36 protein-coding genes and 1 riboswitch (1 of these 37 only partly in view) are annotated in these 44,173 nt (G+C 37.8%); of the genes, 14 read left to right on the top strand and 22 right to left on the bottom strand.

The genetic code is table 11. The features are described from left to right. Positions 1-208 precede the first annotated feature (208 nt). Genes AC58NB_RS13410 through AC58NB_RS13400 form a run of 3 tightly spaced genes read right to left on the bottom strand, consistent with a single transcriptional unit; the run spans position 209 to position 1,306 of the window. The gene (locus AC58NB_RS13410) at positions 209-778 is read right to left on the bottom strand and encodes a manganese catalase family protein (RefSeq protein WP_497427345.1); all 570 of its coding nucleotides are present in this window, start codon (positions 776-778) and stop codon (positions 209-211) included. Between the two features lie 19 nt (positions 779-797). Then, the gene (locus AC58NB_RS13405) at positions 798-1,061 is read right to left on the bottom strand and encodes a spore coat protein CotJB (RefSeq protein WP_497427344.1); all 264 of its coding nucleotides are present in this window, start codon (positions 1,059-1,061) and stop codon (positions 798-800) included. Then, on the bottom strand, positions 1,061-1,306 hold the full coding sequence (locus tag AC58NB_RS13400; RefSeq protein ID WP_497427343.1) for a spore coat associated protein CotJA: 246 nt from the start codon (positions 1,304-1,306) through the stop codon (positions 1,061-1,063). Before AC58NB_RS13400 ends, AC58NB_RS13405 begins: the two co-directional genes overlap by 1 nt. A 203-nt stretch (positions 1,307-1,509) precedes the next feature. On the opposite strand from AC58NB_RS13400, the gene AC58NB_RS13395 reads away from it, so the two are divergent. The 3 genes from AC58NB_RS13395 to AC58NB_RS13385 all read left to right on the top strand — a co-directional run bounded on the left by AC58NB_RS13395 (position 1,510) and on the right by AC58NB_RS13385 (position 5,209). Next, entirely contained in the window at positions 1,510-2,652 is a 1,143-nt protein-coding gene (locus tag AC58NB_RS13395; protein WP_497427342.1) for a SpoIIE family protein phosphatase, read from the top strand. A gap of 234 nt (positions 2,653-2,886) precedes the next feature. Next, complete coding sequence (locus tag AC58NB_RS13390) at positions 2,887-4,242, top strand: arsenic transporter (protein ID WP_497427341.1); 1,356 nt, start codon at positions 2,887-2,889, stop codon at positions 4,240-4,242. Positions 4,243-4,543: 301 nt separating this feature from the next. Further along, positions 4,544-5,209, top strand: coding sequence for a YwrJ family protein (locus tag AC58NB_RS13385; protein ID WP_497427340.1), 666 nt, complete (start codon positions 4,544-4,546; stop codon positions 5,207-5,209). Between the two features lie 124 nt (positions 5,210-5,333). On the opposite strand, the gene AC58NB_RS13380 is transcribed toward AC58NB_RS13385, so the two are convergent. The 3 genes from AC58NB_RS13380 to cls form a co-directional block, all read right to left on the bottom strand. Then, a complete protein-coding gene (locus tag AC58NB_RS13380) occupies positions 5,334-6,176 on the bottom strand; it encodes a CheR family methyltransferase (RefSeq protein ID WP_497427339.1) in 843 nt (280 codons plus the stop codon). Between the two features lie 17 nt (positions 6,177-6,193). After that, positions 6,194-8,956 (bottom strand): response regulator, encoded by a 2,763-nt coding sequence (locus AC58NB_RS13375; RefSeq protein ID WP_497427338.1) that lies wholly within the window; start codon positions 8,954-8,956, stop codon positions 6,194-6,196. Between the two features lie 168 nt (positions 8,957-9,124). Next, positions 9,125-10,579 (bottom strand): cardiolipin synthase, encoded by a 1,455-nt coding sequence (cls, locus tag AC58NB_RS13370; protein WP_497427337.1) that lies wholly within the window; start codon positions 10,577-10,579, stop codon positions 9,125-9,127. A gap of 289 nt (positions 10,580-10,868) precedes the next feature. On the opposite strand from cls, the gene AC58NB_RS13365 reads away from it, so the two are divergent. Then, positions 10,869-11,102 (top strand): hypothetical protein, encoded by a 234-nt coding sequence (locus AC58NB_RS13365; protein ID WP_497427336.1) that lies wholly within the window; start codon positions 10,869-10,871, stop codon positions 11,100-11,102. 63 nt (positions 11,103-11,165) lie between these two features. Beyond that, the gene (locus AC58NB_RS13360) at positions 11,166-11,333 is read left to right on the top strand and encodes a hypothetical protein (protein WP_497427335.1); all 168 of its coding nucleotides are present in this window, start codon (positions 11,166-11,168) and stop codon (positions 11,331-11,333) included. A gap of 35 nt (positions 11,334-11,368) precedes the next feature. Here the strand turns inward: AC58NB_RS13360 and AC58NB_RS13355 are convergent, their stop codons facing one another. The 3 genes from AC58NB_RS13355 to AC58NB_RS13345 all read right to left on the bottom strand — a co-directional run bounded on the left by AC58NB_RS13355 (position 11,369) and on the right by AC58NB_RS13345 (position 13,633). After that, on the bottom strand, positions 11,369-12,091 hold the full coding sequence (locus AC58NB_RS13355; RefSeq protein ID WP_497427334.1) for an amino acid ABC transporter ATP-binding protein: 723 nt from the start codon (positions 12,089-12,091) through the stop codon (positions 11,369-11,371). Further along, complete coding sequence (locus AC58NB_RS13350) at positions 12,088-12,744, bottom strand: amino acid ABC transporter permease (protein ID WP_497427333.1); 657 nt, start codon at positions 12,742-12,744, stop codon at positions 12,088-12,090. Before AC58NB_RS13350 ends, AC58NB_RS13355 begins: the two co-directional genes overlap by 4 nt. A gap of 70 nt (positions 12,745-12,814) precedes the next feature. Next, the gene (locus AC58NB_RS13345) at positions 12,815-13,633 is read right to left on the bottom strand and encodes a basic amino acid ABC transporter substrate-binding protein (protein ID WP_497427332.1); all 819 of its coding nucleotides are present in this window, start codon (positions 13,631-13,633) and stop codon (positions 12,815-12,817) included. A gap of 241 nt (positions 13,634-13,874) precedes the next feature. Between AC58NB_RS13345 and AC58NB_RS13340 the strand changes: the two genes are divergently transcribed. Continuing rightward, positions 13,875-14,729, top strand: a complete 855-nt coding sequence (locus AC58NB_RS13340; protein ID WP_497427331.1) for an STAS domain-containing protein — start codon at positions 13,875-13,877, stop codon at positions 14,727-14,729. Between the two features lie 201 nt (positions 14,730-14,930). Then, a complete protein-coding gene (locus AC58NB_RS13335; RefSeq protein WP_497427330.1) occupies positions 14,931-15,992 on the top strand; it encodes an AI-2E family transporter in 1,062 nt (353 codons plus the stop codon). Between the two features lie 72 nt (positions 15,993-16,064). Here the strand turns inward: AC58NB_RS13335 and AC58NB_RS13330 are convergent, their stop codons facing one another. Both AC58NB_RS13330 and nadE read right to left on the bottom strand, forming a co-directional pair. After that, complete coding sequence (locus tag AC58NB_RS13330) at positions 16,065-18,821, bottom strand: dynamin family protein (protein WP_497427329.1); 2,757 nt, start codon at positions 18,819-18,821, stop codon at positions 16,065-16,067. A gap of 322 nt (positions 18,822-19,143) precedes the next feature. After that, complete coding sequence (nadE, locus tag AC58NB_RS13325; protein ID WP_497427328.1) at positions 19,144-19,962, bottom strand: NAD(+) synthase; 819 nt, start codon at positions 19,960-19,962, stop codon at positions 19,144-19,146. 402 nt (positions 19,963-20,364) lie between these two features. Between nadE and AC58NB_RS13320 the strand changes: the two genes are divergently transcribed. The 3 genes from AC58NB_RS13320 (at position 20,365) to AC58NB_RS13310 (ending at position 22,255) form a co-directional block, all read left to right on the top strand. Beyond that, positions 20,365-20,895, top strand: coding sequence for a DoxX family membrane protein (locus tag AC58NB_RS13320; protein ID WP_497427327.1), 531 nt, complete (start codon positions 20,365-20,367; stop codon positions 20,893-20,895). A 216-nt stretch (positions 20,896-21,111) separates the two neighbouring features. Further along, a riboswitch (PreQ1 riboswitch) is annotated at positions 21,112-21,156 on the top strand. 10 nt (positions 21,157-21,166) lie between these two features. Then, positions 21,167-21,652, top strand: coding sequence for a QueT transporter family protein (locus AC58NB_RS13315; RefSeq protein WP_497427326.1), 486 nt, complete (start codon positions 21,167-21,169; stop codon positions 21,650-21,652). Positions 21,653-21,820: 168 nt separating this feature from the next. After that, positions 21,821-22,255 (top strand): ferritin-like domain-containing protein, encoded by a 435-nt coding sequence (locus AC58NB_RS13310; protein WP_497427348.1) that lies wholly within the window; start codon positions 21,821-21,823, stop codon positions 22,253-22,255. Positions 22,256-22,355: 100 nt separating this feature from the next. On the opposite strand, the gene AC58NB_RS13305 is transcribed toward AC58NB_RS13310, so the two are convergent. The 5 genes from AC58NB_RS13305 to AC58NB_RS13285 all read right to left on the bottom strand — a co-directional run bounded on the left by AC58NB_RS13305 (position 22,356) and on the right by AC58NB_RS13285 (position 27,862). Then, positions 22,356-23,054, bottom strand: a complete 699-nt coding sequence (locus AC58NB_RS13305) for a DUF4352 domain-containing protein (protein ID WP_497427325.1) — start codon at positions 23,052-23,054, stop codon at positions 22,356-22,358. Positions 23,055-23,351: 297 nt separating this feature from the next. Continuing rightward, positions 23,352-24,152 (bottom strand): DUF368 domain-containing protein, encoded by an 801-nt coding sequence (locus AC58NB_RS13300; protein ID WP_497427324.1) that lies wholly within the window; start codon positions 24,150-24,152, stop codon positions 23,352-23,354. Between the two features lie 224 nt (positions 24,153-24,376). Continuing rightward, a complete protein-coding gene (locus AC58NB_RS13295) occupies positions 24,377-25,357 on the bottom strand; it encodes a quinone oxidoreductase family protein (protein ID WP_497427347.1) in 981 nt (326 codons plus the stop codon). A 90-nt stretch (positions 25,358-25,447) separates the two neighbouring features. Continuing rightward, positions 25,448-27,058 carry a long-chain-fatty-acid--CoA ligase gene (locus AC58NB_RS13290; protein WP_497427323.1) on the bottom strand — a complete coding sequence of 537 codons (1,611 nt, stop codon included), beginning with the start codon at positions 27,056-27,058 and terminating at the stop codon, positions 25,448-25,450. Positions 27,059-27,082: 24 nt separating this feature from the next. Further along, positions 27,083-27,862 (bottom strand): SDR family oxidoreductase, encoded by a 780-nt coding sequence (locus AC58NB_RS13285; protein ID WP_497427322.1) that lies wholly within the window; start codon positions 27,860-27,862, stop codon positions 27,083-27,085. 779 nt (positions 27,863-28,641) lie between these two features. Here AC58NB_RS13285 and AC58NB_RS13280 point away from each other — a divergent pair. Beyond that, positions 28,642-29,403 carry a DUF975 family protein gene (locus AC58NB_RS13280; protein WP_497427321.1) on the top strand — a complete coding sequence of 254 codons (762 nt, stop codon included), beginning with the start codon at positions 28,642-28,644 and terminating at the stop codon, positions 29,401-29,403. Positions 29,404-29,496: 93 nt separating this feature from the next. On the opposite strand, the gene brnQ is transcribed toward AC58NB_RS13280, so the two are convergent. Both brnQ and AC58NB_RS13270 read right to left on the bottom strand, forming a co-directional pair. Beyond that, complete coding sequence (gene brnQ, locus AC58NB_RS13275; protein ID WP_497427320.1) at positions 29,497-30,849, bottom strand: branched-chain amino acid transport system II carrier protein; 1,353 nt, start codon at positions 30,847-30,849, stop codon at positions 29,497-29,499. 370 nt (positions 30,850-31,219) lie between these two features. Next, complete coding sequence (locus AC58NB_RS13270; protein ID WP_497427319.1) at positions 31,220-31,912, bottom strand: GntR family transcriptional regulator; 693 nt, start codon at positions 31,910-31,912, stop codon at positions 31,220-31,222. Positions 31,913-32,855: 943 nt separating this feature from the next. Here AC58NB_RS13270 and AC58NB_RS13265 point away from each other — a divergent pair. Next, entirely contained in the window at positions 32,856-37,265 is a 4,410-nt protein-coding gene (locus AC58NB_RS13265; RefSeq protein WP_497427318.1) for a S8 family serine peptidase, read from the top strand. An 81-nt stretch (positions 37,266-37,346) separates the two neighbouring features. Here the strand turns inward: AC58NB_RS13265 and AC58NB_RS13260 are convergent, their stop codons facing one another. Continuing rightward, on the bottom strand, positions 37,347-37,856 hold the full coding sequence (locus AC58NB_RS13260; protein ID WP_497427317.1) for a GNAT family N-acetyltransferase: 510 nt from the start codon (positions 37,854-37,856) through the stop codon (positions 37,347-37,349). Positions 37,857-38,055: 199 nt separating this feature from the next. Between AC58NB_RS13260 and AC58NB_RS13255 the strand changes: the two genes are divergently transcribed. Continuing rightward, a complete protein-coding gene (locus AC58NB_RS13255) occupies positions 38,056-39,240 on the top strand; it encodes a M20 metallopeptidase family protein (RefSeq protein WP_497427316.1) in 1,185 nt (394 codons plus the stop codon). Positions 39,241-39,333: 93 nt separating this feature from the next. On the opposite strand, the gene AC58NB_RS13250 is transcribed toward AC58NB_RS13255, so the two are convergent. From AC58NB_RS13250 to AC58NB_RS13240, 3 genes are all read right to left on the bottom strand, one after another. Beyond that, entirely contained in the window at positions 39,334-40,017 is a 684-nt protein-coding gene (locus AC58NB_RS13250; protein WP_497427315.1) for a class I SAM-dependent methyltransferase, read from the bottom strand. A gap of 243 nt (positions 40,018-40,260) precedes the next feature. Next, the gene (locus AC58NB_RS13245) at positions 40,261-41,370 is read right to left on the bottom strand and encodes an NAD(P)/FAD-dependent oxidoreductase (RefSeq protein ID WP_497427314.1); all 1,110 of its coding nucleotides are present in this window, start codon (positions 41,368-41,370) and stop codon (positions 40,261-40,263) included. Positions 41,371-41,627: 257 nt separating this feature from the next. Beyond that, positions 41,628-42,737: an NADH-dependent flavin oxidoreductase gene (locus tag AC58NB_RS13240; RefSeq protein WP_497427313.1), complete on the bottom strand. Its 1,110-nt coding sequence runs from the start codon at positions 42,735-42,737 to the stop codon at positions 41,628-41,630. 632 nt (positions 42,738-43,369) lie between these two features. Between AC58NB_RS13240 and AC58NB_RS13235 the strand changes: the two genes are divergently transcribed. Then, on the top strand, positions 43,370-44,173 hold the 5' portion of the coding sequence (locus tag AC58NB_RS13235; protein WP_497427312.1) for an aldo/keto reductase. The gene runs 129 nt beyond the window's last position; the window shows 804 of its 933 coding nt (coding positions 1-804); it begins with the start codon at positions 43,370-43,372; its stop codon lies off the right edge, out of view.

Below are 44,173 nucleotides of genomic sequence, written 5' to 3'. Positions count from 1 at the left end.
CTTCTCCCGCAGAGTATTTGCTTATGTCTCGAGGGACTAGGAGTCGAAGCTGGATTGCATAAAAAGCTGAGACGACTCGTTCAGAAGCGAGGAGGCATAAGTCAGGGGCTCGCAGGGAGGGCATTCTCCCTTCCAGCTCACTAAATTCTATAAATCAGAAAAAGGTCCTGTGTTAACTTCACAGGACCTTTTTTGATGTGATAGTTTATTAAAATATTTTCTTCCGCTCTCTATCATCAGTAATAATTTGTACAGCTTCACGGAACCGTTGAGAATGGACGATTTCCCTTTCTCTTAAAAATCGTAAACCATCATTTAAATCAGGATCATCAGACATATTAATAATCCATTGGTAGGTAGCTCTTGCTTTTTCCTCTGCTGCAATATCCTCATATAAATCAGCGATTGGATCTCCTTTTGCTTGAATATAGGCTGCCGTAAATGGGACACCCGCAGCATTATGATAGAAAAGGGCAGAATCGTGATCAACATAGTGATCTGCCAAACCGGCTTCTCGCATCTGTTCTGGTGTGGCATCTTTCGTCAATTTATAAATCATAGTGGCGATCATTTCTAAATGGGCAAACTCTTCCGTTCCTATGTCATTTAACAAACCTACCACTTTATCTGGAATGGTATATCGTTGATTCAAATATCTAAGAGCGGCTGCTAATTCTCCATCTGCTCCTCCATATTGTTCAATTAAATATTTGGCTAATGTAGGATTACAGGTACTGACTCTGACTGGATATTGTAGTTTTTTTTCATAGAACCACATGCTGATATCACCTCATTTATTATATTTGCCAAGGCCACGGATTAGTTCCCCACCCCCAATTGGCGTCCGTATAACTGTTTCCAAATTGTTGAAGCGGTCCGAATTTCTTTTCAAATTCCTGTTTGAGCTTTCTACTTTGATGAGAATATTCATTAAATTGCTGCATCGTTTCTAAGTCTGTAGGGTGAGTGTCTAAATATAAAGTCAGTTCCACCAAGGCAAAATCGATTGCCTGAATTTCTTCTAACAATTGATAATACTCATCAGGTAATTGCGGTTGCATTAAGGCTCCTCCCTTTTGTGTTCATATGGGTTCTCATAATAGTCATAAAAAACAGGCCATAGGGTTCCCTTGAAAAGTGCCTCCTTCGGAGAAAATTGCGGCAAGTTAGGAGGTTGAAATCCAAGAAACAAATTAGGTGGAGTGGAATAATACTTCTTACCAATTGGTCTGCACGGATCAAATCGACTGTGAAATGGTGTGAAAGATTTCATATAAGATTTCTCAGGTCGATGTTGTTCTGTCATAGTGCACCATCCTTTTTAAAATTCATATTCCTTTCAGGCTATGAGCTAATCATCCATTTTATTACGGACATTTATTAAAGCTATATCTAATTAGTGATTATTTTTAAAATACTATTTTCGTAGTTTCAACTATTTGTATTTTCAGTAAAAGTGACATACCATAATTTATATAAGATTTAGTACTCTAGAAGATGGGTGAAAGAATGTCAATACTTGTCGTTGATGACAATAAGGTAAATTTATTTGTAATAGAGACCATCTTAAAGCAGGCAGGCTATAAAGAAATAGCACTTGCCAAATCTGCAAACGAGATGATTCATATTTTAGAAGAAGATTTAAGTATCAATCACGGAAGAAGTTCCTATAACTTAATTTTATTAGATATCATGATGCCTGAAATAGATGGTATAGAAGCCTGTAAGAGAATTATGGCTACCGAGGAATATAAAGATATCCCCGTTATATTTGTGACCGCATTAGGCGATACTCGTAAACTGGCTGAAGCACTGGATGCCGGAGGATCGGATTATCTAATGAAGCCCATTAACAAGGTAGAGCTTTTAGCTCGTATTCGTGCTGCACTCCGATTAAAAGAAGAGAAAGATTGGCATAAAAATCAGGATGAAAAAATAAGCTACGAACTCGATCTTGCCACTAAGGTACAGAGAAGCCTGTTAAGTGAGCCTATTTTAAATGATCAAATAAAAATCACCAGGTCTTATAAGCCTTCGTTTAATCTCGCAGGTGATATGTACTATTGGCAGCAGATTGATCAGGACCGCTATGCTATATTTATGTTTGATATGATGGGACATGGCATACCTGCCTCATTGGTATGTATGTATATCTCCTCTATCCTTCGTGAAGCGGTACGCAACCTAGTAGATCCTGAGAAAGTAATTCTTGAATTAAATCGCTGCATGATTTTACTTGAGGAAAAAACAAAGTTAACGTCTTATTACTTAACTGGTATTTATTTATTAGTAGATACAAAATCAAAAACAATTGAATATGTAAATGCAGGTCACCCACCGGGCTATCTTTATATAGATGAGAAAGATGTAATCGAAATGGGCCAAAGAAACATTGCTGTTGGTTTCTTTAATGAAATGCATGTAAACAAAGTAACTGTTCCTTATACAGATAGTTTTCAGGCCTTACTCTTTACTGATGGTGTAGCAGAAGCTATTGATGATGATGAAAATATAGCCTTGGCTCATTTAAATGAAATTGCTAAGCATGCATGGACAGAGCAAGAAGCAATGGCTCCATTAAATACCATCCTCCCGGAAGAGAAACAAGCAAATCAACATGATGATATGTGCGTCATCCTCGTTAGGGGTTAAGAATAGAGATAGATGTTCTCTAAAAGACAAAGACACAGATTCCATATGAGAATCTGTGTCTTTGTCTTTTTAACTTTTAATAGGCAAGAATCTTGCAGGTACAACTATCCTGTATGGACAACGGTATATTCCATAAGGACTGGACTAAAGCTCTGTCCAACCGCATTTCGTTTGAATAAGAATATATAAAATAACTGAAAAGCTATGAATACCCAGTATAAAGGAGGGCAGTTGATGACTTTTCAAATTGGATTGACTATACTGGTATTCGCAATGACCATGTTTATCATTTTATGGAGACCCAGAGGGATAAATGAGGCAATACCAGCAACAATAGGGGCAATAATCATTATTTTATTCGGTTATGTCTCTTTCGATGATATTTTGGACATCCTTCAAAAGATAAGCGGTGCTTCCATTACTATTATTTCTACTCTTGTTATGGCAGTCATTTTAGAAAGCTTCGGTTTCTTTCATTGGGCAGCAGCCAGGTTGGGCATAATCGCAAAAGGGTCCGGTTACCGTTTATATTGGTACATTCAACTATTATGTTTTCTGATGACATTATTATTCAATAATGATGGAAGTATTTTAATTACAACTCCTATATTAATTTTACTGTTGAAAAGCTTACGTCTCAAACCTCATCAATGTATTCCTTATCTAATAAGCGGAGCATTTATAGCTACTGCTGCCAGCACTCCCATTGGCGTCAGTAATATAGTAAACTTAATTTCTTTACGTATTGTCGATATGTCTCTTTACACTCAAACTGCAATGATGTTTGTTCCCGCCACACTTGGATTAGGCTTTATGTCCGTTTTAATGTTCTATTGTATTAAACATACATTGCCAATAACACTCCCCCCTATGACATATGATATAGAAACCATGTTTTTTACAAAAAATTTTCACCCACTTAAAGCAGGAATTTCAGTAAACACGAAGAGACAACGAACACGATTCATGGGAAAAGTTTTATTATTCGTTTTTATCGTACGTTGTACACTCTTTGTCGCCTCCTATTTTTCGATTCCCATTGAATTAATTGCCGTATTGGGATCTTTACTCCTCCTTATATGGAGATGGTATTTTCTCAGAAAAAATCCAATGGATATTTTAAAAAAGACACCTTGGCATATCTTCTTATTTGCCCTCTCAATGTATATTATGATCTTTGGGTTGTATAATGCCGGATTGACAGAATTACTCGTTGAGCTATGTGAACCCATTGTGAACGAAGGTTTATTAAATGCTACCTTTATAATGGGTGGCTTAGTGACCATTCTATCCAATCTATTTAATAATCACCCTGCTTTAATGATCGGAACCATTACATTAACCGAAATGCACTTAGATCCTATCACCTTAAAAACAATCTATCTTGCCAGTATTATCGGAAGTGACATTGGCTCTCTCCTGTTGCCAATTGGAACTCTCGCTTCCCTGATTTGGATGCATATCTTAAGACAAAACAAAATTCTCATCAGTTGGAAAAGTTATTTAAGTTTCTCCTTACTAGTCATTCCTATCACCACAATTGTAACTTTGCTTTTACTCTATTATTGGGTGCAATTTATTTTTATATAGTCTTCGTTCATTAATACAGTCGTCTCAGCTTTTTATGCAATCCAGCTTCAACGGCTAGAAGCTCAGGACATAAGCATAGTCTCTGCGGGAGGGAAGAGCGCCTCCCTGCGAGCCCCTGTCTTATGCTCCTCGCTTCTGGACAGTCGTCTCAGCTTTTTATGCAATCTAGCTTCAGGGCCTAGGAGCTCGAGTCATAAGCAAATACTCTGCGGGAGGAAGAACGTCTCCCTTCGAGTATTTGTCTTATGCTTGTCGCTCCTGACCAAGGCCCTTCAGCTTTTTAATTAAAGGAGGAGTTATTTTGAAGGTTTTTGAGCAGTTGATTGGGGAGCAAGTGACGGTTTTATTGTCGGGTAATGCTTTATTTAATGGAATTCTGACTGATATGGGGTCAGATATTATTGTCTTATTTAACGGTGAACAATATATCTACATTCCTCTCATGCATGTTCACAGTCTCAATAATAATAAGGAACCAGAGAAATATGTTACCCAGCCAAACAATCCGTCCATTATAGAAGATATGGATTCTATCTCCTATCGCAAGACGTTGACCCATGCAAAAGGCACTTTTGTGGAAATCTATGTAACGGGTAACTTAACGTTTCACGGATATATTACAAATGTACTAAATAATTATTTTGTTTTTTATTCACCCATTTATAAGCAAATGTTTATATCTCTTTCACATCTAAAATGGCTTTCTCCATATCCTCAAACCATTACACCTTATAATCTTAGCCAAGAGAAATTTCCTGTTAACCCGTCAAATATCCCATTACTCCGTTCACTAGAAGACCAATTAAAGAAAGATGTTGGCAAGCTTGTTGTTTTTGATGGAGGCAGTAATCCATTAAAAATAGGATTACTGACAAATATAGAGCAAAACATCATTGAATTATTAGTAGCAGATGGCATTCCAAATTACCTTAATCTAGACCATATAAAGTCTATTCATTTCCCCTAATCCTCAGCTATTTGATAAAAAAGAAAAGGAGACCCGACTGAGCTGATTCCAAAAGTTAAATGATAACACCAACTTTGGGATACAGTTCAGAATGAAGTCTCCTTTTATCCTTTTTCAAACCCTATTATGAATGTAACTTTTTTCGGTAAAGCCGCTGATTAATATCTAGTTCCATATACGTATCAGCCAATTCCATAATCTTAAGGGATTCTTTGTTACCAAGCCCCAAATAACCGCCAGGGCTTAAACTCTCATCAAATAGTTGGAATACTTTCGCCTGCAACTCCAATGTGAAATAAATAATAACATTTCTGCAAATAATCACATGGAATTCATTAAATGATCCATCCGTGACTAAATTATGTTGGGCAAAAACAATATTCCTCGATAAGGATGGTCGAAAATAGGCATATTGCATATCCGTTTTATAATATTTAGAAAAAGCATCTAATCCACCAGCTTGCAAATAATTCTTCGTGTAAGATTGCATCCTTTTTAGTGGAAAAGCACCTTGGCGGGCTTTTTCTATGACTTTTTCGTTCATATCAGTCGCATAAATTTTTGTTTTATCAGCCAATCCTTCTTCTTCCAAGAGAATCGCCATTGAATATACTTCTTCTCCGGTTGAACATCCCGCATGCCATATGCGTATTTCCGGCAGATCCCTCAATCTTGGAATAATCTTCTTACGAAAAGCATAAAAGAAATCTGGATCTCTAAACATATCAGTCACATTAATCGAAAAATCACTCAGAAGATTATTTACATACCCTTCTTCATGGATTACTCTTACAAGAAGTTCAGAAACAGTGGTCAGGTGATCCTTATTGAGTCGATTTTTTATGCGGCGAGAAATTGAAGAACGCATATAACCACGGAAATCGTACCCTGTCATCCGGTAGATTGCCTCTAGCAATAAGTCAATTTCTAAATTCTCGCGTTCCTCTATAGATGATGGATACCCCAACACTAAGCAGCTCCTTTCTACTTCGTTAACCAAACAGACATCACTGAATATAGCTGTTCTAAATTAATTGGTTTGCTGATATAGTCTGTTGCACCAGCTTCCAAACATTTTTCTCGATCTCCCTTCATTGCTTTAGCAGTCAATGCAATGATAGGGATGGATGTAAATTCAGGATTTGCACGTATATGTCTCATCGTATCATATCCATCAAGTTCAGGCATCATAATATCCATAAGAATCATGTCCAAATCATCTTGTTCCTTAATAATTTCAAGACATTGTATTCCATTCTCTGCAACAGTGATTTCAACACCTTTACTTTCAAGGGCTCTTTGAAGAGCGAATATATTACGATGATCATCATCCGTAATTAAAACTTTTTTCCCCTTGAAGACATCCAGAATGTCTGATTCTTCTTCCTCAGATTCTACCACTTCTTTTTGCACAGCTATTTGCTCCATGACATCATTTGCGATTGGCATATGAATAAGATCAGCATTCTCTATATTATTTTTCTTAACCATTCCATCCGGTAGATTCGGTAAGTACACAGTAAACGTACTTCCATTTCCCTCTTCACTTTCTAAGGTCACATATCCGCCAAGTAATTTAGAGAATTCACGGCAAATTGATAACCCTAATCCAGTTCCTCCATACTTACGGGCTGTTGCTCCATCCGCTTGCTGGAAGGCTTCAAAAATAATTTGTTGTTTATCATCCGCAATACCAGGACCAGTATCGGTAACAACTATTTTCATCCAGAAGTCAGTATCTGTAATACCATCAAGCAGTTCTTTCTCTCGGGTATTTTTTACTTTTTCCAATTTCATTATAACTGAACCTTTTTCTGTAAACTTTACAGCGTTGGATAATAAGTTTTTCAAAATTTGTTGCATTCTTTGTTCGTCGGTATAGAAGATGGATGGCAGATCATCTTCTTTTTCAATAACCAATTCCAGACCCTTTTGCTCTGCCTGAGGAGAAAAGACGCGTTCCAGACTCTCAATAACCTCACACACATTGGTTTCATTAAAGAAGACTTCTAGCTTACCAGCCTCAATTTTAGATAAATCTAAAATATCATTAATGAGTGCCATTAAATCATTACCGGAAGTATGGATTACTTTTGCAAACTCTTTTTCATCCTCTGTATATTCACCCGGCTCTTTATCAGCAAGCATTTCGGATAGGATTAAAATACTGTTCAATGGTGTTCTCAACTCATGAGACATATTCGCAAGAAACTCAGATTTATATTTTGAACTTTGAAGGAGCTGTTCATTTTTAACCTCAAGTTCTTCTTTAGAAATCTCCAATTCCCTCGATTTTTGCTCAGCTTCCAGATTACGTTCTTCCAATTGTTCATTAATCATGCGCAATTCTTCTGATTGCATCTGAAGTTCTTCAGATTGTGTTTGCAATTCTTCTGCCTGAACCTGTAATTCTTCTGTCATAGCTTGCGATTCATTTAGCAGCCTTTCCACTTCCATCCGACCCAACACACTATTTATAGCCATTCCAAGATTATCGAGCATATGTTTAATCGTTTTTAGCTCAAGTTCAGTAAAACCTTTAATACTTGCAAATTCCAATACAGCTATTACTTTGTGTTCATATAAAACTGGAGCAATCACAATCGACTTCGGTTTAATATCCCCCAGCCCTGTTTTAATAAGTTTATAATCTTCTGGGACATCATCAAGTAATACAATCTTTTTATCAGCGACTGACTGGCCGATTACGCCTTCTCCAAGACTAAAGCTATCACGTCCTCCATCCCCATAAGAGGCTACCTTATAAAAATGATGATCTTCATTTTCATTTCTTAAATAAAAGGCACCCAGTTCTGCTCCCATGGTTGGAGTAATTTTATTAATGAATTGCTCTGCAAGCTGTCCAACTTTAAAGATTCCCTGATACATCTCCGCAACTTCCGCAACTTTTGTTTGTACCCAGCTTTGATTCTTAATTTCCTGAGTATATTCTTTTTCGTTTCTGCTAAATGTCTCTAATGAAGCTGACATTCTATTAAAAGCAGACGCGATTCGACCAATTTCATCCTCCACTTTTACTTCGATTCTCGGCATAGTAGTGGTATCACTTAAATCTACATTTGTGATAACATCTGTAATTCTGTTTAATTCACGTGCAGAGCTTATGATTACCCAATAGGCCAGAAGTAAAGTTAAAACGATTGTTATTATGAGAGCACTGACAATAATCGTCTGCATTTGTGCATACTTTTCGTCAGCACGTACCAATGCTTCATCCATAAGACTTTCTTGAAAATCAACGAAATCGGCAATTACGGTAAGTACATTATCACTTGCTCTGTCTTTCTCGGCCCTTAAGACTTCATAGCTAGTGACCCCTTTTTGCATATCAGTCATTAATTGAGTTTCCAGCTTTGTATAGTTCTCATATGAAGCCCGGAACTCTGCCAATAAGGTTTCGCCTTTTTCTGTATTCGCAATGCTTTCTAGTTTTCTAAAACGGTCTTCTATATAGACATGATTTTGATCAATCGTTTCAGTGGCATCGCTCAATTCTTCTTTACTCGGAGTACTTGAATCCTGCCCCAGTAAATTAAGAGTACGTTCCGATTCGGCAAAATTTCTTTGAATATCATTAATATAGCTAACTTTTTGATAGCGATCATCCACTATCTCAAGTAAATCTCCTCTCGAACTACTCAATCTTCCGTTAATAATGATCATTAAGACAATAATGATTACTAATATTGAGCCAAATCCGACTAAATTTTTTTGCTTAAATGTCATTAATGTACCCCTTCCCAGTTCCCAGTCATCTTTATTATTTATTATCTATTTATAAGGACTATGATTAAGAAAAATTCAAAGATCATACCAATATTATACTGCAATGCCATAACAAAAAGACACTAACTCGTCCTAGTGTCTTTAAAAATAGTACATATTTACTTCTATTTATAAAACAGGGGATAACAACCTGGATAATGATTCCTTAAATCGAATAATTAGGGAACGATTATTATAGATTTCTGCTGTTAATTCATGGCAGTGCTTTAAATCCGCAGCAAATGTATCCCGTAAACGTTCCGCTGTCTCCGCATGATAAATGATGGCATTCACTTCAAAATTCAGTCGGAAACTACGTACATCAATATTCGCTGTGCCAACTGTCGCTAACCGATCATCAATCACTAATGTCTTAGCATGGAGGAATCCATTTTCGTATAAAAATACTTTTGCACCGGCTTTTAATAATTCTCCAACATATGAATAAGTTGCCCAATACACAAATAAATGATCAGGTTTATTGGGAATCATCACACGAACATCCACCCCTGACATCGAGGCAATCCTGATGGCATCCAGTACACTGTCATCTGGTATAAAATATGGTGTCTGCAAATAAATATATTCTTTTGCATCTAATATCATACGAATATAACTCTTTTTAATTTGTTCCCTTTCAGAATCAGGCCCAGATGTAACAATTTGAAGCCCAACTCCTTTTTCGTTATGTTGCTTGCTGTACTTAAAATATTCTTCCGTCCATTCCATCTTATCTCCTGAAGCTTGAGCCCAATCGAGCATAAAACGCGACTGTAAATCATTCACAGCATCTCCGATAATCCTTAAATGGGTATCTCTCCAATAACCGAACTTCGGGTTAAGGCCTAAGTATTCTTCACCGACATTGAATCCACCTAGATATCCAATTTTCCGGTCAATGATGACAAGCTTTCGATGGTTCCGAAAGTTAATTCTGAGATTTACAAGCGGTAATTTCCCAGGAAAGAACGCTTTGGCGTTTCCGCCCGCTTCTACTAATTTTTTTATTCGCTTTTTAGAAATTCTTCTGGAACCCGCATCGTCATAAATCAGCCGTATCTCTACACCTTCTTTAGCCTTTTCAATCAAAGCATCTAGAAGCCTGTTTCCATAAGTATCATTTTGAATAATATAGTATAGTACATGAATATGTTTTTTGGCATTAGCAATATCCTTAAATAAAGCGTTGAATTTATCTTTCCCATCCGTAAAAATTTCAATTTCATTATCATTGGTGTATACGGAGTGGTCCGTTTTCATATTCATTAAAATTAAATCCTTATACCTCTGTGTGATAGAAGTATTAAATGGTTCATCCATATTCTTTAAGTGTTCCTTTTGTTCAGCGATCCTCTGCTCCAGATAATCATAGCCACGCTTATCCCATGTAAATATTTTTCTTTTGCTTAAATTCTGTCCAAGTACGATATACAGAATAAAGCCTCCAATTGGAATAAAGCTCAAAACCATTAACCAAGCCCAAGAAGCGCTGACATTACGTCTTTCTAAAAAAGTTATCGTTAAAGCAAATATAAAATTGATAAGTATCAATAATTGCCATACAAAGCTATCCGTTATTCCCATGCATCTACCTCTCCAACTCAACCATTGTCTTCTTTATAAATATTATAACGATAAAGAATAAAAAAAACATACTGAACTGCATCCATAACCGAACAGGCAACCTATAATTGAAGGTCGCCTTTCATTCACCATACTTCACTATTCTATACCATTCATTAGACATACTATTCACTGAACAGCGCCTAAGTAAAAAGACTTAAACACTTCTTCTACTCATTCACCTAGTATAGATTATATAGATTCCTGGCAATTTAAAGGTAAATAGATCTTAAGAAAGGGAATGATTCAATTGCCAAGAAACAGAGATAATGCCCATGTTAACCCTGAACCGAATCCTGACGGCACACAGGAATCAATCATAAATGACCCAAAAGGTACTAAAATGGGGGTGGTCACTGGTAGCCTCCAGCCTGGTTTTAACCAAAGCCAAAATCCTTATCATGTAAGCGATAAAGATGAAACGCCAGAATCCATGAAAGAGTTTGAACAATTGACCCGTGGAAAGAAGTTAGATGAGATCTAATCTTGATGTTATGGCTTATTGGGGCTATTATAAAGGAAATCCATTTAAGGAGTTTATTATAATATGTCTAAAAAAGTAAGTCTTCAAGAAGCGATTAAACAAAAACTTGCTACTAAGAAACAATCTTCCCAAGCCAGCAGTCTTGGAAACGGTCCTGTCAAGAAAACAAAAGAATTGCAAAGTCAACTGACAAAAAAACCAAACAATCAACGTAAACGTACGGGCGTATAACGATTCAGGGACTGCTGACCGCAGTCCCTTTTTCATTATAAAACTTTGCTCAAAAACAGTTTAGTTCGGCTATGCTGCGGATTTTCAAATAAACTGGTTGGTTCATTTTGTTCCACAATATATCCATCATCCATAAAAACGACCCGATCTCCCACCTCACGCGCAAACCCCATTTCGTGTGTAACAACCACCATTGTCATCCCTTCAAGCGCTAGCTCCTTCATAACTTCGAGCACCTCTCCTACCATTTCTGGATCAAGCGCTGAGGTTGGTTCATCAAATAGCATAATTTCCGGCTCCATCGCCAAGGCACGTGCAATCGCAACCCTCTGTTTCTGTCCTCCTGATAAGGAATCAGGATAGGCATTTTCTTTTTCTGTAAGGCCTACTTTTCCGAGAAGCCCCAAGCAATGTTCACGTGCTTCTTCCAAAGGAATCTTCTTTACTTTGGTAGGAGCCAGCATTAAATTTTCCAAGACCGTTTTATGGGGAAACAAATTAAAATGTTGAAAAACCATCCCCGTTTTTGTTCGAATCTTATTAATATCTATTTTTTTATCGGCCAGGTCTACCCCATTGATGAATACATGCCCATCCGTTATTTCTTCCAACAAATTTAAACAACGAAGAAAGGTAGATTTGCCTGAACCCGATGGACCTATCACAACTACAACTTCCTGTGGTTTAATGTTTAACGATATGTCTTTTAATACCTCATGATCTCCAAAGCTTTTTTTCAAATTTTTCACATCAATCATTTTGTCTCCAGCCTTCTTTCCAATCTATTTAATAGCATACTTAAAGAAAGCGTTAGGATGAGATAGATAACGGCAGATGTTAAATAAGGCTCCCACACTCGGTAATATTCAGTCGCCATGGCTCTACCCCAATACGTTAGTTCCGGCGCTGCAATAACTGCTGCTATAGAGGACTCCTTAATCAATACAATAAACTCGTTCCCCAGGGGCGGAATAATACGTTTAAACGCCTGTGGCAGAATAACATATCTCATAGCCTGGCCATGTGACATTCCAAGCGACCTGGCTCCCTCCATTTGCCCAGCATCTATTGATTGAATACCTCCTCTGAAAATTTCAGCAATATAAGCAGCAGCATTTAAGGATAAGGCAAGAATGGTTGCAAGGATAGCATTCGTTTCACCAGTCAAGGCTGGTACCACACCAAAGTGAACTAACAGGAGTTGAACAAATATTGGCGTACCACGAAAAAATGCTATGTAACAATTTAGGGGTATAGATAACCATTTTCTTTTGGTCAACCTTCCAAGTCCGATAAGTAATCCAAGAATTGATCCAATTAATATTCCAGCTATTGAAAGCCCAATTGTATAAAGCGTTCCTTTCATTAATAATGGAGCATAAATCTGTATAATATCCCACCTGAAATCCACACCTGTTCCCCCTTATACAAAGATTGCGTATCACAGCAATTCCTGTGATACGCAATCTTATTCCGCCTTATTATTTTGATTGCTGAGCTTTTAACGTTTCAAGGTCTGGATCAGTCCCGAACCATTTTTTATAAATATCGGTGTATGTTCCATTTTCAAAAATTTCGTTTAATGCTTTATCCACAGCTGCTCTCTCTTTACTGTCCTTTGGAAACATTAATCCATAGTATTCATTGTCAAACGCATTAGGATCTTTTACTACAACAAACTTATCTTTAGGATTATTTTTGGCATATTCCTCGACAACCCCATTATCAGCTACAACGGCATCTGCCCCGCCCTTTTTCATTTCCATAATTGCCAGTACGGTGGTCTCGAATTTTTTTATATCTTTATTGTTTTTGCCCATTACTTTCTCAACTGCAAATTGACCCGTTGTACCAGCTTGAACAGCAATTTGCTTCCCCTTCAAATCCTGAGCTGAGTTAATATCGCTGCCTTCCGGAACGAGGATTTTATTAGTCGATAAAAAATAAGGAACTGAGAAATCATAGGTTTTCTTTCGTTCATCGTTAATGGAAATCGCAGACATTCCAAATGCCGCCATTTTGTCCTTAATCTCAACAAATAATGGATCCCATCCAACATGTTCAATATCTGCAGTAAAGCCTGCTTCCTTAGCTATAGCATTAACGATATCAACATCAAAGCCGACCACTTTACCTTCTTTTTGAAATTCGAACGGTGAATAAGCCGCATCTGTCACAACTCTCAACGTTTTCTCTTTATCGCCTTCACCGCTGGCACTTTCCTCCTTACTCGTACCGCAAGCAGCAATGACTGTCATAATAGACATCATAATTAACGTTAAAAATAATTTCTTTTTCAAAATGAATCCCCCTTTTTATTTGAAATATTCCGAAAAGTCTATGAATTACATTATAAGGTTGGTCTTGGGATTACGCAATTTAATTTTGAATATTTTGTATTTTTTAACGTTAAAAGGAAACGATATCTAATTATTAAAAATAATCCACATTTTTCTTTAAAAATTCAGAAATAATTAATTGTGTTTTTCTTTTTTACCAAGCAAAATATTGAATATAGAACGGAAAAGAAAAGAGGTCAGTATGGAAACTAAATCAAAAGCTTTATATGATTATTTGATTACTCATTCGGATAAAATAATTGAAGACTGGTATGCGCGATTACCAAAATCCACTAAAGCTGATTATTCTCTTAAAGCGCCTATCCATAAAGTCAATGCTTTAAAGAAGCAATTTAAAGAGTACTTACTTTTAGTAACAGACAGCCTATTTCAATCAGAAGAAGAACGGAATTTTATAGTAAAAGAACGCACGCTCTCGATTGCACATGTACGGCTGGAATCACGTACTCCTTTAAGCACTTCTATCAATGCCGCCGGTTTATTAAGAAAAGTAATTTGGGATTATGTTAAACGCTTTATCCAAAATACCAGTCTAGAAATTAGCTTTGAAGATATTTTTTACTGGGAAGAAAAGTTTAACTCAACCATTGATCAACTTACTCAAAGTTACACAGAAAATTATATCAACATACTACTAGATCAAATTCTCTCTCAATCAAATCTTATTAATGAATTAAGTTCTCCGGTTATTAAATTAACTAAAAATGTTGGGTTATTGCCTATTGTAGGAGATATTGATTCAGCCAGAGCTAAGGCTATTAATGAAAGTACCCTTCAGCAGAGTGCGGACACTCAGATTTCAACATTAATCATTGATTTATCTGGAGTATATATTGTTGATACCATGGTAGCCCAGCGCCTTTTTCAAATGATAAAAGCACTTAAACTGATCGGTGTACAGGTAATCCTGACAGGAATTCGTGCGGAGGTCGCTCAAACAAGCATACAGCTTGGAATTGATTTTTCAGATATTCAAACAGAAAGTAGTGTAGACCAAGCTTTTACTAAAGTAGGGGTCCTGATTGAAGAAGTGTAATCTTTTCTTACTCCTCACATCTATTTTTCCATTCATTACATATATCTGCATAGTAAACAGCGACTAGTATTCCAGACTTGGTATAGTCGCTGTTATCACTTTTATTAGTTGCTTGCCAGCTAATTCTCTTGCTTGAGAGTATATTCTCTGTGTTTATGGGTATAGTTCTAGCAAACCTAGTTATAGATTCGGAGGATTTTTATGTGGATTAATAAACCTTTTTATAAATACGCCACTGCTGCCATTCTGATATTGATTATTATCTATCTATTAGGGAAAATTGATTACTTTATGTGGCCTTTTCAAAAGCTGATTATAACCATCTTTTTTCCTATCCTGATAGCCGGGCTTCTTTATTATATATTGAGACCTATCGTTCATTTTTTCAGTAAATATATGCCTATTACACTTAGCATTCTTCTCCTCTATGCAGTAATCGGCGGAATAGGTTATAGTGCCGTTCATTTTCTTGGGCCGAAGATTGTTTCTCAGAGTGAGGAACTCATTCATAAAATCCCTGACAAACTAGAAAAAATCACATCAGAATCCAAGAATATGTTAAATGAGAATACATCAAACTTCCTATCAGCGGATAAGATTCTTCAATATGCAAAAGAATACTCAGACTCTTTTCCAAAGCTATTATCCGATCATGCTGTCACTATTTTTTCAACAATCACCAGCATTATCACTGTGCTCTTAATTGTTCCTTTTATTGTATTTTACTTTCTCAAGGATGGAGATAAACTTAAACCCTTCCTATTAAAACATATTCCTTCGAACGTAGAAGCAGAAGGAAACCGTATCTTAATGGATGTGGATAAAACCTTATCCACCTATATTGTTGGTCAATTTATCATTGCCGTTGTCGATGGCTTCCTGATGTATATTGGCTATCTTATCATTGGGCTTGACAACGCATTAATCCTGGCTATTTTCGCAACCTTACTGACTGTAGTGCCTTTCCTTGGGCCATTTCTCGGGACCATCCCTGCGCTGATTTCAGCTTTATTAATCAGCCCATTTACCGCCTTAAAAGTACTAATATTATTGGCGATCGTTCAGCAGCTTGAAGGGCATCTCGTTACACCACAAGTTATGGGCAGGCGCCTGGATATTCATCCATTAACGGTTATATTATTACTTCTTGTAGCAGGTTCCCTATATGGATTTATCGGCATCCTCATTGCTATACCTACTTATTCTGTTGTGAAGGTTATTGTACAAAATTTCATCAAGTTTTATAAACTGCGAACCACTTAATGTTCATAAATGTAAACAAAAAAAAAGGTGACTCAAGGCTGTTTAACCAGCCGTATGAGTCACCTGATTTTTTTATCTTAAGATAGGCTGAACTTCTTTCTGTCCAATCAAGATCCATTCGTACTGACGTAATCGCAATTCGTACAGCTTTAATGGATCACGATATAGTTCAGGTTGAGAACGCATTTTCTCAAGCACTCCGTTGTGCTCTACAATTTGCTCATTCGTATCAGCGATTGCTCCATTCATCACTTCTTTTGAATCTGCAAAGAACATCGAAACATCTCGAGTAATCGATTTTTCAAACATATCAAATTGCAGTAAGAATTTATCTGCAATCAATTCAGCAACCTCTGTGTAATCCTGTGTTTCAATAAGAGTTGTATACTTATTGTACAGAACGCTTTTATTCGCAATCGATCCAAACAACATTCCGGCACCTTTCAATAATAATTGTTGTGGTGTATGACGAAGTAGAATATTAATGGTTTCCATTTGTATTCCACTTGTCATTCTGTTTGCATCTCTGCGCCAATCATCTAATACTCTGAAATCACATTCGAATTTCATTCGGTCTTCACGATAAATGGCATTAAAGCTCTCGGCCATTTCGGTTAGATACCCCTGGCTTTCCTTCAATTCTATTTCAGCCTCAGTGATCCAATCCTTTAGAGAGTAAAAATACTTAGGCAAAATAGTTGTTTCTATATATTCCTGAACTCGTAAATTCATACTTTCATTTAATTCCACATGAATTTTACGGAAATCACTGTCCTCTGTAAGTAAATCTTTGCTGGCACGCAATATTTTCGGTACGGCTGCCTCCACATCAAGACGAATGGCTTCTTTCCTTTGTTTAAACGACTTACGTAACAATACAGCTTTTTCTTTTTCCAAATCGTCCATCTGATTCTTGGCACCATTTAGTTTAGCTAAAAGGTCCTCATTCCAATGAATAGATTCTACCAAGCTTTCTTCTCTCTCCAGTCGTTGATCCAACAAGTTAGAAATAGTTTCTCGAACAAAGTGAAGCAGCTTAGCTGTACGCGCATTTTCCGTATACTTACTTTTCAGATTCATTTGTATAAACTCAGCAAGATCAGAAAGCTGCCTGTTACCTACATAATGAGCGGAATGTGCAAATATTTTTGCATTCGGCAAATAAGGACTAATTCTTGACCAAGCTTCATCTACTATACGAATCGCTTCCTGATCATTATGAACAAGATCCATTTTATTTAATAAGAAATGTATTGGCATATCAGGTACTTGTTCATGAATCATCATAACAATTTCACGTTCTTTATTTGTAAATGGATCATTTACATCCAATACAAGCAAAAGACTGTCTGCCATATTTAAATAGCGGCGTATTTCATGCATTTTATTATTCGCAATACTAAATCCTGGAGTATCAATGATTGCAATATGGTTATCAGATAAAAATTTATTCTGCATCTGGTATTCAATGATACTTACATCAGAACTCATCAAGCTTCGATTTGATACTTTTTCTTCCAAGTCCTCTAGTGTAAGTCGATTAATCGAGGAATTGGTAACTTCCACTATGCCTTCTTCTTCTGCATTTTTAAACATGATAGCCGAGGATGTGGGTTCGTCAAATAACTCTTCCCCTAATATAGAATGGATTAAAGCTGATTTTCCGCTTCCGCTTGTTCCAGCAATCATAATATGTTGTACATCAACATCTAATAGTTCATCAATAATCCATTTGTCCCTTTCACTGACAGCGAGGTTATTTTGATTGGCCCATTCATCAATTTCTTCAAATAGACGAACGCTATCTTCCAGGCCGTTCCGATTATTTTCAGCTTTCATTAAGACTCTTTCAGCTATATCAACATCCGTTTGTCCAATGGTAGCCGGGAAATTATCGTTCCATGCCAGTACTGCAGAAGAAGCCAGTAGAGCATGGTGCCTATCTGCAAGACGAAGCCAATTGCGTAAAAGGCTTGGTACTAAGCCTTTTAAAGATTTTATTGGTTTGGCTCCATTAATTAATTCGAAATATCCCTCTTTAAATAAACAGGATAAATTGGACCATTGCACGGTATGGATGAATTCCAGATCTTGAAGTAAATCATTAAATCCCTGAACCCAGGACATATAGGCAGGCTCACCCTTATAGCTATTCCAAAGAGATACGGCTAGCTGTTCGAATTGGGTGCTGTCAATAGAATAAAGCTGGTGTAAAACTTGATAAAAATAGCCAGGTTCCATATTTTTCGTTACACCTTGATCAATATAGGACTGCAGGATATCATACCAAATTAATGACTCTGTACGAATAGATTCGTTGACCGCAAGTTCAACTGCACTATCCCAGTCATTCTGACTCTCAAAGAATGAACGCGCAATTTCTGTCACTTGAGAATCATCAGGATTTAATTTAACGACCTTTTTAATCGTTTTATCAGCCATTTCTGTTTTATTTAATTTTATATAAAGAGCAAACAACTGTAATCCAACCTCAGTATTCAATATAATCGATTCTGTCTCGATCGATTTATAAAGCTCTTCCGCATTAGCATACATGGCTAATTCAAAATAAGCATCCGCCATATTCTTTTTAGCCCAAGGTTCCAGATCATCGCTAACCTTTTCCCATTTAAAAATAGAAGCCTCGTAATCTTTATGGTGGAAATAAATCTCTCCCTGAGCAAATCTTAATATGGATAACTCAGGTAGTTCTTTTTGTTGTTCTGCGAGTAATTCTTCACTTACTATAAGCAACGGGTTCGCCGCATTATTGTTTATTAAGGTCTTATATAAGGACTTTTCAATCAAGTTATTTTCATTATTCATCATACGACCCCTCCCTGGTTCATTTATATAAATTGGATACTATAATACTATATAACTTATATAGTGTAATAAAAATTGATTGCAAAATGATTTCTTTTTAGTTTCATCTTCAATACATTGTGAAAGGAGACTGGAACAATTGTCATAATTGAAATAAATATAGTACTAGATTATTTCCTATACCCACTATTAATTAACTAAAACCATTGTATGTTTGTATCTTTTCTTTTTATTATATCAGTATATTTTAACAGATGGCATAGTTCATTTTATTCATAAAAAATAGCCCATGACTTAAAAAATCATAGGCTTCCTTTTCTGATGTTTATTTCCACCAATTATCGTGTATACTTGCTGGCATTTGTCGTTTGTGCTCAGTTTTTAAATATTGCTTTTCAATTTTCAGAGCAGCTTCAGGGTCTACTTTGCGACCTTCCAAGTAATCATCAATCGTATCATAAGATATACCAAGCTCTGTTTCATCTGCTTGCTGCGGTTTATTGTCAAGTAAATCAGCAGTTGGCACTTTCATATAAAGTCTTTCCTCTGCCCCTAATTCTTTAAGTAATTCTCTTCCCTGACGTTTAGATAGTCCGGATAATGGAAGAATATCAGCTCCGCCATCCCCATATTTTGTATAAAATCCTGTAACTGCCTCTGCTGCATGATCGGTTCCGATCACAAGAAGTCCAGTTTGACCACCAATTGCATATTGAGCAATCATTCGAAGTCGTGCCTTCACATTCCCTTTGTTAAAATCAGTTAATACCTCATCTGTTGCTTCTTTATATTGTTCGGTAATCACATCGACCGTAGATTTTACATTAAAAGTCAGACTTTCATCTGGTTTAATAAACTGCAGGGCACGTTGGGCATCATCTTCATCATGTTGTACTCCATATGGAAGTCTAACAGCAACAAATTTGGCTGAAAATCCTTCCTCACGCAACTCTTCCACAGCCATTTGAGCAAGACGTCCCGCCAATGTAGAATCCTGCCCGCCGCTAATACCGAGTACAAAACCTTTTGCACCGCTCTTCTTTAAGTAATCTTTTAAAAACCCTACTCTGTTTGTGATTTCTTCTTTCGGGTCAATTTCTGGTTTAACATGTAAAGCTTCAATAATAACTGATTGTAAGCTCATATCCATTCCTCCTTCGAACACTCATCTTACTCTTTTTCCTTAAAAGTACTTTTTCTAACCTTTTATTTTAAATATATTTTACTCTTATATGTAAAATTAATAAAAGAGATATTTACATAAAGTTCATTAAAAACTTAAACGATATGATTAATTCAATTCTCCCCAACTTTTCGTTCTAAATAACCATTAGTCCGAAAGTTTGTGAAGGAACGAACAATGCGACGTTTGTAAAGTTGTTTTCAGTATTTACTCAAAAGGTTCACATGTTTTTGTACAAAAAATGAAACACAGGGATAATCTGCCACAAGTAGTGATGGATAGTATATAAATAAGGTATAGAAAGTTATTGGCACTAACAACCGCGGATTAGAGCCAGTTAAACCCATATAGGAGTGATTCAAAATGATGAATTGGTTACGTACTAATAAATATGCTTCCGGACTATTATTACTCATTAGATTATACCTTGGCTACGAATGGATGATTCATGGTTTCGAAAAAATTAAAGGCGGAGCTTTTGATGCTTCTGGATTCCTTGGAAATATTGTTGCCAATCCTGTAACAGGCCCAGATGGAGGGGCACTCTATCCAATCTATGGTGCTTTTATTGAAAAATTCGCCATCCCAAATGTTGGCTTAATCAACGTCTTAATTCCATGGGGTGAATTTCTAGTCGGACTCGGATTATTGCTGGGAGTTTTAACAACTACTGCAGCTTTCTGTGGATTATTAATGAACTTTATGTTTGTGTTCGGCGGAACTGTATCTACTAATCCACTATATATTCTACTTGGATTGATTATTTTGGTAGCAGGTGCAAATGCTGGCCGATTTGGCGGAGACTATTACGTACTACCTTGGATTCGCAAAACAATCTTTAAAAAAGAGGATAAGAAGTCTCTAAACACAAAAAAATTAACTCCAAGTCATTAACAGAAGATACTTGTATAAATGACACTGAGAAAAAATTCTCGGTGTCATTTTTTCTTTTCTAAATTACTCGCACACATCAATTTGTAGTATGGAACTTCACTGAAATGGCTCAACTAATTTAAATATAAAATTATCCTTAGTTGTATACTAACAGTTGAATCCACGGTTGACTGTTTACCTTATTTTGCTTATGATTATTTGGTATCTTCGGGTATACCGAACGTGGTTCGTAACCATCCCACGATAAAAAACTAAGGGAGAGATTTCCAAAATGAATATTAGAACACTTACTGTTAATGGTGTTTTAGCGGCACTTTATATTGCTATGACCATGATTGTACAGCCGATTGCATTTTCGAACATTCAATTTCGAATACCTGAAATGTTCAACCACCTGATCGTATTTAATAAAAAATATATATATGGGATTGTAATAGGCGTATTTTTATCCAACCTCTTATACTCGCAATTACTAGCATATGATTTGGTTTTTGGTGTAGGACATTCCATCCTGTCATTAACCATCACAATTCTGATATGCAAATTTATTCATAACATATGGGCAAGAATGTTTATAAATACGTTCGTGTTTACTTTTATGATGTTCCTCATTGCTATGGAGTTAAATATCGCCCTCAAATTTCCATTCTGGATTACCTGGGCCACTACAGCTATTGGAGAATTTGTTGTCATGGCGATCGGTGCACCAATTATCTACGCTCTAAATAAACGTCTTCATTTTTCAAAATTAGTATAACTTACGATGTATATAAAGCTTGATCCTTTACCTGGATCAAGCTTATTTATATGTTAAAAATAGGACCTTGAAAAAATATTTCAAAATTTTGCCACGAAAAAGATGCTTAATTTACATAGAAGTAGGGTATCTTTGAATTATAGAAAAGTAGAAGGAGTGGATTTTGGAATGGACGCAAAATTAAAAGAGTTAATTGATGGTCTTAATGAAGATTTAGCAAATGAATATGCTGCATCTATCATGTATTCAAACTACGCAGCTTTAGTATCCGGTTTGTACAGACAAACTTTAAAACCTTTCTTTGAAGGTGAAATATCTGATGAACAGGGTCATGCATTATACCTTGCAGAAAAAATCAGTACATTAGGTGGAACTCCAACTGTCACACCAGCTGAAGTTATACAAACTACTGATGTGAAAGTTATGCTTGAATCTGCTTATCAAGCGGAAAAAGATACAATCGACCGCTACGAAACCCGTAAGAAACAAGCAGAAGAATTAGGTTTAACTGAATTAGTTGTCAAACTTGAAGATTTAATCACAGATGAAACAGGCCATATGGAAGAATTAGGCCGCATTCTCAGTGACTCTCGATTTGACTGATTAAAAAATAAGTTTTTATGACTTAAAATAGAAAAAAAACAAGAACCGTCATTCTACTCACATCAGGATGGCGGTTCTTTTAGTTCTAGTGCCATGGCGCTTATTCCGGTACAGGGATAACAAACTCTGTTTTTTTACCTTTAAATAGTTCCTTCCCTTTGCTATCCCGGAACGGTCCAAATTCTAGTTTTAATTTTTTAGTTAAACTATACAATTTCTTATCCATTAAAAATACAAGCAGCTTTTCTCCTGATGCTCCTGCTGCAATTTCCTTTTTTTGTTGATCTGGCTCCAGACTGGTTTGAGACATATAAGATAGTTGATTGTCGTTTGCTCGTAGAAATGAGCCTACTGATTTTAAATTTAATGATTGCTCAGAATTATTCTCGAGCTTCAACTTTATTATTAGTGCCACAATATTAGTTTTACTGATATGTTCAAACTTTGGTTTCGTTTCCTCAGATGGCGTTATTTCCGTAAACTGTATACCTTCTAACTTAATGTTTACGTTGTCAATTTTTTGAATATCATTCATTTTTAAATTTTCATAGAGAATTTTTTTTGAAGCCATTTTATCAGATGTCAAGCGATTTTGATCTAGACTGGGTTGAGATGTCCCCTTTTTCGTTTCTTCTTCCTTGGCCGCCACGCTATTCTTTGTTTCTTTATTCTCCATACTTACTTCTTCAGTATTATTATTTTTTTTATCCTTTTCATTCTTCGATTCTTCTCCGCCTTCACAAGCTGAAACTACAAAAATAAGGCATGCCATACATATATACCTCAGTTTTTTTTGCATGATTCAACCTCCACTATTTTTATTGTAAAGTTGTTAGTGATATATACCTTTGCTTAAGACTTAATATTCTACCCATAACCGGTATTTTCCTATCAATCCAACATAATTGTTATAAAATATGAATTTCATTTTACGAATTGGCTTAGTTAACTTCCCCTGGCCTTTCTTATCCTACAGGAAACTCCAGTCCATCCACTACTATCAATCAGAAAAAAGTTAACAGTGAAATTTAACAAAGCTTACGAATAAAAAAAGGATTGTCTGAGACAATCCTTTTTTCCACACTATTCAATTTCATTATTTCGTAAAGAGCTTAGTTACCAAAATACCTGCCACAAAAGTTATACAACATAGCAGAATAGTACCTAGTCCTGTTGGTAATCCGGGGACGATAACAAAGATCGATCCAATAATCAGACCCATAATAACGGCAAATGTCATATGCGGATAGGCCCTTAGTAAAAAGCTAATCGCTTTACTGCTCACAACAAAACCAACCACTGCTCCAGCCCCTACAATGATAATAATTGTAAAGTTTAAATCTGATAGTGCAGATATGACCGTTGAATAAACGCCCAGCAGCAGCAAGATAAACGAGCCACTAATACCCGGAAGCAGCATGGCCATACTTGCAAGCCAGCCAGAAAAGAATAATCCAATAGCAGATAATAGTGTTACTTCAGATATCTCAATGGATTCATTCGGCTTTAAAAATCCTAGCGCTGCCATCATAATTGCGACCAAAACGACAACCCCAATATGCTTCCCAGTAAAGTGTTTTTTCACCTCTGCCTGTCTTATGATAAATGGCAGTACACCTATTATTAACCCGACAAAGAAGAATTGTGTCGGTTCATAATGATGTTCTAGCAAATAATCAATCACCCGGCTAAACAGTAACAAGGTAAAGCCGATTCCAATTGCTAATGGTAACAAAAATCCTAGATGCCTTCTCCAGTCACGGCTGAAGAACCCACTGATTGATAATAATAAACGATCATATATTCCTAATATAAACGCTATGGTCCCTCCGCTCACACCGGGAATTAAATCACTGATACCCATTAACATACCACGATATATATTTTTCCACTCCACTATTTTTCAGTCCTTATATTTTATTTCACTATAATAGTTTATAAAATATAAACCTATAAAAACAATGGCACTTTATACAAATTATCATACTCCTCTATGAATATAGACTCTTTCAAAATCTACACGGAGATAACTCACCTGATATTCCCAATAATAATGGATACATCTCTGAATTAAAAAAAAGCAAGCTTTTGTAAGCTTGCGCACTCCGTATATTCTTCCTATTATCGATGAACTTCCAACAACACTTTACCAGTAGTCTTTCGTGCTTGCAGTAACTCATGAACTTTTGCCGCTTCCTCTATAGGATGCACCTCACCAATAATTACCTTTAAATCTCCATTTTCCAAAAGTGAAAATAACTCATGCATACTTGGCAGTAATAGTTCTGGCTTCCTCATTATTTGCGGAAGGAAGAATCCAATCACGGATTGATTTCGAGCCATTAACGATGATGGATACATAATGGCTTGTTCTCCACTTGCCACTCCGTAGATAACCAATCTCCCAAAGGTAGCTAAACATTTAAGTGTATCCTTAAAAACAGTGCCCCCAGCCATTTCCAGTGCTACATTAACCCCACGGCCACCTGTCGCTTCCAATACTTCTTTATCCCAACCCTCATTAGTATAATTGATACATACATCAGCTCCAAGAGACCGTGCAAGCTCTAACTTTTCCTCCGTGCTGGCTGTAGCAATTACCTTGCCAGCGCCCATTAGTTTAGCCAATTGGACAGCAATAGTTCCTACGCCTCCAGCAGCCGCGTGAACTAATACAGATTCGCCTTTTTGCAGACGGCCCATTGTTTTTAAAATATGGTAGGCACTCAACCCTTGCAGTGGGAGGGAGACAGCTTCTTTCAAATCCTGTTCTTCTTTCAGGAGGATTACGGATCGTGCATCTGCCACAACATACTCAGCATATCCCCCAGATTCAATTAGCGTGACGACTCTCGCTCCAATATTTACATTCGTTACCTCTTCACCGACTTCAACCACAACTCCAGCAACTTCTGCTCCAGGCACAAAAGGAAGCTTGGTTGGTACGACATATTGCCCTTCTCGCCTGGCTGTATCGGCGTAGTTCACACCAATTACATGTATCTGGATTAACACTTCATGCGGACCAGGTATCGGTTTATCCAATTCAACCATTTTTAAAACCTCAGGCCCTCCGTACTCCGTAAATTGAATGGCTCTCATGATACATACACCCTTTCGCTTATTTACCGGTAAATTAAAAAAGGAATACTTTTGTTTCATCTTCAAGACCTCGTGTGTATGGTAGGCTCCCTACTTTGTTTGGATTTCTTCTCTTAATGCCCTGCGAAGAATTTTTCCGACATTGGTTTTAGGTAATTCATCACGGAATTCCACAATCGTTGGCACCCGGTAGGCAGCCATATTCTGTTTACAGTATTCAATCATTTCTTTCTCTGTAGCTGACTTATTCGCTTTTAAAACAATAATGGCTTTAACTGTTTCACCCCGATATTCATCCGGTACTCCAATTACAACTGCTTCTTGTACGGAAGGATGCTCATATAGGACTTCTTCAACATTACGGGGATAAATATTATATCCGCTTGCAATGATTAAATCCTTTTTACGGTCAACAATTGAAAGATATCCATCTTCATCCATTTTGGCAATATCCCCTGTAAATAGCCATCCATCGCGGAGAGCAACAGCCGTTTCTTCAGGCATATTCCAGTACCCCTTCATAATCTGTGGACCTTTAACAATTAATTCTCCCAATTGGCCATTTGGAACTTCTTCTGTCCCTGTAGCTATATCCACAATTTTACAATCAGTGGATGGATAGGCAATACCAACTGTTCCCGGTTTACGAATACCAAAAGAAGGATTGCAATGCGTTACCGGCGCTGCTTCTGAAAGTCCGTATCCTTCCAAAATCTTGGCACCCGTTTTTGTCTCATATTCTCTCATTAATTCCACCGGCATCGGGGCACTACCACTATTGCAAACTTCAATGCTGTCAATTCCATATTCCTGTGCTTTTGGATGAGCATTGATTGCCACGTACATGGTTGGTACGCCTGGGAAAATTGTTGGCTTCTCTTGTTTAATCGTTTGAAGAACCTCTTCAAGATTGAAACGCGGAAGCAGTATATTTTCACTGGCCATTAAGATACACCCATTCATACAAGCTGTCATGCCGAATACGTGGAATAATGGGATGACAGTCAAATACCGCTCTTTCCCTCGCTCTACAATGTGTTTAAAAAATTCCTTTGTTTGATAAATATTCGCCACTAAATTACGATGCGTGAGCATAGCACCTTTCGAACGTCCCGTCGTTCCGCCTGTATATTGCAATACAGCAATATCATGGCTTGGGTCAATATCTACTGGCTCTGCAGGAGTTAGTGTATCTGAAATAAATTGCTCAAATGTACGATCGACTCCGAAGTCTGCCCCGGATGGCTGCAAACTGACTACAATAATATTTTTTAGATTCGTAGAAGGTTGAACAGATTTAACAGTTTGATAGAATGCATCCATTACAACGATCGTTTCAGTGCCGGAATCTTTCAATATATGTTCCAATTCCCTGGCTACTAACATTGGGTTAATTTGAGTAACAATCCCTCCCATTGTTAATGCACCATAAAAGGCAATTACATACTGAGGACAGTTCGGCAGCATGATCGCTACCCTATCACCTTTTTTAACGCCATTCGTCTGAAGAGCTGCGGCGAAACGGCTTGAAGTTCCTGAAAGTTCCTGATAGGTCATTTTCCTTCCCAAAAAAGAAAGGGCGTTGTTAGTGGGGAAATGAATTGTTGTTTCATGAAGAATGTCTGGCAATGATTTGTTTGGAATTTCAATCTCAGATGCAATGTCTTCTGGATATTGCGCGAGCCAAGTTTTTTTTTCCATGATCAAATCTCCTTCATCTTTTATTTAAACCATGGCGTGTTTTCCGCCATCAACTACCAATACTTCGCCTGTTATATAGTTAGATGCGTCAGATGCCAAGAATAGAACAACCCCCTTCAAATCTTGATCATTCCCAAGCCTTCCTAGAGGAGTTAAATATTCAAGTGCATCTCTTCCATGTTCAAGTAAAACCTGAGACATCTTGGTAGGGAAAAAGCCTGGTGCTATTGCATTCACATGAATATTGTGTTTCCCCCACTTCACTGCCAAATCCTTTGTTAAAGTTATGACTGCGCCTTTACTGGCATTGTATCCAACCGTATCCATCATGTCAGCATGAGTTCCGCCGAGGCCTGCTACCGAAGCTATATTGATAATTTTCCCCCGCTTCTGTTCCACCATTACTTTCCCTACCGCCTGGGACATGAGAAAAGTACCTGTCAAATTAATATTGATAACCTTATTCCAAGCTTCAAGCGGCATATCCAGTGAAGGTGCTCCCCATGAAGCCCCGCTATTATTGACCAGAATATCGATACACACAAATTTATTTAGCGTTTCTTTGACGACGTTCTGAATATCTACCGCATTTCCGATGTCGCATTTTAGAGCCAAGGTTTGCACGCCATATTCTTTTTCCAGGCTATCTGCCACCCTTTGGCAAGCCTCAACCTTACGTGAACACAGGACAATATTAGCCCCTGCTTCAGCTAATCCCAGTGCTATTTGAGCTCCAAGACCGCGTCCGCCTCCCGTAATAATCGCTGTTTTACCAGATAAATCAAACATTCGTAAAACATTCATGATTAGCTTGCTCCTCCTCGTACTATTTTTTGATTTCGAGCTTAGCCAGCTGAGCACGATGCACTTCCATCAGGCCAATCTGCCAGGAAAGATCCTCTGAATTGCCAACAGTACCAAATCCCTATATAACTCTGTCGATAATTTCAATGCCCTGTTGAGCAACCACCTTAATCATCACTTTTGTATTTTACTTCCAATTATGTTCATCATATAATAACTTCGCCTGCTCAACTTCAATTCTTGAGTTTGCAATCTAATCCTTTATGCTACCCTTATTAGGAGTCAGCTTTTCCAATACACGCTTTAATGAATACGCTTACATAATATTTCTTACGAATGTACCACCGTTCCGATTGGCCTCATAGGTTGGTAATTCAGATCAATCCTGAATCTCACACAAAGTTTCTTCTTCCAAATTGGTAAGACCAATCCATATGCATGCAGTCTCAGGAAATTTTATACCCCCTCTTTTTCAACATCATTTTTATTCTTCCAAAGGGGTCCTTAACTCCAGACCATTTCTTGCTCATTTAAATATTCCCTTAAAAAAGCTCATTAAGGATCTCTAGAAATCAACTACCTTACTAGAATAGGAAAAAGTTCTTACTACCTTCACACATCGACCTGTTAATCGCTTCCAATTATACAATTAAATCTGAAAATTACAACTATTTAACAAATGATTGAAAGTTTTATTTTTTAAATTAATGGAATTGACTCTAATTTTTAAGTAATTCATACTATATATTAGTAAATATATCAAAAAAAGGAGATGTGCTATGAAAATACGTTCTATTAAAGAAACCGCAAAACAAGCACTGAATGGCAAATGGGGAATTGCAATCGGTGTATTTTTTATTAACTATATTTTAGTTTATATAATAGGAATTATTCCTCAGGAGATTATTTTCCTTCTTGCCACGTTATTTATATCTGGTCCTTTGGCGATTGGATACATGTGGTTTCACTTAGATTTAAAACGAAAACAAAATCCCTCAGTCAAGGTTTTGTTCCAAGGGTTTACAGTAAATTATTCTAGAAATACTCTAACCTACATTTTAATGTCACTATTCATTACCCTTTGGTCTCTTTTACTTATTATACCTGGAATTATTAAAGGACTTGCCTATTCGATGACCTTATTTATATTACGGGATCGTCCTGAACTGACTGCTCTTCAAGCTATTACAGAAAGCCGCAAGATAATGAATGGGAAGAAAAAAGATTTGTTCTTATTAAGCTTATCGTTTATCACATGGTTTATCATTCCATTCTTATTGATCATAATTGGAAGTATATCTATGGCACTTGGATATGATGCAGATGCTACTCTAATTTTCGCAGGATCTGCCAGCATTATTATTGGAATCATTGCTATGATTGGTATATCCATTTACGTTTCCCCTTACTACATGACATCACTCGCCGTCTTTTATGACGATTATGTAAAACCAACAGAAGACTATATTACAAAGGGTCCAATATCTCCAAATCATGATATGACTATAGAATACGACAAACTTGCTAAACCTATAGAATAAAGAATAACCCCGGTTCTCCTATAGAACCGGGGTTATTCTTTATTCTATTATTTAAATTTATAAGCAGGCTGTGTCTTCTACACGCCTTTAAAATCAGTCTTTCTGTATATCTGCAACCTCATTCATAACGGGTGTGGTTTGTCTCAACATTCCAATTGCGTAACCAATAATAGCTCCCATAATAGCCGGAGCAATCCAGCCTAATCCAACTGAAGAAAGTGGTAAATAAGTAAATAGGCTATTGATTCCTTCAATCTTTAAACCTGCTGCATTTATCCCATCAAATAAACTTACGATAAAGGTTAATCCCAAACTACAAATATAGACTTCAGACAATCCTTTAAATGTATTATGCATGAATGTAAGGAAAATCAGAACTATGGCTAGAGGGTAAATAGCTGTCAATACAGGTACTGAAATAGCCACTAAGTTGGCTAGTCCCACATTGGCAACTAATGCACTGAATACAGATAAAACAATTGCATATGTTTTATAGGAAAGTCTTGGAGCTAATGTATTAAAGTATGCCGCGCAAGCTGTTACAAGGCCAATACTAGTCGTTAAACAAGCTGCAATAACAGCAAGTCCCAAGATCAAGCTTCCATAAGAACCAAAATAATGATGAGATGCTGCCGCTAATATAGCACCTCCGTTATCAAATACCCCAATCTCTTCTGCAGCTGTAGCACCTAGATATGCCAGTCCCCCATAGATAGCTGCAAGTAAACCCGCTGCAATAAACGCGGACTTCATAACACTACTCATCATTTCTTTTTTACCATGAATTCCTGTAGAACGTACGGCATTGATAATGATAATTCCAAACACGAAAGACGCTAATGTATCCATTGTCAGGTAACCTTCCTGGAAACCTTTAAAGAATGCGTGTTCTGTGTATTGTTCAGCAGGAGTTGTTAAACTTCCCATTGGATTAAACAAAGCTGCAAAGATTAATAGTGCTATAAGAAATAATAAAATAGGTGTCAAGATTTTACCAACAACATCGATAATTTTTCCTGGTTTTAATGCAAAGAAACAAGTAACCGCAAAAAAGATAATAGTGAAAATCACCATTGCCACGTTGCTATTCATGTCACCAATTAATGGCTTAACACCAATTTCATAAGAAACCGTTCCTGTCCTCGGGATTGCGAATAAAGGACCAATAGCAAGGTAAAGTACCGTAGTAAATACGATTGCAAACATTGGATGTACGCGTTTAGCCATTGAATACAGATCGCTTTCACCTGAATACCCAATTGCCAATACACCTAAAAGCGGTAGTCCTACTCCAGTTACGATGAAACCTATTGTAGATTCCAATACATTGGCACCAGACATTTGTCCCATTAACACCGGGAATATTAGGTTGCCAGCTCCAAAAAACAAAGCAAAGAGCATGAAGCCAATCGCTAGAGTTGTAGACTTATTCTTTCTATTATCCATAAAAAAACCTCCCGTTCAATCTCGTTGGACACTATAATTATCAGATAATTCTAAACATTTTTAATATAACAGTATTTAGTTTAACATAATCGTCAGGATTATTCAGACTTTTTGTTTCATTTGTGACTTTTTAATGCTAACTTTCGCTAAAGCGCCCCCTACAATACAAGTGATTATAGTAATTGTCCTCTAAAAATGCAAGGTGATTTAAAAACTAATATAAAGGTAAATTTTATCAATAGTTAAGAGAAATTATATAGGTCATTTTAGTTTATTTTTGAATATCTTATCAATACAAAAAACCCTAATTCAAAGATAGAAAAAGGGCTCTTCATATTTTTTGATTGTTCCTACCATTGTAATCCGATATTTAACCAACAAAGTATTCAGCATATTGGCTATCTGACTCCAACAAACTATTCCAGTATTTCTCAGGTCCTAATATATGTTGGCTAATAGCCTCATCTATTTGGTCCACTTCTTTGTTTTCAATAATGTTAATAATATTCTTATGTTGTTCGATGATATCTGTATAATCATATTTGATTTCAGATAACAGCCGAATCCGATTATAATGTGTGCTAAGGCGGTTAATCGCGTCCCATATATGTTCTTTTTCTTGATCTTTATAAAATAGGGCGTGGAATTCTTGATCTAGTTCATGAAAGGTTCTTTCCACACCTTTTTTTCCTATGCAATTTTCCTGTAAACTGATAACCTTCTTTAGTTCTAATAATGTCTCTTGTGAAATAGATTCGCAGGCTAACTTAAGAACTTCTCTTTCTAGAACAGAACGCATAAAAGCTGCCTCTTTAACCAATTTATAATCAATTTTGGATATATATGAACCAACCTGTGGCCATACCTCAACCAAATGTTCCTCTTTTAATTTCCCGATTACCTCTCGAATCGGCGTTCGTGAAATCCGTAGTTCATTAGCCAATTCAATTTCGCTGATTGCTTGTCCCGGTTTTAATTCAAGAGACATAATCCCATTCTTAATAATTCTGTACGAATAATGTTTATTATTTTCTCCAGGTAATTTGGGTGTCACTGTTAACATCATGATTTCTCCCTTATATAAACGTATATAAAACTCAAAATTCTTTACTCTCCACGTAACCAATATACCTATGTATTTCAATTATCATCATATTCCAAACATTTTTCAAGCAATTCAAAAAAAAGCTGAGACGACTGGTCAGGCCCGACAAGCATAAGACAAATACTCGCAGGGCGTCCTTCTCCCGTAGAGTATTTGCTTATGACTCGAGGGCCTAGGAGTCGAAGCTGGATTAATAAAGAGCTTATGTCCCGAGCTCCTAGGCCCTGAAGCTGGATTTGCATAAAAAGCTGAAACGACTTTATTAACGAACGAAGACTAAATACGCCACGTCCTGTGGCAACGTCTTTGTGATCAACATCCTGTTAGCCCAAGTATGTCATTTTCCTTTAGCATTTTCTATTTTACGTACCTTATTTCGACATATTCCAGAAGTACAGGCATCGTTAATCGTTATTATGAAACACGAAATTATTCTCCAGCTGAATCCCCACTAGGATAAAAGGGGGCTAAAAATCACCATATTTATAGGTATATGTATAAAATCCCCTCCCCTATTCCCCATTCTCTCTATATATAGCCAAAGAATAGTTTCTAGCTAACTAGCTCAGTAAGTCTGATTACTTATTTTTATTATAGTAGTGTACTAAAGTCTCTCCTACCCCTTTTTATATACGACTATTTCCATATGAAATCAAAATAAATAGTCTCTCTGACTACAGGTACTGATTAGAATGACACCTGTAGTCAGATAAAGGTTGTATCTAATGATTCATTTTTACTTTCCTCGGGATTCTTGTGACATATAGTGACAGGATTTTAACAGGTCCATTAGTTATGGTAGAAATACCAGCATGATTCCTATAATTCGATAGTACTTAACAAGGAGGTGTACATATTATTGTATCTTGGCAGTTTGTAAAAATAGAATAGGGAGGGAAACATGTTGAAAACAAAGAGAAAAAAAGTATCATCACTCATACTTACATCTATTCTCATACCATCATTGTTGTTTACTTCAGGCTTTAATTCTTCATCAACATCTTCTGCTGCTTCTTCAAAATCGATTCATAGTTCTGCAAAAGGTACAATTATACAAAATAGCAGTAACAAAATCTCCAAAGATCTTCAAAATGAGTTTAAGAAAGAAGAAAAAGTTACCTTCTTAATAAAACTTAAAGAGCAGGTCGACACAGCCAAGGTAGCAAAAGAAGCTACTGCCACTGCGAAAAAACAAAAGCTTTCATCAGCCAAGACGACCTTGACTAAACGATCTTCCATCGTTACAAATCTTCGCGCAACTGCTGAAGAAACTCAGCATGAGCTAAAAAACTATTTAGAGAAACAAGAAAAAGCCGGTAATGCTGAAGATATTCAATCCTTCTACATCGTTAATGGGATGGCTGTAACAGCTACAAAAGAAGTCATGGAACAAGTCGCTGCATTTCCTGAAGTAGAAAAAATTTCACCGAATGAAACTGTTCACCTTATAGAACCCGTCAAACAATCCAAAGCTGAAAAGCCATTAATCGAGTCCAATATTAAGGAGAAACCGTCCAAAACAGAGACAAAGGCAGAAGTCTCCTCAATTGAATGGAATATCGAAAAAATCAGCGCCCCTCAAACATGGGCGATGGGAATCGATGGAGCTGGAACAGTCGTTGCCAGCATAGACACTGGTGTGCAATGGGATCATCCTACCCTAAAGACAAAATACCGTGGATACGACCCGGCTAATCCGGACAACCCGAACCATGAATTCAGCTGGTTTGATGCTACTTCTACAAACGGCTCAGCAGCATTTGACGATAACGGTCATGGTACCCATACTATTGGAACAATGGTAGGGTCGGAACCAAACGGTGCTAACCAGATTGGTGTCGCTCCTGGTGCTAAATTCATTGCTGTTAAAGCACTGGATGCAGCTGGCAGTGGGAGTCAAGCTGATTTACTAGAAGCCGGTGAGTACGTTTTAGCTCCAAAGGACGCGAATGGTACTCCACATCCTGAATACGCACCAGATGTCGTAAATAACTCATGGGGTGGCGCAGCAGGATTAAATGAATGGTTCCGTCCGATGGTTCAGGCATGGAAAAATGCAGATATCTTTCCTGAATTTTCTGCAGGTAATAGCGGACCGGGAGCAGGAAGTGTATCAGCTCCATCCAATTATCCTGAATCTTACGCAACTGCCGCAACAGATATCAATAATGCTTTGGCAAGCTTTTCTTCAAGGGGACCTTCTCCATATGACGGAGTCATGAAACCAAATATAGCAGCACCAGGTGTAAATATTCGCTCAGCTGTACCGGGAAACGCTTATGCTTCCATGAATGGCACATCAATGGCCGGGCCTCATGTGTCCGCAGTAGTTGCCCTGCTTAGACAAGCTGATTCAAGCTTAACTGTTGATCAAATGGAAGAGATTATGGACTTAACAGTAACACCATTAACTGACAGCGCTTATCCAGAGTCACCTAACTATGGATATGGTCACGGTTTAGTAAATGCTTTTGATGCTGTCTCTTCAGTTGTAAGTGGTTTAGGAAAAATCAAAGGAACTGTCTCCAAGGAAGGTGATGACACTCAAGCACCTGAAATTGAAACAGAACCTGTGACTACTTCATATAAAGAAATGGACCTTCCTCTTAGCGCAACCGCTACGGACGATGTATCCGTAACATCTGTCGTTTTGAAATATAAAAAAGCAGATGGCAGCTGGACTGAAGTTGCTGCAGAACGTGTAAGCGGAGATTATAAATCTGGCGAATACGAAGCAACCATCCCTGGTGCTGATTTAACCGGTGATTCAACAGAATATCAATTTATCGCTTATGACTTTGGTGGTAATTCAAAAGAATCAGCTGTTTGTCCAGTAGAATTACTTCCGGGTATTACAGGTGGCTACGAAACAGATTTTGAACAAAACCCAATCGGATGGACATCTTACGGTACAAATCATTCATGGGAATGGGGAGTACCAACAACAGGCCCTGGCGCTGCATTCTCAGGGGAAAAAGTATATGCAACAAATCTGACAGGAAACTATGCAAACAGCTCAAACATGAGCTTAGAAATGCCGCCAATTGATCTTCCTGAAGGAGCCAGCTACTTACAATTCAAACATTGGTTTGATTTAGAAAGAAACTATGATTTTGGGCATGTATTTATTTCTACCGATGGTACCAACTGGACACAGGCAGCTCGTTTCAATCAGACATCCGGTGGGTGGATTGATGGCGAAGTTGATTTAAGTGAATATGCAGGACAACGTATCTATATTTCCTTCAATGTTACAACTGATGGGTCTGTCCAGAAAGCTGGATGGTATTTGGATGATATCAAATTATCGGCAACTCCTATCCAACCTTCGTCAAAAGCTAAACATGGTGTGAAGAAAGATACAAAAGCTACTGATACTAAAATCAAAGATACAAAAGCTAAAGACCCTAAAGACGACAAAAAAGCAGCAAAAGAAAAAGTAGACGCAGCAAAAATCAAACCAATATCTGAAAAAGATAGTTCAAAAAATGAAAAACCTAGCAATGAGAAACCGGCACCACTGCTTTTACCAATTCAAGCAGAAGTAACCGTTCTTGAAACTGGCCGTTCTGTTTACACCAACCCACAGGATGGTTCCTATGAATTAACACACGCAACAGGTGATTACACTGTTCAAGCAGAAACATATGGATTCCAGTCCCAAACTCAAAGAGTAAGTGTTGTAGATGAGGGAATCGCTACTGCAAACTTTACATTACAAGAAATCCCTAAAGGGACAGTCAGCGGTACGATTACCAATAAAGTTACAGGCAATCCGGTTTCTGGCGCCACAGTTTATCTCGTGGAAGATGCTGCAGTCGCTCCCGTGACAACGAATGAAGATGGAGAATATTCAATTACTGCATATGAAGGTACCTACACACTTAAATTTGTTGCACCATCTTACCACAGCTCCGAAACAACAATTACAATTCAAGAAGGTGAAGCGGTAGTTAAAGATATAGAGTTACGCCCATTCATCGGCTACGCCGGTGAGATTAAATATGATGACGGTACAGCTGAAAATGCAAGAGCCTGGAATGCAGCAGGAAACAGCTGGGCTGTTAAAATGTCCTTAAAAGAAGGTGAAGATCAAGCTCTAGTAACTGGTGCACTCCTTCGCTTCTGGGATACGGAATGGCCACTTCCAGGTGGTACAGAATTCCAAGTATCCGTTTATGACGCCAGTGGTGCAAATGGCGGTCCTGGCACTAAATTGGCAGGTCCTTTCACCGAAACGGCTTTGCGTGATGGCACTTGGACACATGTTGACCTTGCCGAACACGGCGTCATGGTAGAAGGTGACTTCTTCATTGTCTATACACAAACAAAGGCAAATCCAAATGCACCTGGCTTGGCAACCGATGAAGACGGTCCAAATGCTAAACGCAGTTGGCAAAGTGTAAGCGGAGCATGGTCCCAAACTCCGGAAGCTGAAGGGAACTATATGATTCGTGCGACTGTCAACTATGAATTACAAGTACCAACCATCACTTCTCCTAAAGATGGTGCATTTACGAATAAAAAATCTGTAACAGTTGAGGGTAAATCTTCTCCTGAAACAACGATTGATTTATTCAACGATGGTGAAAAAACAGCTACTACAGAAACGAATGCAAGCGGCGACTTCTCTGTTGCTGTTGAATTGAATAATGGTGTAAATACACTGACTGCGAAAGCAAAAACAGATGTCGGTTCAACAGATCCATCTGAACCAGTTACGATTACACTTGATCAGGATAAACCTGAACTGACCATTACTTCACCGACAGATGGTTCTAAAACAAATAAAGAAACCGTCACAGTTACAGGAACTATTGCTGATGCCAATCTGGATTGGGTAAAAGTAAATGGTCAAACTGCAACTGTAAACAATGGAAAATACAGCAAACGTATCCTTCTTGACGAAGGTATCAATGAGATTACTGTTCAAGCTAAGGACAAAGCAGGCAACAGCATTAAGAAGATAATTAAAATCGATGCCAATTATACGGCACCTGAACTTTCCAACCTACTCCCTGCTGAGGACAAAGTATTGGAAAGCGGCGATTCTGTCAAGGTGGAATTCGACAGTGAACCTGGATTAGATGCTACTTTCTCAATCCTTGCTCCAGTCACAAACCTTCGCGTCTCTAACGCTCTTGAGCTTCCAATGCGTGAGACATCGGAAGGACACTATGTCGGCTACTATACTGCCACTAAAAATATCAAAGCAAATGGGGCAGCCGTTCAAGTAACCGCAGAAGATGACTATGGCAATAAAACGATTGAAAGAGCGGAAGGTTTACTAGATATAAACGCTCCACAATAAAACGATTAAGCACAAGTACATTATGTACTTGTGCTTTTCTCTAATTTACAAATCCCCTATTAATCTAAGATACCACTTATATCAAATCTTACGAACATATCTCAATGAGATATAGTTTTCTTCCTCTCTATTTTCATATCCTTTTTGTTCATTATTGAAGGTGAACCCTCTTGCCTCATAAAAGGGAATGCCTTTTTGGTTCCCCTTTGCTACAGACACCCATTGTTCCGTTGCATGAAACTCTTCTTTTTGTTGCTTTGTCAGAATATCTAATAATCTTGTCCCAATTCCTTCATTGCGTCTATTGGGGTTAAGATATAAAACAAATACCTCCCCGTTTGTCTCACCAATCATGCCACCCCCAATTGCTCCAATGACTTCATTGTCTTCCACAGCAACAAAATATCCTCCCCACTCCCTACTCGTATCAGTTACTTCCTTTAAAATTCTTTCGTGGTTATAAAACTCTTTTACGACTCTTTCAATATACTCTTCAGAGCGTAATTCTGTATAAGTGGCCCACTGTCCATCACTGCATACTTTCGCAATCCCCTCGACATGGCTTGCATCTGCTTTTAAAATATCTATCATCTTTTCCTTCCCCCATTAAGAATCATTTTTGTTTCTAATTCCATATACAGTTCGTCATAAAAAGGTGTTAATCCTTCTTGGGTTAACACCTCTCACCTTCTCCTTCAATCCAGTAATGGTAAACGTCTAATATAAAATGCCTGTACTGTGCAAAATATAAAGAAAGCCACCTATAGAATTGGCTATGAAGGAGGATCATATGAATCCATTTTTAGAAAGTGCGAGAGCTATGAAGGATGAGTTGGTAAAATACAGACGGGAAATTCATCAGAATCCGGAGGTAGGCGATCACCTTCCTCAAACCACGAAATATGTAATGGAGAAACTGAAGGAGTTTGGATATGAGCCAAAGGAAATTTGCGAAAGTGGCATTGTTGCTTTAGTTGGAAAACCAAATTCAAAGAAAACATTTTTGTTGCGAGCTGACATGGATGCCCTTCCAATTGAAGAACAAACCGACTATCCATTTAAAGCTACAAATGGGAATATGCACGCCTGCGGACATGATTTTCACACTACCATGCTATTAGGCGCTGCAAAATTATTAAAACAGCATGAAAATGAACTCGAAGGTACCGTAAAGCTCGTATTTCAGCCAAATGAAGAAGGTTTCAAAGGTGCAAAACGAATGTTGAATTCAGGCGTTTTAGAAAACCCTAAAGTGGATGCTGCCATGGCTCTGCATGTCCATTCTGGAACACCGTCAAATACAATTTTATATGGGCGTGGAACAAGTATCGCAGGCTGTACAATCTTTAGGATTACTGTCAAAGGAGTAGGCTGTCACGGCGCAATGCCGGAAACAGGTGTGGATCCGATTAATATTGCAGCTCATATCTATACCTCCATGCAAGAAATTATCACCAGAGAAATATCAGCTACACAATCCGTGGTGATCACAGTAGGAAAATTTCAAGCTGGCAGCACACATAATGTGATTCCTGAACAAGCTGTATTGGAAGGAACAATACGCTACTTAAATGTTGAGTTAGGGGACTTCATCTATAAAAGATTAGAGAAAATCGTTACTTCAACAGGCGAAATGTTTAGAGGAGAGGCTAAAATAGAGACAGTTGCCTCCGTTCCTCCATTAACGAATGATAAAGAGCTGGGCACTCAGTTATCTTCCTATGTAAAAGAGGTAGTTGGTGAACAATCCGTTATCTCATTTGAAGGTGGCGGTATGGGCTCTGAAGACTTTGCCTCCTATTGTTATGAAGTTCCTAGTGTGTATTTTTTGCTGGGAGCCGGTACAAAAGAAGAGAACCCACATTACGGGCTTCCAATGCATCATCCACAGATTGTTTTTAATGAAGATATCTTACCAACGGGTGCAGCCATACATGCCTATAGTGCAATGATGTGGTTGAAATCGAATCAATAGAGATCAAAAAGGCAGGAAGAGTGTGGCAGAAGCTATCAAAGGATGTCACACTCTTTTGATAGCTCAATTACAATTATTTTTGAAATATAGCTGTCAAAAACCATCCTCAGCAAAAACATCATTCATTGAATCTGTTTGTCTCATCTTTTTTATTTCAATTTCCTGTAGATCCTTAAAGATGTCTCTTAATTTTTGTTCTGTAAAGCCTAACCCTCCTTTGAGACTCCAATACCTGTACACATCCCAATCAGTCATATCTGATCCGCCATACTTCCCATTTTCAAGAAAACAGGTAATACCAAACAAACCTTCTTTTTTTAAAGCTCTTTTAACTAAATTGATATAACTAATTCTCCGGTGAGGTGCTATATGATGAAAGCACCCTGAATCAAATACAATATCATAGCTTCCATCATCAATGGCTAAATCAAATATATTTCCATGTATAAAATTGATTGCTAAACCACTCTCTTTCGCTCGTTCTCTTCCCCACTTCAGACTTTCTTCTGAAGAATCAACTGCATCAACATGACAATCTTTTTCAGCAAAAAATGCTGCATTTCGTCCAGGACCACATCCCAATTCGAGCACTTTACTCCCCGGAACAAACAAGCCCTTTTTGAAATACTCCACTAAGTTTTCATCAGGCCGATTAGAAAAAAAAGGTACATTCCGTTCACGATCCAAATAAAATTGATCCCAATTAAACCTGGTTTGTTCTTTTAATAATTGATCCATCATCCTCAGCAAATCATCATAACTATAAAGAGCTTCCATACTTATATCTTCCTCTCCAAATTAATCACGCACTCTTGATTACCATTTTATAACAAACGGTATAATCCAACTACAAAACTATTAGATTAATTTGGATTGATTAAATCACCTGCACGGCGCCTAATATAGAATGTAAATGTTTAGAAGCTATATTTAGATTCAACACATACTAAGTCCTCAGGTTAGCCGTAACCATTTGGCTAATAAACTACAAAAAGTCCATGATTAACATGGACTCGATGATTAAGCCAGAGCGCCCTCTGGATTATAGGCCGATATATCAATATCCGGTTCCTCTCCAACGATCAGTTTTGCGAGCTGAGAAGCGATAAATGGACCCATCGTCAGACCTGAGGCACCCAAGCCATTTATGACATAGAGATTATGGTGATTTGGCATGCGGCCAAATACAGGAAGGAAACCTAGCGTAAAAGGTCTGAAGCCGACCCTTGTTTCAGTCAAGCTTGCATCTGCAAGATCGGGAGCAAGCTGAATTGCTTTACTCAGCACTTCTTGGACGCCTCCTGCCGTTATCCTGATATCCATTTCTTCATCGTTTTCATGCGTAGCACCAGCTATTATTCTTCCATCTGGAAAAGCAAGCAAATATTGATCATTCGGAGGAATGATCACTGGCCAATCATGTGTTTTGTCCGTGTGAACCTGCAAATGACAAATCTGTGCTTTCTGGAAGCTGACTTCCATTTGATAGCCTAGCGGTTCTAGTAATTGTCCAGCCCAAGCGCCTGCAGTAACTACTACTTGATCCGGTATCCATTCATCATTGCCGGCTGTCACAACGATTCGCCCTGCTTTCATAGAAAGCTGCGCTTCGGCTGATACGAAACGGGCGCCGTATTTTCTGGCTGCTCGTTGCAAGGCATTTCGTAAAGCCCGGCCATCGACGCGAGCGGCACCGCTGACGTGCACAGCTTCATATCCTTCCGCTAGCAAAGGAAATAACTGCCGTGCTTCGTTTTCGTTAAGACGGGTTATCTTACCCATCTCCGGTGCATCCGTTCTGCGCTTTTCAGCACGTTGCTGCATCGCATCCAGTTTTTTCGGATCCTCATGCAGGCTCAATGCACCTACACGTGCATAACCCGTTTCAGTCTCTCCATCTTGACGGAGTTCTTCAATTATTTCTGGATAATAGCGAGCACCGCCTTTCGCCAGCTGGTACCAATCTTTATTTCGCCTCTGGGACAACCATGGACAAACAATCCCTGCTGCAGCATCTGTCGCTTGTCCTTTATCAAAGCGATCGATCACAGTTACTTTTAAGCCACGTTTCGCAAGCTTATATGCGGTAACCGACCCTGCTATACCTGTTCCGATTATTGTAATATGCATATCGAACATCCTTTTCTTCATTTAACTACAATATACCATAGCATATACGACCTATTCCCAGCATTTTAATCGGTTGGGACACAGATAGACTTACATCCTTTTTTATTGAGAGTGACAGAAAAGATCAATCCGCAGGAAAAGCTTGCATAAAAAAACCTCTCATACGAGAGGTTTTTTTATTTATTAATAGCCAGGTTGGTTAATATCCCTTCTATGCTTATATTCCACTAAAGCATAGAGCAAAGTATACCTTTCTATTAATCTTCTTTAGTCGGAACCCAGCCTTTTGTCTGCAGGATGATGTTCCAAAGCGGTTCTGGAAGGCCATGACGATCTTCGCGAGCAGGATCAATCAAGCTGATAATTTCGTCTTCGCGTCCTTCTTTGATCTTTGTAACGAATTCCGGGTCGATTAACATTTCACGTCCCATGCCAATCAATGGTACTCCTGTATCTTTGGCTGCAACTACGTCTTCAGCAGAGTACAAGGATCCGACACCGATCAAAGGTAGTCTATCATTGATGCGTTCCTTGATTAAATCAATACGTTTAACGTTCGTATCCGCACCGCGGCGTGCTGTAGAATGGAAGTCCATTAAAGAAACATGAAGGTAATCCAAAGGTTTTTCCACTAGAGCATCAATCAGCTCAAGTGTTTCTTTCATCGTTAATCCAGGAGTTTCCGGTTCCTCAGGAGAGAAACGGTATCCAACGATGAAATCTTTGGAGCCATATTTTTCAACAGCATTTCTGACTGTGTCAACGACAGCCAGTGGGAAGCGTAAGCGCTCGCCCCATTCATCTTCACGACGATTGGAAAATGGAGAGTAAAATTGTTGGATAATATATCCATTTGCACCGTGAATTTCGACACCATCAAAGCCAGCTTCGATAGCACGACGAGTCGCTTCTCCAAAATCAGCAACGATTTGCTGTACTTCTGCAGTTTTTAATGCGCGTGGTGTAGTTGCACCTTCTTTTTCAACAGCACTTGGAGCCACAACATCCCCATTCGGTACAAGTTCAGCCGAAGCTTCCCGTCCGCCATGGTGAAGCTGGATGATTGCTTTAGCTCCTTCAGCCTTTATTGTATCGGCTAGTTTCTTTAGACCTGCTATATCTGTATCGCGTCCAATAGATGGCTGACCTGTGAACGCCTTTCCACTATATGATACATTTGCTGCAGCAGTGATAACCAAGCCGATTTCCTTGGAACGCTGTGCGATATATGAAAGTTCCTGATTAGAAATCGTTCCATCAGGATTAGAAGAGTAATGCGTCATTGGGGCGAGTACGAATCGATTTTTCAACGTAACACCATTTGGCAGTGTTAAGCTCTCGAAAAGAGAAGCATATTTTTCATTCATAGGGACAATTCCTCCTTTATATGACCTTCATTCTAGTGAGTTGCGTAAAAGGTAGCAAACAAAATGCTCATTCGTAAGCAGGTTATGATTTGTAACATACTATCACAGGTGAAGCTCGTTGCTTAATTGTTGGCTTCAGTAGTGCTGTCATCCTTGCTGACAGATATCACTGATTTCATTGCCTTTGATAAATAATAGAATTCTCCAAACCTGTGTCCAATGAAGATTGCAGATTTGTTTAAACAAAAATGTAGAACGCTGATTACATTTATGATTGATTTACAGGTTCAATAATGCCCTCCTTTTTATAATCCCTATAAAAAAGGCATTCAAACTGCTCATGATTATTCAACCAAAATTTAATCCTGAAAATTTAGTTATGTATTTGTAATAAATTTTACATCTTTTTCATCTAAATGATATTGATAATCGTTATCAACTAGATTATACTACTAGTAGAACACATCATAAAAGCCATAGAACAGAAATAAATCCCCCCTCTTTGCATAAAGGTCTCGAGGAGATACTCCTTGAGACCTTTTGCTATTTTATCTGATTTAAACCCTATCATTTCCATATGTTTCTCCTCCTTTGTTATGATGGAACCATTACATGTGAAGGGGGTTTTTTTTATGAATGAAAAAGTTCAGTTAGGCAAAACAGACTTACTTGTAAATCCGATTGGTCTTGGAACAAACGCAGTTGGAGGACATAATATCTATCCAAATCTCGATGAGGAAACAGGACGGGAAATCATACGCACAGCCATCGATCATGGTGTAAATTTTATTGATACCGCCTATTTTTATGGACCAGAACGCTCAGAGGAATTAATTGGAGAAATCGTTAGAGAAAAAGACAATCGAGAAAATCTTGTTATAGCTACAAAAGGAGCTCATAAGTTTATAAAAAATGAAATTGCAGTTGATAACTCCCCTGCCTTCCTAAAAAAAGCTGTGGAAGATAGCCTTATCCGTTTACGAACAGATTATTTAGACCTCTTCTACATTCATTTCCCAGATCAAGATACACCGAAGGATGAAGCTGTTGGTGCCTTAAAGGAACTAAAAGATGCCGGGAAAATCCGTGCTATCGGAGTATCCAATTTTTCTTTGGAACAATTAAAGGAAGCCAATAAAGATGGATATGTAGATGTGATTCAATCTGAATACAATCTATTTAAAAGAGATGCTGAAAAAGAATTCCTCCCTTATACAGTTGAACAGAATATATCATTTGTTCCATACTTCCCACTCGCATCCGGTCTCTTAACCGGAAAATACACAAAGAAATCCATTTTTAATGACGGACGTTCCCGTAACCCATTATTTCAGGGAGAACTATTTGATCAGAACCTGGCAAAGGTGGAGCAGCTTCGCAAAATTGCGGATGCTAAAAACGTTCATATCACTCACCTTACCCTTGCATGGTACTTG

This window comes from Pradoshia sp. TA40_28 (genome assembly GCF_059694525.1).
The sequence above is the reverse complement of the archived record's forward strand: the minus strand, read 5'-3'. Positions and strand labels throughout refer to the sequence as shown.

What these genes read in the sequence shown, in the direction of transcription:
- AC58NB_RS13305 (WP_497427325.1), bottom strand. Translation starts at nt 23,054, where the DNA reads ATGCAAAAAAAACTGAGGTATATATGTATGGCATGCCTTATTTTTGTA.
- AC58NB_RS13390 (WP_497427341.1), top strand. Translation starts at nt 2,887, where the DNA reads ATGACTTTTCAAATTGGATTGACTATACTGGTATTCGCAATGACCATG.
- AC58NB_RS13310 (WP_497427348.1), top strand. Translation starts at nt 21,821, where the DNA reads ATGGACGCAAAATTAAAAGAGTTAATTGATGGTCTTAATGAAGATTTA.
- AC58NB_RS13255 (WP_497427316.1), top strand. Translation starts at nt 38,056, where the DNA reads ATGAATCCATTTTTAGAAAGTGCGAGAGCTATGAAGGATGAGTTGGTA.
- AC58NB_RS13360 (WP_497427335.1), top strand. Translation starts at nt 11,166, where the DNA reads ATGTCTAAAAAAGTAAGTCTTCAAGAAGCGATTAAACAAAAACTTGCT.
- AC58NB_RS13270 (WP_497427319.1), bottom strand. Translation starts at nt 31,912, where the DNA reads ATGTTAACAGTGACACCCAAATTACCTGGAGAAAATAATAAACATTAT.
- AC58NB_RS13355 (WP_497427334.1), bottom strand. Translation starts at nt 12,091, where the DNA reads ATGATTGATGTGAAAAATTTGAAAAAAAGCTTTGGAGATCATGAGGTA.
- AC58NB_RS13290 (WP_497427323.1), bottom strand. Translation starts at nt 27,058, where the DNA reads ATGGAAAAAAAAACTTGGCTCGCGCAATATCCAGAAGACATTGCATCT.
- AC58NB_RS13285 (WP_497427322.1), bottom strand. Translation starts at nt 27,862, where the DNA reads ATGAATGTTTTACGAATGTTTGATTTATCTGGTAAAACAGCGATTATT.
- AC58NB_RS13295 (WP_497427347.1), bottom strand. Translation starts at nt 25,357, where the DNA reads ATGAGAGCCATTCAATTTACGGAGTACGGAGGGCCTGAGGTTTTAAAA.
- AC58NB_RS13265 (WP_497427318.1), top strand. Translation starts at nt 32,856, where the DNA reads ATGTTGAAAACAAAGAGAAAAAAAGTATCATCACTCATACTTACATCT.
- AC58NB_RS13330 (WP_497427329.1), bottom strand. Translation starts at nt 18,821, where the DNA reads ATGATGAATAATGAAAATAACTTGATTGAAAAGTCCTTATATAAGACC.
- AC58NB_RS13335 (WP_497427330.1), top strand. Translation starts at nt 14,931, where the DNA reads ATGTGGATTAATAAACCTTTTTATAAATACGCCACTGCTGCCATTCTG.
- AC58NB_RS13405 (WP_497427344.1), bottom strand. Translation starts at nt 1,061, where the DNA reads ATGCAACCGCAATTACCTGATGAGTATTATCAATTGTTAGAAGAAATT.
- AC58NB_RS13375 (WP_497427338.1), bottom strand. Translation starts at nt 8,956, where the DNA reads ATGACATTTAAGCAAAAAAATTTAGTCGGATTTGGCTCAATATTAGTA.
- AC58NB_RS13240 (WP_497427313.1), bottom strand. Translation starts at nt 42,737, where the DNA reads ATGAATGAAAAATATGCTTCTCTTTTCGAGAGCTTAACACTGCCAAAT.
- AC58NB_RS13320 (WP_497427327.1), top strand. Translation starts at nt 20,365, where the DNA reads ATGATGAATTGGTTACGTACTAATAAATATGCTTCCGGACTATTATTA.
- AC58NB_RS13250 (WP_497427315.1), bottom strand. Translation starts at nt 40,017, where the DNA reads ATGGAAGCTCTTTATAGTTATGATGATTTGCTGAGGATGATGGATCAA.
- brnQ (WP_497427320.1), bottom strand. Translation starts at nt 30,849, where the DNA reads ATGGATAATAGAAAGAATAAGTCTACAACTCTAGCGATTGGCTTCATG.
- AC58NB_RS13340 (WP_497427331.1), top strand. Translation starts at nt 13,875, where the DNA reads ATGGAAACTAAATCAAAAGCTTTATATGATTATTTGATTACTCATTCG.
- AC58NB_RS13400 (WP_497427343.1), bottom strand. Translation starts at nt 1,306, where the DNA reads ATGACAGAACAACATCGACCTGAGAAATCTTATATGAAATCTTTCACA.
- AC58NB_RS13260 (WP_497427317.1), bottom strand. Translation starts at nt 37,856, where the DNA reads ATGATAGATATTTTAAAAGCAGATGCAAGCCATGTCGAGGGGATTGCG.
- AC58NB_RS13410 (WP_497427345.1), bottom strand. Translation starts at nt 778, where the DNA reads ATGTGGTTCTATGAAAAAAAACTACAATATCCAGTCAGAGTCAGTACC.
- AC58NB_RS13395 (WP_497427342.1), top strand. Translation starts at nt 1,510, where the DNA reads ATGTCAATACTTGTCGTTGATGACAATAAGGTAAATTTATTTGTAATA.
- cls (WP_497427337.1), bottom strand. Translation starts at nt 10,579, where the DNA reads ATGGGAATAACGGATAGCTTTGTATGGCAATTATTGATACTTATCAAT.
- AC58NB_RS13315 (WP_497427326.1), top strand. Translation starts at nt 21,167, where the DNA reads ATGAATATTAGAACACTTACTGTTAATGGTGTTTTAGCGGCACTTTAT.
- AC58NB_RS13245 (WP_497427314.1), bottom strand. Translation starts at nt 41,370, where the DNA reads ATGCATATTACAATAATCGGAACAGGTATAGCAGGGTCGGTTACCGCA.
- nadE (WP_497427328.1), bottom strand. Translation starts at nt 19,962, where the DNA reads ATGAGCTTACAATCAGTTATTATTGAAGCTTTACATGTTAAACCAGAA.
- AC58NB_RS13280 (WP_497427321.1), top strand. Translation starts at nt 28,642, where the DNA reads ATGAAAATACGTTCTATTAAAGAAACCGCAAAACAAGCACTGAATGGC.